A 48,307-nucleotide genomic window follows, 5' to 3' on the forward strand; every position below is an offset into this window, starting at 1 on the left:
GCGGTGTTCTTCTTCTGGGGCTGGGACGCGGCGTTCAGCGTCACCGAGGAGACGAAGGACCCCGGCGACTCGGCGCGGGGCGGGCTCATCGCCCTGTTCGCGATGCTCGGCCTGTTCCTCTTCGCGTCGGTGGCCTTCCAGCGGGAGATGAGCCTGGCCGAGCTCGTCCGCAACGGCCCGCAGGCCCTCGGCTACCTCGGGGAGAAGCTGGCCGCCGAGCCCTGGGCGACGCTGCCCCTGATCGCCCTGATGTTCTCCGCCGTCGCCTCGGTGCAGGCCACCTTGATCCCCACGGCGCGCGGCCTGCTCGCCATGGGCCGCGACCGCACCATGGGCCCGCTGTGGACCCGGGTCCACCCGCGCTACGGCACTCCGGCCGCCGGGACGGTCGTCGTGATGTCCGTCGCCGCCGTGATCGCCGTGCTCGCCTTCGCGATCCCCAAGCTGAGCGACATGCTGCTGGCCGCCGTCAACGCCATCGGCCTGATCGTGGCCCTCTACTACGGCCTGACCGCGCTCGCCTGCGCCGTGCGCTTCCGCGCGGCGCGGCACGAGGGCCCGCGCGAGGCACTGCTCGCCGTCGCCGTGCCCGCCCTGTCCGGGCTGGTGCTGCTGGGCCTCGGCGCCTACCTCGGCTACTCGTACCTCACGATGAGCGATCACTTCGAACTGAGCCCGGACAACGGCTGGTTCATGTTCTCGCTGCCCGCCGTGATCGTGCTCGCCGGCCTCGTCATGGCCGCCGTGGCCAAGTACGTCCGGCGCTCGTCCTACTTCACCACCGGGCGCGGCACCGACGCCGAGGCCCTGACCCTGCCGATGGACCGCACGGCGGTCTGACCCTCATGGAGTTCACCCCCATGTCACACCCCCCTGCCCCGGGACCCGCCGACCTCGTCCTCACCGGCGGCCCCGTGCACACCGTCGATCCGGCCCGCAGCCGCGCCACCTCGGTGGCCGTGCGCGGCGGGCGGATCGTCGCCGTCGGCCACGACGAGGTGCGCGAGCTGACCGGGCCGCGCACCGAGGTCGTCGACCTGGCCGGGAAGCTGCTGCTGCCGGGCTTCCAGGACGCCCATGTCCATCCGATGGGCGCGGGCCTCGAACTCGGCCTGTGCCATCTCGGCGACACCACCGACGCGGGCGAGTACCTGGGCATTATCGGGACGTACGCGAAGGAGCACCCGGACGTCGAGTGGATCACCGGGGGCGGCTGGTCCCTGGAGGCGTTCCCCGGCGGTTCCCCCACGGCCGCCGCCCTCGACGCGGTCGTCGCGGACCGCCCCGTCTTCCTGCCCAACCGCGACCACCACGGCGCCTGGGTCAACAGCCGGGCCCTGGAGCGTGCGGGCATCGACGCCCGGACCCCCGACCCCGTCGACGGCCGGATCGAGCGCGACGCAGCGGGCAACCCCACCGGGATGCTCCAGGAGGGCGCGGTCCACCTGGTCGGCAAGCTGGTGCCCGATCCCACGCCGGAGGAGCAGCTCGCCGGTCTGCTGCGCGCCCAGGCCGTGCTGCACTCGCACGGCGTCACGGCCTGGCAGGACGCCATCGTCGGCACGTACGCCAACCTGACCGACCCGGCTCCGGCCTATCTGACGGCGCTGGAGCGGGGCCTGCTCACCGCGCGGGTCGTCGGCGCCCTGTGGTGGGACCGCGAGCGCGGCGCCGAGCAGATCGCCGAACTCGTCGCCAGGAGGGAGGAGCTGAGCCGGGACCGGTTCCGCGCCGGGACCGTGAAGATCATGCAGGACGGCATCGCGGAGAACCACACCGCCGCCATGCTGTCCCCCTACCTGACCGGCTGCGGCTGCACCTCGGACAACAGCGGCATCAGCTTCGTCGAGCCGGGCGAGCTGCGGAAGTACGTCACCGAACTGGACGCGCACGGCTTCCAGGTGCACTTCCACGCCCTCGGTGACCGGGCGGTGCGCGAGGCGCTCGACGCCGTGGAGTCCGCCCGGACCGCCAACGGCCGTCGCGACACCCGGCACCACCTGGCGCATCTCCAGGTCGTCCACCCCGCCGACCTGCCGCGCTTCCGGTCCCTCGGCGCGAGCGCCAACCTTCAGATGCTGTGGGCCGCCCACGAACCGCAGATGGACGAGCTGACCCTGCCCTTCCTGGGAGCGGAACGCGGCGCCTGGCAGTACCCCTTCGGAGATCTGCTGCGTGCCGGGGCGACCCTCGCCGCCGGCAGCGACTGGCCCGTCAGCAGCCCCGACCCGCTCCAGGCCATCCATGTCGCCGTCAACCGTGTCTCCCCCGAGGCTCCCGGGGGCACCCCGGCCTTCTTCCCGGAGCAGCGCGTCGACCTGGGCACCGCCATCGCCGCGTACACGGCGGGCAGCGCGTACGTGAACCATCTCGACGCCACCACCGGCAGCATCACGGTCGGCAAGGCCGCCGACCTCGTCGTGCTCGACCGCGACCCGTTCGCGGGTCCGCCGGAGGAGATCGCCGCCACCCGGGTCCTGGAGACCTTCGTCGAAGGCCGTCGGGTCCACGCCGGCACCTGAGGCGTGGTCCAATGCTCCGCGGGGTTCCGTCCGCGGAGGGGGATGAGGCACGGTGGGGTCGTCGGGGCACGGGGTCATGCGGTCCGTGATGTGGCTGCTGCTCGCGGTCGTCGCGCTCGGCGTCGGGGTGGCGTCCGCCTTCCAGATCCGCGGGGCGCTGGAGCGGGAGCGGGAGTACCGCGGCGCGGCTGCCTGCGCCGCCGCCCCCGCCGAGGCGTCGGGGTGCGTGTGGGAGCAGGAGTTCACCGTGCGGCGTGCCGCCCTGAACCGCGGCGAGCGGAGCGAGTCCCCGGAGGCGGAGCTCGTTCCGCCGTCGGGCGAGCCGTGGGAGGTGACGTTCCTGCGCACCGAGCCCGTGATGTCCGAGATGCAGCCGGGCGAGAAGGTCGTCGGGGTGATCTGGCACGGCCGGGTCGTCGAGGTGCGGGACGCCGAGGACCGGCGGCAGCAGACGTCCGACGGGCCGGTGGGATGGCCCGAGGACCGTCTGGGCGGTGCGCTGGCCTGCACCTCGTTCGGCCTGGCGGCCCTCACGGGCGGGCTGTGGCCACTCTTCGCGCGGGGCGAGCAGCGCCACGTGACCGCGGCGAAGATGGTGCGGTGGCACGGCGTGGCCCTGGGCGGCACGGCGATCCTGACGCTGTGGGCGCAGGCGGCCAACGACTGGCCGTTGTGGGCCTTGCCCGCGATCTGGGGGCCGCTCGCGCTGCTGATCCTGGCGTCCATGACGGCCTTCGCCCTCGGCGCGCTGCGCGGCGACCTGGACGACGACGCCCCGGCCCCGCAGGAGCCCCGGCCGCAGCCCTCGTGATCGGGTGACGCTCAGGTCTGCCGGGCGTGCACGGGGCTGTGGGCTACGTCGTCCGGGCAGGCGCGGTGCTGCTCTCCGGTCCGCCGGTCGCGCCGCCAGTCGTACGCCGCGAGTGCCAGCGACGCGGCCATGCCGACGAGCCCGGCGACCATCGCGACAAAGAGGGCACCGCGGTAGTCGTCGCTCCTGCTGCCGAGCACGAGGTAGTAGAGACCGGGCAGGGCGGCGGTGCCCACCGCGGCGCCGAGCCGCTGCCCGGTCTGAAGGGCGCCGCCCGCCGCTCCCGCCATGTGCACGGGCACGTCGCGCAGCGTCATGGTGATGTTCGGGGAGATCACACATCCGCCTCCCACACCGCCGACGAACATGACCGGGGCGGCGATCCAGGGCGCGATGTCGAGGGGCGCGAAGCGCAGCAGCAGCGCGCTGCCGCCCAGCCCGAGGATCACGCCCGTGAGCCCGCCCACGGTGAGCAGCCGGCCGAGCCGGTCCACCAGCCGCCCGGAGACGGCGGCCGCGAAGGCCGAGCCGAGGGCGAAGGGCGTCACGGCGAGGCCGGATTCGAGCGGCGAGAAGCCGAGACCGTGCTGGTAGAAGAGGGCGAAGACCAGCCAGACGCCGCTGAATCCGATGAAGTAGAGCGTGCCGACGCCGGCGCCGACGGCGTAGCCGCGCACGGTGGTGAACAGGCGCGGGTCGAGCAGCGGCTGGGTGCCGCGGTCCAGCAGGCGGTGCTGTCGGCGGGTGAAGGCGAACAGGAGTGCGGCACCGGCCGGGAACATCCACCACAGCCGGGCGAGGCCGCCGGTCTCCGCCTGCACCAGCGGGAACATGAGCGCGAGGACGCCCAGGCCGAGGAGCACGACGCCGGGCAGGTCGACGTACTCCCGGCCGGAACGCCGGGTGCGGGGCAGCAGGCGGCGGCCGAGGAGGACCGCGAGGATGCCGATGGGGACATTGACGTAGAAGATCCACCGCCAGCCCTGGGCGCCGTCGGCCAGCGCCAGGATGAGGCCGCCGGCGAGGGGGCCGATGCCGGAGGAGATGCCGACGGTGGCGCCGAAGAAGCCGAAGGCACGGCCGCGTTCGGCGCCCCGGAACATCTGCTGGATGAGCGCGGAGTTCTGCGGGGCCATGAAGCCGGCCGCCAGGCCCTGGGCGAGCCGGGCCACCACCAGCAGCGTGATGTTCGGGGCGGCTCCGCAGGCCGCGCTGAACAGCACGAAGCCGCTGAGGGCGACGAGGAAGATGCGGCGCCGGTCCAGGGCGTCGCCGAGGCGGCCGGCGGTGACGAGGGCGAGGCCGAAGGAGAGGGCGTAGCCGGACACCACCCACTGCACCTCGGCCGCCGAGGCGGCCAGCTGCTGCTGGATGGTGGGCAGGGCGACCGCCACGATCGACACGTCCAGCAGGCTCATGAAACCGGCCACCAGAGTGACCCACAGGGCCCGCCACCGCTTCGGGTCCGGCTCATACCCGTCCTGCCGCCCGCCCTGGTTCCGGCCGCCCGCCGACGCTGTCACTTGGGCTCCTCTCACCAGGCGCGCACCCGGCGTGTCAAGTTCCCCCGCCGGGGCACGGGCACACACCCGTCCAGGAGATCCTCGCGGACCGCGCGGCGTCCCGCCTCTCACCCTGAGCACCCCTGCATCACACTCCGTGGCCGTCCGGATGCCGCGCGAAGGGGGTCGTTTGAGCGCGCGAGATCTGTGCAGGCGTTGTGCTTGGGAATGCGACCGGCGAAAGGAAACACGTGATGGCGGCGCCCGACAACGACGAGTCGGTGGATCCCGCGGCTGTGAGACGACACCGGGTGCTGTTCCGGGCGATCGAGAAACGACGTCACCCCAAGCTGCGCCGCAGCGACATCACGGTGACCGACGAGGCCGCGGTCAAGCGGGCCACCAAGGCCGCCGCCCTCGGCAACGCCATGGAGTGGTACGACTTCGGCATCTACAGCTACCTGGCGTCGACCATCGGCAGGGTCTTCTTCCCCTCCGGCAACGACACCGCCCAGCTGCTCGGCTCCTTCGCGACGTTCGCCGTGGCCTTCCTGGTCCGGCCGCTGGGCGGCATGGTCTTCGGGCCGCTCGGGGACAAGGTGGGGCGCAAGCGCATCCTCTCCCTCACCATGATCTTGATGGCGGTGGGCACCTTCGCCATCGGCCTGGTCCCCTCGCACGCCGCGATCGGCTTGTGGGCCCCGGCCCTGCTGATCTTCTTCCGGCTGGTGCAGGGCTTCTCGACCGGCGGGGAGTACGGGGGCGCCTCGACGTTCATCGCCGAGTACGCGCCCGACAAGCGGCGCGGGTTCTTCGGCAGCTTCCTGGAGCTCGGCACGCTCGCCGGCTACGTCGGGGCCTCCGGCCTCGTCGTCCTGCTCCAGACCCTCCTCAGCGACGACCAGATGCTGTCGTGGGGCTGGCGCGTGCCGTTCCTGCTCGCTGCCCCGCTCGGCCTCATCGGGCTCTACCTGCGGCTCAAGCTGGACGAGACGCCCGCGTTCCAGAAGCTGGAGGGCGGCCAGGCGAAGGCGAGCGAGGCCGCCGACGCCGTGGAGACCTCGGCCGCCGCAGACCTCGGCAAGATCTTCACTCAGTACTGGCGGCCGCTGCTGCTGTGCCTCGCGCTGGTCGCGGCGTACAACATCACCGACTACATGCTGCTGTCGTACATGCCGACGTACCTGTCCGACGAGCTGGGCTACGGCACCAACCACGGCCTGCTGATCCTGGTCGTGGTGATGGTGTTGCAGATGTGCCTCATCAACCAGGTCGGGCGCCTGTCGGACCGCTTCGGGCGCAAGCCGCTGCTGATGGCGGGGATGCTCGGATTCCTGTTCCTCTCCCTGCCGTCGTTCCTGCTGATCCGGCAGGGCAACGTCGTCCTCATCACCCTGGGCCTGCTGCTGATGGGGCTCTCCCTGCTGCCGATGCTCGGCACGATGTCGGCGGCGCTCCCGGCGATCTTCCCCACGCAGGTGCGCTACGGCTCGCTCTCGGTGGCCTACAACCTGGCCACCTCGATCTTCGGCGGCACGACACCGCTGGTGATCACCGCCCTGATCGGTGCCTTCGACTCGACCCTCATGCCGGCGTACTACGCCACCGGCGCCGCGGTCATCGGCGTCATCGCCGTGCTGTGCATGCGCGAGACCGCCAACAAGCCGCTGGCCGGTTCCCCGCCGTCCGTGGAGACGGAGGCGGAGGCCCGGGAACTGGTGGAGGCACAGTCGCCGCAGCCCAGGTTCTGACCGGCGTGCGAGGCCCCGTCCGCGACCGTCGCGGACGGGGCCTTTCGCGATTGGGCGGTGGCAGGCCGGGAACGCGGTGCCCGCAACGACCCCGAGGCGAGGCCGGTGAGGCGATGACCGAGTACGAACGTTCCCGCACGATGCCCGCACAGCCCGAGCACGTCTTCGACCAGGCCGCGAACGTCGGCCGGCTGGACAGCTGGCTGCCACAGGCCCTGCACGTGGAGGCGGGGCAGTTGCCGGCCGTCACCGTGCACGAGGACCGCACCGACGAGGACACCTCCGCCCTGTTCCGTGCCCGGCCCGACCAGATGCGGCTCGAATGGGGCACCCGCGACCAGGGCGCGTACGCGGGCCGGCTCCAGGTCGCCGGGCTCGACGGCGGTGCCAGCGAGGTGACCGTGCACCTGTCGTTCTTCGACGACGGCCACGACCCGGGCGAGCGGGCCGTCACCGACGCCCTGGACGGCAGTCTGCGGCGGCTGGAGGAGCAGGTGCGCCTGCGCGTCGACCACGCGGCCGGCTGAGCCGCCGTGGCACGCGGCAAGCAGTACGCCGTCGCGGCGTCCGGGCAGTGGACCGACGAGGAGGAGGGGCGGCGCCGGCTGCCCTCCGGTGAGGTGCACGCGTGGGAAGCGGGCCGCAACGAGACGGTCTGCGGCCTGTCCCTCAGCCGTTCCCGGCTGGTCCGCTTCCCGCACGTCGGCTGGCCGGACACCTTCCCCGAATCCGGCGGCGCCGCGGACCGGGTGCGCCGCCTGTGTCCGCGCTGCGCCTCGGTGGCGGGACGCCGGGGGCCGGACGCCCGCCCGCGGTGGCACCGCACCAACCCGCGTCCGTGAGCGCGCCCGCGCCGGCGGGGCCCGGCGTGGCGGCATCCCCGCACCGACGGGGCCGCGCTCTCAGGAGGCGCCGGCGTCCCCCGCCACCGGGCTGCGGTCATGGCCGTCGCACATCGAGGCGGCACCGCACGCGGCGGCCCGTGGGCGGATCGGGACGCCGTTGGTGCGCAGCACCTCCCGGACGTCCAGGATCAGGGAGAACACCTCGCGGTTGCGGTCCTCACCCTGCTCGTCCCAGGCCCGCTGCTCGGCCTCGACGGCCATCCGGTCCTCGGCGAACACCCGCTCGGTGAAACGCCTGATGAGCGGCCAGGCCAGGTGCAGAGCGCCGGGAACCCGCGGCTTCTCGATCATGAGCAGGCCGAAGGTGTGACATCTGCGCTGCTCGGCGTCCTCGGGCACGTAGGCGACCCAGAGCCGGAAGGCCGGCCGCTCGGCGTTCTCCGGGACCAGGTCGAGCGTCTGGTACGGGTACTCGGTGCGGATCGTCATGACGTCGCGGGAGTCGCTGCCGCCGATGCCCTCGGCGGCCAGCAGACTGGCCCCGCGGTTCCGTTTCCCCCCGGCGTGGCTGAACAGGTACCTGGCCTCCACCGACCGCTCGTCGGTCCGGGAGTCGAGCAGTTCGGGACGGAGTCTGCCCACCACGCCCCGGTGGAGGAACTGGTGGTTCATGTCGAGGAGGTTCTCGTGCATGAACGAGTAGTGGCAGCGCACGGTCCGGGAGTACGTCATCGTCCTGTACCGCGGTGAGCCGAAGGCCGGCAGATCGGGCAGCGGGGTGACGGCCGCCTTGTCCGGGTCGCCCGGAAACACGAACACCAAGCCGTACGCCTCGCGGACGGGGTAGCCGCGCACGCCGCGCGGCGGCCTGCCGTCGCCCTTGGAGAGGTACGGGATCTGCGAGATGCGGCCGTCGCCCCGGTAGGCCCAGGCGTGGTAGCAGCAGCGCAGGGCCTCGCCCTCCACGACGCCCATGCTCAGCGGCACCTGCCGGTGGGCGCACCGGTCCTCCAGCGCGTACACGGTGCCGCTCCGGCCGCGGTACAGCGCGATGCGCTCGCCGGCGAACGCCGTCGCGAACGTCCGCCTGCTGCGCACGTTCTTCGACAGCGCGACCGGGTACCAGTGGTCGGGGTTCGCCCCGACGCGCCGGAGGTCGACCATGCCGGTACTCGGATCGCGGTGCGCCGAGGGCCAGGCGGTCCCGGCGGAGAAGGCCCCGGCCTCGTCGGTCTCGGTCATACCTCTCCTCACGCGTACGGGCAGCGAAAGCCGCGTGTCGCGTCGGGCAGCATCGGGCTGCCGAAGCGGGCGCCCGGCAGCGTCCATCCTCACCGCGGCGCGCCGGTCACGCCCTGCCCGGCGCGTACGGACGGGTGAGCCACCGGGCCGCACGACGGCGCAGCGCCGGATCAGAGGTCGAGCGCGGGCAGTCCGGCCAGGCCGCTGTCGCGCATGATGCGGTCCACGGTCTCCGGCAGCGTGCTGTCGGGGCCGATGACGGTCTCGGCACCGCCGGGCAACAGGTCCATCTCCCGGTACCAGTCACGCAGCTCCGCCTCGCCGAACTCGTTCGCGATGGGCTTGGTGGCGTGGCGCCGGAGCGTCAGCTCGAACGGCACGTGCAGGTAGTACGCGTGGGTCGGCCCCCGGTGGTCGGCCCGCAGCCGGGCGAGCATCTCGCCGTAGCGGTCGGCGTACAGAATCCCTTCGACCACGACGTGGTACCCGGCATCGAGGGCGTAGCGGGCCGTCAGGTCGATGAGGCCGATGTTCGCCGCACCGGGCCGGTCCCTCTCCCGCAGCACGACGCGGCGCAGATTGTCCTGTCCGACCAGGGCCAGCCCGCGGCCGAAGCGCTCACGCACCCCGGCCGCGACGGACGACTTCCCCGACGCGCTGTTGCCCCGCAGCAGGACCAGCCTGGTCTGTTCGGTCCCCACCCTCACGCGCGCCATCCTACGAGCGGCAGTGACGGCGGTTCAGGCACTTTCGGCGCCCGGCGACGGTCTCTCCCCCGGTGCCGGTCCCGACGCCCACAGCCAGGTGCGGCGGCGGGTGCGGCCCACGATGTCCGTGCTGTGCGCGGCCGCCACCGCCGTCATGAACGGCCAGGCGAGGAAGGTCGTGCCGAGCTGGGCGACGGCCCCGTCGGTGCCGATCTCGACGACCGGGAACTCGGCGGCGAAGACGAGCGCGCCGAGCAGCGCTCCCGTGAGGGTGAGTGCCCACGGGCGGGTGACGACACGCGACGCGAGGGTCAGTCCCCCGGCGAGGATCAGGCCCATCAGGACACCGGCCAGCAGGCTTCCCCCGGTGAGCAGCACGCCGTAGCGCACGTCACGGGCGGCGAGCTCGGTGTCCCCTCCCCGGAGGAACTCCACCAGGGCCACCCCCAGGGCGAGAGCGGCCCACGGGATGCCCGGAACGCACGCCATGAGCAGGCCCACTCTCACCCCGCGCCCGGCCGTGCCCCCTGTTCTCGCACGCTCCACGTCAGGGCCTCACCAGTCCGCCGACCCACCAGTCGTGCGGCTCGCCGTCGTTGGCGATGCCGCGGTTGCGCAGCGTCCCCTCGACGGTGAACCCCAGTCGCTCGGCCACGGCGCGCGAGCCGGTGTTCCCGGTCATGGCCCACCACTCGATGCGGTGGACGTCGAGCGTGGCCCACCCCCAGTCGCAGAGCGCCTTCGCGGCCTCGACCGTATAACCCCGGCCCCGCTGCTCCTTGACGGCCCAGTAGCCGAGTTCGTAGACACCCCGGCTCACCCTGGTGAGGCAGGACGAGCCGACGAGCGCCGCGGTGTCCTTGCGGAAGGCTCCGAGGACGTAGTCGTCGTCGCCGGCCCAGCCCCGGGGCCACTCCTCGCAGACCCGCTTCTCGGCGTCCTGCCGTCCGAAGGGCACGGGGACCGGGGTGTAGAACTGGATGTCCTCGTCCTGGCAGGCGTCGTACACCGCGTCCGCGTCGCCCGGCCCGAAGGGCCGCAGCACCAGACGCCCGGTCTCGAGAGTCACTGGATCCACCGCGCCAGTATGAGCGCGGCCCCTCGCCCGTCACCAGCGAATTCCGCGGGCCCGGGCCACCTCCGGGCGGCTGGCGAAGCCGGCCCGGATCGCGGTGCGCGGGCACCGCGACGGGTTGCGCAGTGCGGAGCCGAGCACCGCGGGCCGGATGAGGCCGGCTCCTGCCCGGCCCGGCCCCCGCGTAAGCCCGTTCCGGGTTCAGCGCCCGGGCACGCGCACGGCCAGGACGGCGACGTCGTCGTCGTTGCCGGAGGGGCGGACACGGCGCAGGAGCTGGTCGGTGAAGGAGGCGAGGGGGCGGTGGGCGAGGGCGGCGGCGTGCTGACGCAGTCGCTCCAGTCCTTCGTCGAGGGTGCGGCGGGGCGCTTCGACGAGGCCGTCCGTGTACAGCACCAGGGTGGAGCCGGGCGGCAACTGAGCGGTGGCGTCCGGGCGGCGGGTGCCGGTCTGGGTGCCCAGGAGTATGCCGTGGCCCTCGGTGAGGTAGTGGGCCAGACCGTCGTGGCTGATCAGCAGCGGCGGCGGGTGGCCGGCGTTGGTCCAGGACAGCTGCCAGTGGCCGTCCTCGGCCGGTTCGACCCGGGCGAAGATCGTCGTGGCCATGGTGACGTCGGTGATGTGCTGGATCGCCTCGTCGAGCCGTTCGACGATCCGGCTGGGCGGTTCGTGCTGGGACCAGGCGTAGGCGCGGAGCATGTTGCGGACCTGCGCCATGCCGGCCGCCGCCTCCAGGTCGTGGCCGACGACGTCCCCGATGGCCAGGGCGGTGGACGCGTCCGACAGCGGGAAGGCGTCGTACCAGTCGCCGCCGACCTGCGAGGCGTCCGGTGCGGGCAGGTAGCGGACGGTCATCTGCAGGCCCGGGACGCCCGGCATCTGCGGCAGCAGATGGTTCTGCATGGTCTCGGCGACCTTGCGCTGGCGCTGGTAGAGGCGGGCGTTGTCGAGGGCGAGGCCGGCACGGCGTGCGATGTCCTCGATCAGGGGCAGGTCCACGGAGGTGAAGGGCGCCGGGTTCTCGTCGCGGCCCAGGGTCAGCGCTCCCAGGACCGCGCGGGTGCTGCGGATGGGTGCGATGGCCGCGGAGTGCATGCCCGTGGCGTCGAAGAGGCGGCGCTGCTCGACCGCGATGCCGGAGTCGGGCGGCCCCTGGTAGGTCTGCGGCCCGGCGAGATTGGAGGCGACCCCGCGCAGGGCCCTGGACAGGGGCATCGGGGACTCCTCCGGGATCGGCGGCATCGGCCCCTGGAGATCCTCGTGGTGTGTGAGCGTGTCACCGTCGGAGTGGACGACGACGGTGCGCCACACCTCGTCGCGCTCGGTGATCAGGTCGACCACCAACCAGTCCGCGAGGCGGGGCAGGACCAGCGCGACCAGCCTGCGCAGTGCCTCGTCGACGTCGAGCGTGGAGGTCAGCTGCGCGGTGGTCTCGGCGAGCAGGGCCAGCCGGTGCAGCTCCGAGAGCGGCTGGGTCGCAGGCTCCGGCAGCGGGTCGGGGGCCTGGTCGTGGTCGGGGGTGTGGAAGACGACGAGCGTGCCGGCGTGGCGGCCGCCCACGTCGTACGGCGTGATCAGCCAGGAGATGCGCAGCAGGGTGCCGTCGCCGCGGGCGAACCAGTCCTCGTCGGACTGGGCCGTGCGCCCGGCGTGGAAGGCCTGCCGCATGGCGCACCGGGTTCTCGGCAGGGGCTCCCCCTGCGGGCCGCGGTGCAGCAGGTCGTGGGCGTCATGCCCCATCAGCTCGTCAGCGGTCCGGATCAGGAGCTGCTCGGCGCGGGTGTTCGCGGCGATGATGCAGCCCTGCTCGTCCACGACGTAGGCGCCCGCGCCGATGGCCTCCAGGGTCCCGGCCAGCACGACGGACGCTGTCGGCACGGACGGCCCGTGAACGGTCTCCGTGTGCTCCGGCCCCGTCATCGCGGCCTCCCTGTCGATCGGGCCGGCGTCCCTGCCGCCGGCATGCCCTGGTTACCTGCCCTCCCCGTATGCCCATACCGCGGAGGATTCCACGTCGCGGGGCCACACGGAGTCCCGGGCAGTCCTTGATCACCGCATGCGGGGCGGCTGACCTGCGGTCCCGGGCCTCGGACCGGGCAGAGCCGGCCAGGACGCCACGCCTGCTCAGGTCGGGCTCACGTCGGTGTGCAGCAGGTGGTGGTCCGAGGACGGCGTCGGTTGCACGCGGTGCCTGAGCGGGGCGAAGCCGCGCAGGAACACGTAGTCGAACTTGCTCTGCCAGTCGGTGGTCGGCTGACAGGTCCCGGTGGGCGACGGACGGCACTGCGGGTCCGCGTCGGTGGCCAGCGCCCATATCCGGGAGAGCTCCGGGGCATCCGGCACGGCGTTGAGGTCGCCGAGGAGGATCGCGCGATCGTGCCGGGCGACCTCCGCGGCCAGCACGCGCGTCTGGTCAGCCCGGACCGCCTCCTGACGCCGTTGCGCGAGATGCGTGTTGAAGACCCGGACGGACTGCCCGGCCACGGTGGTGGTGACGGCCATGTAGCCGCGGTCCTCGGATCCGCCGTCCGGATACTCGACGTTGACGGGGTCCGTCATCGGTGCGGCCGAGAGGATGGCCTGGCCGAAGGCCCCCGGACTCCACGGCGCTCCCCCGCAGCGGCCCCACTTGCGCAGCACGGACCCGTACTCGACGTGGTAGACCAGCCCGTGGAGGTTCTCCAGATACTCCCGGATCCTCTCCACGTCACGCACGCACGCCTCCTGAAGGCCGATGACCTGGGGCGCGTAGGCGGCGATGTCCGCGGCCCGGTCGACGTCGCTCACCGTGCAGGGGTTGCAGATGTTCCACGTCATGACCCGGTTCGCCACGACGTCCCCGGCGGCTGCGGCGTGCCGCGGCCCGGCGAAGAGGCCACCGTTCGGTGCGCTGGGGCCGACGAGCACCATGCAGAGGGCCAGCACGGCGCCCGCGAGCAACCGCGCACTCGTACCCCGACCGAGCACCCTCGCCTCCTCACCGGTGCGCACACCTGGCATCCGACGTCTCCCAGCACGAGGTTATGGGACCGGGGCGCAGGAAACACACGTGTACTCCCCTTTCGCATTCCGGCTCATCGGTGCTGGCGCCTGCGCCCCGCAGGGATCAGGCTGTGCGTAGGGTGGCCGGACTGGTGATCGACCCGGGTGGTGGCGATGGAGTGGCAGAAGTTCGCCGAGGAAATGGCCCTGCTCGCGCGGACCCTGCTGAAGCAGGACTCGGTGCAGCAGACGCTGGACGAGATCGCGGCCTCGGCCGTGCGGCTGGTGGAGGGCTGTGACGCGGCCGGGATCCTCGCGGTGCGCAAGGGCCGCGCCGTGACGCTGTCGTCCTGCGGGGACATGGTCGAGGAATCCGACCGTCTGCAGGGCAGTCTGGGCGAGGGGCCGTGCTTCGATCTCGCCCGCCGGGCGGACGAGGAGCGCGTGTTCCGGGTCGCCGACATGACCCAGCCGCAGCCGGACTGGCCGCGGTACGCCGAGGCCGCGCGCGGGCTGGGCATCGGCAGCATGACCGGGGTCCTGCTCTACACCCACGAGGAGGACTTCGGCGCGCTGAACCTGTACGCCCGCCGCCCGGGGGCCTTCACCGAGGACATCGCGACCGCCGGCTGGCTGCTGGCCTCGCACGCGGCGGTCGCCCTCGCGGACGCGCGCACGATCGACCAGCTCGAACACGCCCTGGAGACCCGGCACGCCATCGGCGAGGCCATGGGCATGCTCATGGAACGCCACGGGATGAGCGACGAGGACGCCTTCAGCGTGCTGCGCAACATCTCGCAGCACCACAACATCAAACTGCGCGACGTCGCCCAGCAGATCCGGGAGAAGCACAGCGACGGTCCGGCTTGAGCGGCCCGCCCGTATCGGCGGGCGGGGGGGCCTCGTACCGAGTGAGGACCGGGCACGCGTCCCACCCCGACGGGGTGTGACCGACAGGCGGGCCTCACAGCGCCCGCAAGGGTGTCGGTGATCGCCGGGACGGGCTCTGCGGTCAGGTCTTCCGCATCACGGCGCTCACCTCGTGGAGGTCTTGCAGGGTGTAGGAGAGGGTCGACGGCGTCGAGGCCCAAGCGGGAAGGCCGGACCGGGGGCTCACCCCCACCTCTCGGCACAAGGAGTGGTAGCGAGCCTCATCTGCTCGAATTCCGCTCGCCCACCTGACCCAGTAGTGGGGGTCACTTCTGGTTTCCTGCGCGATTCGGCCGAATCGGTGACCGATCACGGAAATCTCCGGGGCTGCACCCTTTTCCCATCCGGGCAGATCGGTACGGACCGTGGGGGACAGCCGAGCGAGATCGGCGTGCATGGTCCAGTCCACGGCCACTTCGGCCTCCAGCACGCGGAGTCCGCCGCCATCGAGCAGATACACCCCGATGGCGGAGAACCAACGATTCGACACCCCTTTGAAAATCCGCTCCCGCGCACTCTCACCGATACCGGCGTACCGCAGAAAGATGTCGAACTGATCGATTACCGTCTCGGTACGAGTTCTCGTCTCCGTGTATGTCAGCGTACGCATCGCTTCCCCTTGGTTGAGCCCTGTACTCAATGTGCGATATCAGTGAGGTAGGTGAGTCCGGCGGCATCGAAGGATGCGTCAAGCTTTCGGGCCAGTTCGTCGATCTTCGAATCGGTCGATACCTTTGATGTGGCAAGCGCCGTTTGGATGTAGCGCATGTACCGCTGGGATTCACGCACGACCGACCCCAGGTCGGCTGCCGACCGGGCAATCACGTTGGCCGCCACCTCCCGCTTCACCATGCTTTCCAGTTGAGTGAAGAAGGCGATGGGCCGGTGGGCATAGAGCCTTGCCAGGTCCGCTGTCTTCTCTTCCGATACGGATTCCGAGAAGATCGCGGATATCACCGCCCGACGCTCCTTTTCGTCAGGGCTCCAGTGCATGATCGCCATACGTCCCGGGCGCCTCAAGGGAGAGTAGACTTTTGCTGGGTCATTCCCTGTGACGAAGACCGGAACTCGTCGAACCGTTCCCATCCTTTCAATGGATTCCGGATGGTCCGCCAGGTGCATCAGCTGGGCGAGCACTTGCTGATGGTTCACCGTTCCAGTGTTTTTGGACCATTCTCCGAGCGTGGTGTCGATGTCATCGACAACGATTGCTGCGGGAAACCCCGCGGCGATGCGGTGAGCGGCGGTCACGTAGTGCTCGACCACCAGCTTTCCCGGCAGGCCGGCTCGGTCGCTCTCCAGATCCGCCGCGTTGATGGAAACGATTTCTACACCCGACCGAGTCAGCATCGTCCGCAGTTGGAATGTCTTCCCCTCACCGGGCGGGCCGAAAATGCCGAGTATCAGGGGATGGTCGACCAATGCGATGTAATTCAACACCAGGTGCTGACTGATTTCCCTGGAGAATCGTTCTGAAATAACCGGTTCTCTCATGACGAAGGGCCTTCCCCTGCCTGGCCGGACCGTCGCCGCTGGATGTCTCGCTCGATTTCAGCGAAGAGCACAGATGTCTCGGGCATCACCGACGCCTCTTCCGCTGGTGGCCCGATCGGTTGCCGCTCCGCCGGGGAGGGAGGCTCGGACGGTTCCGGCCCGGTGACCGACTTGGCCGACATCTCGGGCTCTGCCGGCGGCCTGGCGCCTTCCCGCACCGACAGCTGCTCGATGTACCGATCAAGGTTCATCAACGCATCGACGAGGGTCGGTGCGGCAGCCGTCGGCTCGAAGCGAACGGAAGCCCGCGACCGAAGCTTGTTCTGAGCCCATTCCAGACCGTCGATGCGTTCGATCGTGTCCCGGAAGAGAGCGGTCAGTTCTTTCACAGCGATCTCGGTTCGCTCCTGCGACGCCATCAACTCGCGCACCTCCTCCGTGAGCGGCTGGACCTCGACGGCTTCCCCTTTTCCCCGGGTGAAGCGTTCGGTCAATGCGGTGCCGAAGGATGTGAGAATCCCGACGGCGACTTCTTCCAGCATGTTCCCCCCACGGATTGCCTGGGCTCATCGACCGACGGCCGGGGCCAGTTGGGCAGAGCGACAGCCGTGACCTACTCCTCGCGCGCATGACGATCATCGCGTCGGTGGACCCGGCAGTATGGCGAGATGGTTCCCTGGGCCCGCGCCTGGCCCTTCGAACGTGGCTTTGTCGGCGCCGCTCACCTGCGCAGCAAACCCTAGAACCGGAGATCCGGTCTTCTCCGCGGCAAACCTGACGATGACGGACGCAGTAGGAATCAGTCCGGCTACGGAATTGGTCAGGAAGCCGGGAAGGTTGTCGTGACTGTCCGCGCCCGCCCCCCTCTCCGGCGCAGAGGTACTGTCACCCGCATCTCACGTAACTGTCAATGAAAAAGCGCACGTTGGTACGGGTGTGACAAAACTCTTCCGACAATGCCCCAGGAGTGCCTCCCGGCGCACGCAACTGCCCGGGTAGTCCACCCTGGTTCGCAGGTCAGCGAAACCCTTCCGCGCGGGTTCAGCGGCGTCGCCGGCAGCGTGTTGCCCGAGACTCGGAGGGCCGCCGTGGTCGGGTCGACAGCCGACGCCCCACTCCGCGAGACCCGGACGACCTTGTGACGCACAGCACACACTCGGGATGGAACTCACCGGGGCTGCCATCCGACTCCCTGAACGCTCCACCGCTCGCGCCCGCAGTGGACCGCGTGCCCCGCCACGCGTCTGCGCCGGACCGGGTGAAACGCCATGCCCCGACGAACATCCGGAGTCCGCTGTGTCCCGTCACGGCAAAGCGCGCGCCGCGCGCCGCCTCACCATCGCCGGCGCGGTCCTCGTGGCCGGCGTCGTCGCCACCGCCGGCCCCGCGTACGCCCATACGGAGGTCGAGGCGAAAGACGCGCGCGCCCTCGCCCAGAACGTCACCCTGGACTTCCACGCCGCATCCGAATCCTCCTCGGCCGGCATCACCAAGCTGGAGGTGGTCCTGCCCAAAGGCATCACTCCCTCCGACATCACCTACGACCAGGGCCCCAAGGGGTGGAAGTTCCAGACCACCAGCCGCGGTTACACCGTGTCGGGCAACAAGCTCGCCGTCGGCGAGGACGCCGAGTTCTCCGTGACCGTCCGTCAGCTGCCGGACGCCGAGAAGCTCGTGTTCAAGACGCTCCAGACCTACAGCGACGGCCGTATCGACCGCTGGATCGACCTGGACGACTCGGGAGACGACGGCCATGGGCACGGCCACCCCGCGCCGACCCTGAAACTGGGACCCGCCGAACCCGGCGCAACACCGCTCAGCCCGAGCCCTTCGGGCGAAGCCACCACCGCGGCGCCCTCCGGTGCCGCACCGAGCGAGCCGTCGGATGCGGCGGCGACACCCTCGGCGAAGCAGGCCGACGACGAGGCCGACGGCGGGATGGCTCCGGCCGCGTGGGCCGGTATCGGCGCCGCCGTCCTGCTCGTCCTCGGCGGCGGCGTGTGGTGGTTCAGGCGCCGCGGGACGCCGGCCCCGTAAGTCTTGAGCCGACAAGCTCGCCGGCATCACCAGAGGATCACCACGCCCTGCCGATGACGGAAGCTCCGGAGCATGGTCGCTCCGGAGCTTCCGTGTTGGGCGGACCCCTCACCGGGTGGCGTCGGGGCCCGTCAGGCCGCGGCGCCACTGGTTCGCCTGCCCGAACCGCTGGACACGTTCGCCCCAGCCCCCACGTCCCGACGACCGGCCAAAGGGGAGGGCCGAGTTGAGCGGGCATGGCATGATCCCGGTGTGGCGGTCGCGTTCTCCCAGGTCAGCCCGGCGGCGACACCTGATGGTCAGCGAGCTGTCACCGTTGTTCGTGAAGGGTGCGCCAGCCATGGCCGGCGAGGTTGGTTCGTGCGAGGGGATCGTGTCTCATCGGCGGCGTCAGCCGGTGAGACCGTCATCGATGAGGCGGCGGATCCCCTCATCGCCACACGCCGCTCCTGCCGCTGCCCACGCGTCCCTGCTGATCTTGTTCGCCGCCGCGGCCACCGAGTCACTGATGATGTCCACGCTCCATGAGGACAGATCGGAGGCGACGACGGGTGAGCGCAGCGTCCATCCGACATGGGGGTCGACGTTCGTGCAGACCGCGGAGGCGGTGGCGCTCCTGGTGAGCGCACGGTAGCGGCAGGCGACCAGCAGGTGCCGTCTTTCGCCGCTGAGAGTGTGGTAGCTGAGCGGGACGATGCGCGGTGCTCCAGTGGTGGTACGGACAGTGAGGTCGACGATGTAGCGGCCGCGGCTGTCTGTCGCGGAGACGGTGAGTTCGACCTCCTGGTGCGGTCCTGTGACGTTCTGCAGGATGTCGTTGCCGCCGTGTGCGGAGAGCGCACGCGAGGCCAGAGCGGGGACCGGAGTCTCGTCAGGGCCCGGAGCCGGCGGGAGCACGGTGAGCGAGAGCCACGGCCGGTGGGGGACGCGGTGGAATACGGCTCGCCCGTGCCGGTCCATGGTGGCCAGGCGATGGTCCTGCGCGGAGACGTGCAGTGCCAGGGTGGGTGCGGCTCCTGGAAGGTCACCGGAGATCGGTGCGGGCGTGGCGGCCACGGTCAGGGACGAGGTGTCGCCGTCGTCGGGGTCGAGCCAGGCCAGGGTACGGACGACGCCCTCGCCGGCCGACCGGTGACAGGAGTTCAGGAAACCTGCTCGGTTCAATCGGGTGAGGCACTGCCCGAGGTCCGTGCGCCAGGTGTTCGGCTCGATCGGTTGCAGGAAGGGGGCTTCGTTCGGGGTGGGGCTGAGGCCAGAACGAGGCGACGGGGTGGGAGCCGATGTGCGTGTCGGCCACAGCGCCGAGGCGGCTGTGCCGGCGAAGGAGGTGAGCGGTCCCGGGCCGGCGCATCGAAGTAGTTCCCTGAGCTGCCCCGCGCGGTGTCGGGTGTCGAGGCCCAGGATGTGCAGGCCGTCGTAGAGCATGCGCAAGCCCAAGCGCAGGACGGGAGGGCCGAGTTCCAGGGCGGTGGCCAACGCGGTCTGCGCGGTGGTTCGGTCCCCTGTGACCGATCCGGCATGCCAGCCGTGCAGCAGTGCGGCATCGCTGGACCAGGGGTAGTTGTCGCGCAATTGCCTCAGGTGGGCCGCATCCAGGGAGAGATCGGTTCGCAGCCGCAGGTAGGCAAGGGCAAGGTCGTCCATGAGGGAGGTACCGGCAGGCCTCGTGGTGCGCAGCCGCGACGCCACTTCTCGGGCGTTGCTCACATCTCCACGGTCCAGGAAGGTGAGGAGGGCCAGGGCCATGGTCTCCGGTAGCTCGACGCGCCAATCCTGTGCCCTGCTCGCACGGATGACGGCGTGTGCGCGAGGCGGCAGGAGGGTCGTTCGCGCGGGTCGGTCGGGGGTGTCCACCTGTAGGGCCAGGATGCCGTCGTCCGGGCTGGCGAAGGCGTCCATGATGCCTTCGTGCACTGCTGCGGTGCCGTCGACCGGGGTCCACTGCCCGTCAGCGGTGCCCCACCAGGTGAGGCCGACGGCCGACGGGTCGTCGCTGGACGGACCGCCGTGGTGCTCCTCGTCGCTGCGCGCGTCCAGGAGTACGCAGTTGCCCGGGTCGCCGGTCCGGAAGGCAGCCCGTACGACGATTCCCGTGGTGAGCCGGGCCTGGGCAAGGTAGGAGCCGGCTCCGGGCAGAGTCACCGCATGGGGCGCCCCGGTGGTCGCGACGGTGGTGGCGACCGTGCGGATGTCGGTGTCGAGGACGTCGATGACCGCGTGACGGACCGGCGTGTACGGGCGGGTCGTGACCAGCAGCCGGACCTGGACGCGAGTCATGCGAGATCCTTCGGGAAGGCCTCGCACGGCAGGTCGTAGTCGACCTGCGGTGGCGCAAGGAACAGCCGGTCGTCGGCCTGGGCATAGGACGCGGCGAAGGTCGCCGAGTAGTCGTAGTGCCCCGCCGGAGCGCGGTCATGCCAGCGTTCGGGGCAGGGCGGCCGGCTGAGGCGCTCGGCGGCGGGCCTGCCGAACGGGGTGAGTTCGAGATGTGCTTCCATCAGTGCCTCGCGAGGTCGGCACCCCAGAGTGAAGGGGATGGTGGGCGGCTGCGCGAGCTGCCGGATGACACCGCCGAGCGGAGTCCCGGTCTCCTGAGGATGTTGTGTCTCCTCTCCGGCTCCCCCTTCGTTCCTCGGCGGGTTGGTCAACTGCTGGAGCACGGGAAGCAGATGGGTGGTGATGACCCAGTCACCGTCGGGTCCCCGGCGCTCTGCTGCCTGACCGGACAGAGCTCCCAGCAACGCGGAGGTGAAGCGGGTGACACCCTCCGGGTCTCCATAGGCAGACGCCCCCGCGGAGGTGGAGAGGATCAGCGGTGCGTCACGCACACCTGGCAGGCCGGGGGGTGCGTCGAGCAGGGCACGCCCGCGGGGTGGCGTCGACATGAGGTTCTCGGCCGTGGCAGTGCGGCATGCGTCCACGAAGAAGCAGATGGTGCGGGCCGTGCACGCCGACAGGACCGCAGCGTGAGTGTCCCGGAGCGGGAACGCACCGTCGAACGCGGGTTTGCCGGGGGTGGCGAAATCGTCCAGCAGGAGCAGCTGGTCCGTCTCGAGCGCATAGCCGTGCCCGGTGAAGAAGAACAGCGCCACATTCTGCGGATGCTCGTTACAGCGCTCCAGCCAGCTCAGCATGCTGGTGCGCAGGTTGTCGTGGTCGGCCCGCTTCACCTCCGTCCCGTTCAGAGTGATCGACCGCCGTGCGGACACGAGGAGATCTACGCTGCCGAGCGGGGCGACGGCGTCGTCTGCCTGGTGTTCCACCAGCCAGTCGGCGACCATGCGGGCGGACGCGGGTGTGGAAAGCAACTGGGGGTAGAGCTCTCCCATGGTCGCGCCGACGCCTCCGGAGGGTCGCGGGGACTCCGCTCCCCGGCAGTACGGGTAGTCGCCGACGCCGACGACCAAGGCGTGCATCTGGGGGCCGGATGCGCTGCGGTGGAAGACGAGGGTCATCGCGGCATCCGCAGCCGTCTTGCGACCCGCTCGTAGAACCCTGGTTCGTTGAGATAGCCGCTGTGGGCCCACAGCACGCCGGTCGGGATGCGGTAGTCCTCGGCCCCGGCGAACACGGGCGCCGTGCGGAACGCGAGCGGGTCGTTCAGGTCCACGACGTTGACCCACCGTCCGATGGTCCCGGGGAGCGCGACCTTGGGCTGATCGGCGCTCGGGATCCGTTCGTCGCTGGCGTGGAACAGCTTGAGCTCTTCGAAGTAGCCGACCTGCGACCCGACCGTGACGAGGATGTCCACGGGCAGTTCGGGGCGGAAGTGGGTGAGGATGTCGTACGTGATGTTGCCGCCCATGCTGTGGGCCACGACGACGAGTGGATCGTCGTCGCTCCGGTGCTCCGCTGCGGTGGCCAGGGCCGTGGCAACGATCTGAACGATGGGTCCCGGGTTGGTGACCGTGCCCCGATCCTTGAGGTAGACGAGGATGTCGCCGAGACACGCGGTGACGGTATCGCTGAGTGCGGGGAACAGGCGACTGGTCAATGGCTGTTGCGCCGCGCTGACGGCCTGCCCGCGCAGCCAGCCGATAGCTGAGAGGAGACCGCCCGGCCCGAGCACTTCCGCCTGGGCGGGCGTGCGGCGCTTGAAGGGGGTGCCATCCGGCTGGAAGGCCCATCCCTCGGACTCCTGGAACAAACGGGTGACGAGTTCCTGGTCGTTGCGCAGGCTCGTGAGCCAGGGATAGCGCACAGGGGAGGAGCCTTCCGGGTGCAGGCCCTGCCTCGCCCGCAGGTACGCCAGTACGGGCACGGCCTCCTGTGCGGCACGGGTGAGGGTGCCGATGTCCCCCAGGGCTGCGGGCAACGCCGCGAACAGCACATCTACGGCGTCCTCGAGCCGGTGCCCGGCCAGGTCGAGCAGAACTGTGTTCGGCCCGGACCGGCCCCAGCGCACGGCCTCCAACGCGGCAGCGACAACGTCCTGATCAAGGTCGGGCGGGGTACCGCCCAGCGACTCGACGTGACGACCGGGCACCGAGGCATGCTGCCACCGGGCGTGTGCGGCCGCGTCCCCCCAGAGGGGGGCGAAGACCGGGGTGCCGCTGGGATCGCCGCTCACCGCAGGCAACAGGAACAGCCGCGCCAGTAGTTCCTGGTAGGCGGATCTGCGCTGGTAGGGCGTCCCGCCCCGGTTCCCGACGCCGTGCACGAACACCATCGGCATGTGCCGCCCCCTCCCGTACCGCCGCCCCCTCAATTGATAGCGCACCGCTGGCAGGTGAGCCCCTCTTTCCCGGAAAGGGAAAAGCCGGTGGGACCGGACTCCTATGCTGACTCCCCTGCCGGCGAGGAGGGGGACGCGTGCGCAGGTGGAAGCAACGTGGCACCGAGGGCCGCGAGACTGCGGACGCCGCCGCCGAAGACGGCGCGGCACTACTTCGTCAGCTGTGGAATGACCGCGAAACCCCAGCCTCCGCGATGGAGTTGCGGCGACGCCTTGAGAACTCCCTCTGGTGGGCGGCTTGCCGCGACGCCGTGCGCACCGACGCGGACTGGCTGGGCTGGGTGGTGGATGGCCCCCCGGAGGAGGAGGACATCGGCGCCTGGCTCGAGGCACAGAGCCACGTGCACGACCCGGAACGGGCGCGGGAAGCACTCTGGGCGACCGCAGCCTGCGGCTGGGCGCTCGCGGCGCCCGCCGGCGACCTTCCGGACGCACGGCGCACCGAACTGCTGGACGCGGTGGCCGCCCACTGGCGTGCGACCCGGCTGCTGCCGGACGTCCCGCTGACCACCTCCGTGCTGCCCCGGCCGGAAAAGGGTGAACTGCCAGCCCCGCTGGACCGAACAGCGACCCTGATCGCCGCACACAACGACGACATGGCAGGTGCCTACGTCGCCTTCCAGGCTCTGCTCCTGCACGAACCCGCAGGCACCGGACGCACCACCATGGCCCCCGTCCTCTTCCGCGTCGAGGACACCGCCAGTCCCCTGTCAGCCACACTCGCCCTGCGAATCGTCCCGGGTGGCCCCGCGGGCCTGTTCCCCGACCCGGAAATCATGTACGCCGCACGAGCCGCTGACGAAGACTTCAAGAGAGCTCTCACTGCCGCCTGGCAGTGGGTGCATCGCGAACGCACCGCCCGGAGCTGCGTGGTGTGGAGTGTCACGCAGAACGCAGACGCCGAACTGCGTCTGCGCGGCGCTTCCATGGGAGCCCCGCTCGCCATAGCTCTCGACCGCCTCCTCGCCCGGGGCGCGACCGGAGCCGTCCGCCGATTGCTGACATCGCAACGAAACGGCTACGCGATCACCGGAGAAATCGACCGGGCAGGCAGCATGCGCAGGGTCGGTGGCCTGGCCGCCAAGCTCACCGCAGCGCGAGCCGAGGGCTGGCACGTGATCGCGCCCGAGGACAACCGGCGGGAATTGCTCTCACAGACACCAGCCGGCGTCACGGTCCACCACGTCGCCCATCTGACCGAGGCACGCCGCCAGGTGAACGCGGTGAAGAAGGCCGTGATCGCCCTCAGCACCATTTTCACGCTGCTGATCGCCACCTCGGGCGTCTTTCTGTACCAACGGATGCAGGCAGATGAAAGCGCTCAAGCCGCCAACCGGGAGAAGACCGACCAGCGCCTGCTCGCCGACGCCGCGGACGCACGAGCTCGCGACCCGCAACTGGCCCTGCGCCTCCAGATCACGGCCCTCGCCCGCAACGCACCGAACGCGCGCGCCGCGCTGATCGACACCCTCACCTCAAGTCGGTACGCCGGCACCACAGGCATCCCGTCCGCCGCATCCGTGCTCACCGCACCCCGCCGCAACCTCCTGGCCTCGGTCCAGGACCACACCCTCGCCTTGTGGCGCACCGGTGAGCAGCCCTATCGAAGGAGCGGCACGATCCCGCACGCCGGCGGCGGTTTCGGCACAGCCTTCTCCGCCGACGCCCGTACGCTCGCCGTGACGGGGGAGGACGGATCGGTGGTCCTGTGGGACATCGACGATCCCGACCATCCGAAACGCCGCAGCCCCCTGACACTGGCAGGCAAACGCGTCAAGGCACTCGGCCTCGCCGTCTCCCCCGACGGCAGGCTGATGGCGGTCTCCGAGGCCGACCGGCACATGGGCCTGTGGGACGTCTCCCGCCCCACTGCACCCCGGCTCCTCGGCCGGACACAACTGCAGAGCGGCGGCTTCATCGACCAGATCTCCTTCTCGGCCGACGGACAGCGCATGGTCACCTCAGCCTTCGACGACCAAGATCCACCCGCCTCCTACGCCTGGGACCTCAGCGACCCCGGACGGCCTCGCGTCGGGGGCCTCATCGGAACCGCCGCCAGCATGGCCGTCGCCTCTCCCAAGGGAACCCTGGCCGCCATCGTCGACGGCTACGGCAAAACCACACTGTGGGACATCACCGACACCGACAAACCGAAACCCGTCGGTTCCCCGTTGACCGACCACACATCCCGGATCAGATCCGCCGCCTTCTCCCCCGACGGCACAGTCATGGCAACGGGAGGCGAAGACAACAAAATCTTCCTCTACGACATCTCACGCCCCGACGCTCCCGCCAAGTACGCCACGCTCGAGGCCCACCGCGCTGCCGTGACGTCGCTGACGTTCTCGCCGAACGGCCGCACCATCACTGCGACCTCTGGCAAGCAGACACTGGAGTGGACCACGCAACCACCATCAGCACCGCGACAGCTCGCCACCATTCCCGAACGCGCGTCAAACCTGTTCCTCGCGCCCGACCGGCGCGCCCTGCTGACGTCCTTTGTCGACGGCACCCTGTGGGACCTCGACCGACACGGCCGCGCGACCCGTCGCATGGACCTTCCCGAGGACGTGTACGTGGACACCGCCCGGTTCTCGCCCGACGGTCGGCTCCTCGTCGTCCTCAACAGTCTCGACATCAGCCGCAACATCGGCAGCATGGACGTGTACGCACTTGGCAAGACGGCCGTCACGCGGCTGTCGAGCACCCCCCGCACGACGACCGTGGACGACGACGCGCTGACCTTCTCGCCTGACGGCCGCACCGTAGCACTGCCCGACGACCGACATGACGTGGGGCTGTGGGATCTGTCCGACCCGCGGCAACCGGTACCGACGCGCAGCCTCGCCGGACAGCACACCTACCTCTCCATGCTGCAGTTCTCCCGAGATGGAAGCCAGCTGACCGGGCTCGGCGACGACGGCACCTTGACCCTTTGGACGACGGAATCCGGACGTCTGGAACATACTCGCGCCACCGGGCAAAAGCTCCCCTCTCCGGTGTACAACTCCGAGGGCGAGCAGGTCGAATACGGCGACGTGCTCGGAACCCCCTTGGGCAGCGAACGATTCGCCACTCAGCAAGAAGCAGTCGACCAGCTCTGGTCCCGTGGAGCGGACGGCAAGTTCACCGAGAAATCGACACACAGGCCTGGCTTCTTCGGTTCCGACGCCGACGGCACTCTCGACACACGCGGCATCCAGGCCGCCTCAGCCGATGGCCGCCTCATCGTCACCATGGGACCCAACTCGCAGTTGCGCGTCTGGGACCTCGACGACTTCGACTCACCTCTTCCGCTCGCGGATTTCACCGCGGCCGACCCCGAGACGAGCGGTCTCACCGACGTGTCACTCTCCGGCGACGGTGCACTACTCATCGTGGCGACGCAGGACACCGTACACGTTCGAGACATCGCCCCCCTCAAGCGCATCTCGGACGACCCCACAGCCGCAGCATGCCGACTCGCAGACGGCGGCCTGACTGCAACACAGTGGGACCGACACCTCCCTGACGTCGACTACGAGTCACACTGCCCGACCTCGCACAGCTGACGGGGTTGAGCGGCGCCCTCGTCATTGCTCCCTCTCAAGGGTTCCTGATCCCGCAGCAGTCGAGACAGCATCGGCTGCGGGCCTGCCGTTGACTGGCAGAGGCCGGTTGGGCCGTACCTGCGCGCGGCGGCGCCGGACAGCGCACGGCGGGCCGTGATGCGTTTGCCGACCGACTCCCCCTCGGCGAGCAGCCCTCCGGCATCGCCCACTGGCCGGCGCGCCTTCGGCGACGCCACCGTCGCCGCCGCGACGCCCGACCAACTCCTGAAGCGGGCGGCCGTCGCACCCTTGCATGTCCTATGCCATCCACCTTAAGTTACTAACTGGTAGCCGCATGGCTTGATGCTGCGCCGCAGACAGGAAAGGACACAGGGCATGTTCGAACGGGCCCGCGCCACGGGTGCGCCCGCTCAGCGCGAAATCCCCGAGGTGATGGCGGCATGACCCCACGCAAAGGCGGCAGCCGCGACCGCATGGTGCTCAGCGCCGCCGCGCTGCTGGGCGAGTACGGGGCCAGCGCCACGAGCATCGACCGGGTACTCGCTCACAGCGACGCCCCGCGCGGCTCTGTGTACTACCACTTCCCCGACGGGCGAGCGCAGCTGATCAACGAGGCGGTCGCGCTCGCGGGGGACTTCATCGCGGGACTGATCGATGCCGCCATGCAGGCCGATGATGCCCTGGCGGCGATCGACGCCTTCTTCGGGCTCTGGCGTCAACGGCTCGTCGACAGCGACTTCCGCAGCGGCTGCCCGATCGTGGCGGTGGCCGTGGAGACCAACGACGACGCGCCGCAGCTGGCCCGCTCAGCAGCGGCCGTCTTCGCCCGTTGGCAGGAGGCCCTCGCCGACCTGTTCCTGAAGAACGGCCTGCCGGAGGAGCGCAGCAGACGACTGGCCGCGTTCATCATCGCCGCGGTCGAAGGCGCGGTGATCATGTGCCGGGCCGAAGAGAGCACCGCCCCGCTCGAGGCCGCCGCAGCCGAGATCCACGAACTGCTCGCCCTCACCCTGCCGCGCCGTCCCTGAACCGCGCCACGCGCCACAGGCGTGACGCACACCCCATCCCACCCACACCCAGGAGGACTCATGCCCACTCTCGACCGTCAGGAAAGCGTCTTCGTACTCGACCTCGGGGACGACGAGAACCGCTTCCACCCTGACTGGATCAATGCCGTCAACGCCGCACTCGACGAGGTCGAGAAGACGGAGGGCCCCCGCGCCCTGGTCACCGCCGCCACCGGCAAGTTCTACTCCAACGGCCTCGACCTGGACTGGCTGTTCGCCCACGCCGACCAGCACCAGGACTACGTCGTCTCCGTCCATGAACTGTTCGCGCGGATGCTGTCGCTGCCGGTCATCACGGTGGCCGCGCTACAGGGACACACCTTCGCCGCCGGCGCGATGTTCTCCCTCGCCCACGACTTCCGCGTGATGCGCGCCGACCGCGGCTACTGGTGCCTGCCCGAAGCGGAGATCAACATCCCCTTCACCCCCGGCATGGCCGCCCTGATCCAGTCCCGGCTGTCGCCGCAGACCGCCCACGCGGCCATGCTCACGGCCCGCCGCTACGGCGGCGCCGACGCCGCGGCCGCCGGCATCGTCGACCAGGCGGTCGGCGAGGACGCCGTGCGCTCCACCGCGATCGAGATCGCCCAGGCACAGGTGAACAAGGCCGGCGACACCCTCGGCACCATCAAGGCCCGCATGTACGGCCCTGCCCTGGCCACGCTGCGCGACACGACCGATCCCATGGGCTGACCTCACGGTCCACACGTCCCTGCCCACCGCCGCCCCGCCCCGGGCGGCGGGCTCCCGCGCCAACACGGTTGGCGGTGTTGACGAGGAGAAATCACATGACTGACCAGGCCGACACTGCCAGTTGGCGCAAGACCGCGTGCATTCTGTGCGAGAACAACTGCGGCATCCAGATCCAGACCGACGGCCGCCGCTTCGCAAAGATCCGGGGCGACAAGGAGCATGTCGCCACCAGCGGCTACACCTGCAACAAGGCCCTGCGTCTGGACCACTACCAGAACGGTGTGGAACGCCTGACCACGCCTCTGCGCCGAGAGGCAGACGGCAGCTTCACCCCCATCGACTGGGACACCGCTGTGCGCGAGATCTCCACCCGGCTCACGTCGGTGCGCGACACTCACGGTGGCAAGTCGATCTTCTTCTACGGCGGCGGAGGCCAGGGCAATCACCTCGGCGGCGCCTACAGCGGCGCCCTGATGGGCGCCCTGGGCGCTCGCTACCGCTCCAACCCTCTGGCCCAGGAGAAGACCGGCGAAGGCTTCGTCGACGCTCATCTGACGGGCAGTCACACAGTCGGGGACTTCGAGAACGCCGAAGTCTCGGTCTTCATCGGGAAGAACCCCTGGCAGACCCACGGGGTTTCCCGGGCCCGCACCGTGCTCAAGGACATCGCCAAGGACCCCGCCCGCACCATGATCGTCGTTGACCCGGTGCGGACCGAGACCGCCGACCTGGCCGACATCCACTTGCAGCTGAGGCCTGGCACCGACGCCTGGTGCCTGTCCGGCATCCTCGGCGTCCTGGTCCAGGAGAACCTCGTCGACCACGCCTTCCTCGACACCCACACCACCGGGGCAGCAACCGTACTCGAGCAGCTGCAAGCCGTGGACGTCGCTCACTGCGCCGCCACGTGCGGACTGGACGAGGGACTCCTGCGCACGACGGCCCGCCGGATCGCAGCCGCCTCCAGTGTCTCGACATACGAGGACCTGGGCGTTCAGCAGGGCCCCAACAGCACCCTCGTCTCCTACCTCAACAAGCTGATCTGGCTGCTGACCGGCAACTTCGCCAAGCAGGGCGCAATGCAGCCGCACTCGTGGGTCGTACCGCTCGCCCGCTACAGCACCCGCCCGCGCCGCACCCCCGTCACCGGCGCGCGGATGCCCGGCGGGCTGGTGCCCTGCAACGTCATCGCCGAGGAGATCCTCAACGACCATCCCGACCGGTTCCGGGCGATGGTCATCGAGTCATCCAACCCGGCACACTCCCTTGCCGACTCCGCCGCCTTCGCCAAGGCCCTCGACAAGCTCGACCTGGTCGTGGTCATCGACATCGCACTGACCGAAACGGGCCGCCGGGCCGACTACGTACTGCCGGCCGCGTCCCAGTACGAGAAGTGGGAAGCGACCTTCTTCACCTTCGAGTTCCCGCACAACACCTTCCACCTGCGTGCCCCCGTTCTCGACCCGCTGCCCGGCACGCTGACCGAACCCGAGATCTACGCCCGCCTGGTCCGGGAACTCGGTGCCGTCCCTCGCAGTCGCCTCTCCCTGCTGCGCGCCGCCGCCCGCCTCGGCCGCACCCCGTACAAACTCGCTTTCGCCGCCCTGGCTGTCCTCGACAAGAGCACCATCAAGTTGGCCCCGTACCTGTTGTACGAAACCCTCGGCCCCACCCTGCCCAACGGTGCCCGCTCCGCCGCTGTGCTGTGGGCGCTCTGCCGGCGCATCGCCAAGGAGTACCCCAAGGCCATGCGCCGCGCCGGGCACGGCGACGCAGAAGCCCTGTTCGAAGCGATCCTCAAGGGCCGTTCCGGAGTCGTCTTCACCGAGGACGAGTACGCCGACGCCTGGGGCTACGTGCCTCATCCCGGCCACCGTATCCCGCTGCCCATCCCCGAACTGCTCGACCTGCACGCCGACTTGGACACCACTCCGGCCGTGCACACCACCGAGGAGTTCCCGATCGTCCTGGCCGCCGGCCAGCGGCGTGCGTTCACCGCGAACACCATCATCCGCGACACCACCTGGCGCCTGCGTGACAAGGGCGGCACGCTGCGCATCAGCCCGCACGACGCCGAGCGGCTCGGACTCGACAACGGGGCGCCCGCCCGGATCACCACCGAGCGCGGCACGGCAGACGCCACCGTCGAGATCGACGACCGCATGCAGGCCGGGCACGCCGCCCTGCCGAACGGTTTCGGTCTCGATCTGCCCACCGGCGACGGCGGGACCGAACGCACCGGCGTCGCCCTCAACACCCTCACCGACTTGCGCCGGCGCGACCCCATCGCCGGCGTCCCGTGGCACAAGCACGTGCCCGCCCGCATCGAGGCCCTCCCCGCCTGACCCTCCACCCACGACAGGCCGGCACGTCCGCGGACCCCGCTGCACGGGTCCGCGGACCCGCGGCACACCCGAGGAGGACGACCGTGCCCCACTTGAGCACCCCGGCTCACGCGCGGCCGCAGACCCGATCAAGCCGCTTGCCCTAGGCGAGACACAGTTCTCCGTCGAGGAGACTTTCCGGGCGGTCGGGGATGACGCCGCCGGCAGGATCGCGCTCTCGGTAGGAACGGTACGGAATCACGACGGTGGTCCCGCCAGGGCCCCGGTGGACAGCTTCCACAGGACACCGTTGACCACCTGACGGCGATCCCGCACCGGACGGCCCCTTCGCGGCGGAGCCGGCAACGGCTCGATCACCGCCCACGACTCATCAGTCAGCTCACGACGACGCACCGCGCACAGATCAACGCACCAACCTCTTGCGGACCCGACCCTGCCTCCCCCGGCACCGCCGGCGGAATACCGGACGGGCGGGCTCGGTTGTCGGCCTCGAAGGAGGCCCCGAGTGAACACCACGCAGGACACCACGTACTACGCCCACGGAACCCCGGCCGAGCGCTGGGAGCGCGCGCAGCTGTTCTTCGACGCCAAGGACTACGCCGCCGCCGCACGGGTCCTGGTCGGGCTGGTCGAGGAGGTGCCCGAGCAGACCGGGCCCCGGCTGCTCCTGGCGCGCTCCTACTACCACTCCGCCCAACTGCGCCGTGCTGAGGGCGAGTTGCGGACGATCATCGAGCGGGACCCCGTGGAGCACTACGCCCGGCTGATGCTCGGCCGCACCCTCCAGCGGCAGAACCGGCACGAGGAGGCGGAGTCGCACCTGCGGATCGCCTCGGCGCTGGCGGGTGACTTCGAGGAGCGCTGAACCGGGCCGTGAACGCGAAGGCGCCCGGCTCCCTGAGGAGCCGGGCATCCGTGTGCCGGGGGCCGCTACCCGGCCGGCGTACCGTACGACCGCCGCCCCCGCCGGTAGGCGATCTCCCCGAGCAGGATGTCGACGGCGAGGAACGCCGCCAGGGGGATGCCGAACAGGGGCAGGAAGTACCCGAGGACGGCGATGCCCGCGAGCAGCGGTACCAGGATCTGCGGCGGTACCTGCTGCCAGGCGCCGCGCGGGACGGGGCGGCCGAAGGCACCGCCGCGGCCGCGCTGCCACCACATGCGGTAGCCCCAGACGATCAGCAGGATCAGGGACAGCGCGAGCAGCATCAGGGCGATCTGGTTGGCCAGGCCGAAGAGGACGCCGGTGTGCAGGTCGATGCCCCAGCGGGTGAGCTTCGCGAGCACCGGGTAGTCGGCGAAGCGCGACACGTCGAGGACCTGCCCGTCGGCCGGGTCGACGGCGACGGCGTCCTGCTTGGTCGGCCAGCTGCGCTGCACCTGCTTCACGACGTACGCGGACTTCGCGTCGGCGGGCGGCACGATCTCCACCGGATCGCCCAGCCCTTCGGCGCGCGCCGCCGCCAGGACCTTGTCCAGGCCCACGCCGTGCGCGGCGTCGCCCGCCTGTCCGGCGGCGGAGTCATGGCCGGCGTGCTCTCCGCCGGACGCGGCCGACACCGACGGGGTGGCCTGGCCCAGCGAGGTCCGCAGCTCGTCGATGTTCGCCCCGGCGTAGGCCGACCAGGTCAGGCCGGTGGCCGAGAGGAAGAAGAACCCGGCCGCCGCCCACACGCCGACGCTGCCGTGCAGTCCGAGCGTGCGGCGCCGCCCCTTGGTGCCCCGTACCTTGCGCAGGGCGCGGCGCCGGGAGAACCACAGCACCAGGCCGCCCGCCGAGATGACGCCCAGCCAGCTGGCCGCCAGCTCGCTGTACAGCCGCCCCGTCTCCCCCAGGTGCAGGTCCCGGTGGAACTCGTCGATCCAGGTGCGCAACGGCAGGGCGCCGGTCGAGCCGTACTGTTCGAGGGAGCCTCGCACCTTCGCGGTGTACGGGTCGACGAACACGGCGAGGGTGTGGCCCTCCCCGACGCCCGGGACGCCCGACAGCATCACCCTGGTCGTCGCGTCGGCCTCCGGCGAGGGGCGTACGGCCGCGATCGTGCCCTCGGGGTGGGCCTTGCGGGCGGCGGCCACCTGCTCGCTGATCGGCAGCTTCCGCTCTCCGGCGGGGACGGTCGTCTCGTGGTCGTACACGAGCTTCTCGGCCTGGAAGGAACCGGCGTAGAGCAGACCGGTGACGGCGGCGACGAGAAGGAACGGCGCCACCAGCACCCCGGCGTAGAAGTGCAGGCGCAGGATCAGCGGGCGCAGGGGTGCCCAGTTGCTCTTCGACGGGGCCGGGGCGGCTGGTTGGGGGGCCTCGTCCGTGGTGGTCGAGGGAGCGGTGGTCATCGGCGGGCTTCTCCGGGTGGTGTCTTCTGGGCCGTTGCGTGTCGGCGGTGGCCGTCGCGGTGCAGTAGTCGGGACGGCGGGGCGTTCGGTTCCCGGAGAAGTCATGTGATGTGCGTCACGCGATGGTGGGGGGTGCCGTGCCATCCTGACGCGATGGGAACTCCGGACGATCGCGCACCCCTGGCCGAACGGGTCGGGCAACTCCTCGATGAGGGGCTTCCGTTGACCATCGTCGCGGCCGGTGACCCGGTGCTGCGGCGCGGCACCGAGCCGTTCGACGGCCAGCTGGAGCCCGCCCTGCTGGCCCGGTTCGTCGAGGCCCTGCGGATCACCATGCGCGCGGCGCCCGGAGTCGGCCTGGCGGCGCCTCAGGTGGGCGTGCCACTCAGGATCGCCGTCATCGAGGATCCGGCGCCGGTGCCGGAGGAGGTACGCCTCGCGCGTGGGCGGGTGCCGCAGCCGTTCCGTGTGCTGGTCAATCCCTCCTACGAGCCCGTCGGTGACGCGCGGGCCGCGTTCTTCGAGGGCTGCCTGAGCGTGCCGGGCTGGCAGGCGGTGGTGGCGCGGCCCGCCGAGGTACGGCTGACCGGACAGGACGAACACGGGCGTGCGCTGGACGAGGTGTTCTCGGGCTGGCCGGCCCGGATCGTGCAGCACGAGACGGACCACCTCGACGGTGTTCTGTATCTGGACCGCGCCGAGTCGCGTTCGCTGTCGTCCAACCGGGCGATGGCGGAGCGCTGGGCCCAGCCGACGCCCGAGGAGGCGGCGCGGGCGCTGGGCTTCGACCTGCCCTAGCGGGCAGATCCGGCCGAGCAGATCCGTCCGGCCGAGAATCGGAGGCGCCCGTCACTGCGCCTCCGCTGCCTTCGCCGTATGTCCACGCCCCGAATTTTGCCCGGAGGGGGCGCGGGTCACGCGTCCCGGTACGCCTCCAGCAGCCGCAGCCACACCTCGCTGATCGTCGGGTACGACGGAACGGCATGCCACAGGCGGCTGACCGGGACCTGGCCTGCGACCGCGACGGTCGCGGAGTGGATGAGTTCACCGACGCCGGGGCCGACGAAGGTGACGCCCCGCAGGATCTCGTCCTCGATGTCGACGACCATGCGGGCGCGCCCCTGGTAGCCGTCGGCGTACAGGCCTGCCCCGGAGACGGTGGACAGGTCCACGTCGACGGCCCTCACCCGGTGCCCCGCCTCTTCCGCCTCGGCCAGCGACAGGCCCACGGCCGCCGCCTCGGGGTCGGTGAAGACGACCTGCGGGACGGCCGTGTGGTCGGCGGTCGCGGCGTGGGCGCCCCAGGGCTCCGCCAGGAGGGTCTCCCCGGTGGCCCGCGCGGCGATGGCGGCTCCCGCGATGCGGGCCTGGTACTTGCCCTGGTGCGTGAGCAGGGCGCGGTGGTTCACGTCGCCGACCGCGTACAGCCAGTCGTGGCCGGTCACGCGGAGGCTGTCGTCGACGGGGAGCCAGGAGCCGGGGTCGAGGCCGATCGAGTCCAGGCCGATGTCGTCGGTGCGCGGGGCGCGGCCGGTGGCGAAGAGGATCTCGTCGGCCTCGATGCGCTCGCCCGTGCCGGTGACGGCCACGACCGTGCCGTTCTCCCGGGTCACCGACTCCACCGAGGTGCCCGTACGGACGTCCGCTCCGGCTTCCTTGAGCGCCTCGGCGATCAGTTCCCCGGCGAAGGGCTCCATCCTCGGCAGCAGGCCCTTGCCGCGGACCAGCAGGGTGACCTGCGAGCCGAGGGCCTGCCAGACGGTGGCCATCTCGGTGGCGACCACACCGCCGCCGATCACGATCAGCCGGCCGGGCACGGCCTTGGCGCTGGTGGCCTCCCGGCTCGTCCACGGCTTGACGGCGTCGAGCCCGGGGAGGCCGGGCAGGGCGGCGCGGCTGCCGGTGCAGACGGCGACGGCGTGCCGGGCGGTCAGGACGCGCTCGCCGCCGTCGGGGCCGGTGACCGTCACCGTACGGGGGCCGGTGAGGCGGCCGTGGCCGCGGTGGAGGTCGGCGCCGATGGAGTCGAGCCAGCCGACCTGGCCGTCGTCCTTCCAGTTCGAGGTGTAGTAGTCCCGGTGGGCGAGAACCGCGGACGCGTCGAGGGGGCCCTGCACCGACTGGCGCAGGCCCGGCACGCGGCGGGCGTCGGCGCGGGCGATGACCGGCCGCAGCAGGGCCTTGCTGGGCATGCACGCCCAGTAGGAGCACTCGCCGCCGACCAGTTCGCTCTCCACGACCGCGGTGGTCAGTCCGGCGGCGCGGGTGCGGTCGGCGACGTTCTCCCCCACGGGCCCGGCCCCGAGCACCACGACGTCGTACGCGTTGGTTTCCGTTTCCGTCATGGGGTCAGTCTGGTGGGTGGTGTGCGCCCTGGCCACATGGGTAGGGGCGCGGAATACGTGTCCGGTCGGCCGTGTTGTGCCGACGGCTTGACCCCACACCAGGAAGTAGGGATGTACGCCATGAGCAGCACCGTGGAGCTCACCAAGGAGAACTTCGACCAGACGGTCACGGACAACGAGTTCGTCCTGATCGACTTCTGGGCCGACTGGTGCGGGCCGTGCAAGCAGTTCGCCCCGGTGTACGAGAAGGCGGCCGGGGAGAACCCGGACCTGGTGTTCGGCAAGGTGGACACCGAGGCGCAGCCCGAGCTGGCCGCGGCCTTCGGTATCCAGTCCATCCCCACGCTGATGATCGTCCGTGACCAGGTCGCCGTGTTCGCCCAGCCGGGGGCCCTGCCCGAGGCCGCCCTGACGGACGTCATCGGGCAGGCCCGCAACCTCGACATGGACGAGGTGCGCAAGGCGATCGCCGAGCAGCAGGCCCAGGAAGGCCAGCAGGCGGGCTAGCCCCCTCCCGGAGCGGACGGCCCCTGGAAGGGTGCGCCCTTCAGTTGGGGGGCGCCTTTCAGAAGGGGTACGGAGCCACGTCTCCGCGTACCGTCGTCCAGCGCAGTTCGGTGAAGGCCTCCAGGTTGGCCTCACCGCCGAAGCGGGCGCCGGTGCCGGAGGCGGCGACTCCGCCGAAGGGCGCCACGGCCTCGTCGTTCACGGTCTGGTCGTTGATGTGCACGATGCCGGTCGGGATGCGCTCGGCGAGGTCCAGACCGCGGGCCGGGTCCCTGGTGACGATGCCCAGGGAGAGGCCGTAGGGGCTCTGCGCGGCCAGGGCCGCCGCCTCGTCGGCCGTGGTGAAGGAGCGGACGGGCGCGACGGGGCCGAAGACCTCCTCCGTGTACGCCGGGCTGCGGTCGTCGACGTGGGCGAGGACCGTCGGCCGGTAGAAGAGCCTGTCGTGGGTGCCGCCGGCGGCGACCTTCGCGCCCGCGCTCCTGCTGGCCTCGACCAGGCCGCTGATCTTGTCGAGCTGGCCCGAGTCGATGATCGGGCCCAGGTGGACCCGGTCCCGGTACGGGTCGCCGACGGCGAGCGAGTCCGCCTTGGCGGCCAGCCGCTGGACGTACTCGTCGTAGAGGGACGCGTGGACCAGATGGCGTCCGGTGGTCATGCAGATCTGGCCCTGGTGGAAGAACGAGCCCCAGGCGGCCGTGGAGATCACCGCGTCGAGGTCGGCGTCCTCCAGCACGATCATGGCGGAGTTGCCGCCCAGCTCCAGGTGAGCCCGCTTGAGGTGGCGTCCGGCGGCCTCGCCCACGGCCCGTCCGGCGGCGGTGGAGCCGGTGAAGGAGATGACCGGCACGCGCGGGTCCGTGACCAGGGCCTGTCCGGCGTCCGGTCCGCCGGGGAGCACGTGCAGCAGTTCCTCCGGCAGGCCGGCGGCGGCGAAGACCGCGGCGAGGGACAGCCCGCCGCAGACGGCCGTGCGCGGGTCCGGCTTCAGCAGGACCGCGTTGCCCAGCGCCAGGGCCGGTGCGACGGAGCGGATGGACAGGATCAGCGGGGCGTTGAAGGGCGAGATCACGCCCACCACACCGGCCGGGACGCGGCGCGTGTACGACAGGCGCGGCGCCTCGCTGGGCAGGACCTGGCCGGCCGGGCGGGAGGCGAGTGCGGCGGCCTCGTAGCACTCCTGGGCCGCCACGTGCAGCTCGAAGTCGGCCTTGCCGGGGACGGAACCCGATTCGCGGACGAGCCATTCCCGCAGTTCGTCGGCGTGCGCGGTGAACAGGTCACCCGCCTTGCGGAGCACCGCGGCCCGGGCGAAGTGCGGGGTGCGTGCCCACTCCCGCTGTGCGGTGGCGGCCCGCCCGGCGGCGGCGCCGACGTCCTGCGGGGTGGCCAGGGCCAGGGTGCCGAGGTCCTGGCCGGTGGCGGGCTCGGTGACGGTGTACCCGGGCCCGCTGAGGGGGCGGGGCTGCCAGCTCCTGGTGTCGAGCAACGGCATGACGGCTCTCCGATCGATCGGTCACCGGCGGAGGGGAGGGCGGAACTCCCCTGCGTGCGCGGCCGGTTGGGCGGTCACATGGCGGGACGGGCGAGCGGGCGCGGCGGGGTGCCGCGGACCGCACAGGAATGCGCCCCCGTTTTGTTGAGCATGCAACATCCTAGCCGTGCCGCGGCACGAAGGCCGGGTCCCGGCCAGTGTCAGCCGGGCCAGTGTCGGCCGGGCAGGTTCCGGGGCGTCAGCTCGATGCGCGGTGCAGCACCGTCGCCCCCAGCACCTTGTGCGTCTCGGGTTCGGTGGCGGGCCTGCGCACCGCGCGGTCGACCAGTTCGGCGAGTTCACGGCCGCAGGGCAACTCCAGACGGACCGTGCTCAGCCGGGGCCGCAGCAGCCGCCCGAGCATCAGATCGTCGGCGCCGACCACGGCCGTCTCCTCGGGGATACGGATGCCTTCGTCCAGAAGGGCCCGCATGAGCAGCATCGCGTATTCGTCGTTGTAGGTGAACACGGCGTCCAGGCCCAGGCTCCGCCAGCGGGCGGCGAGGCGCGCCGCGGCCTGTTCGTCGTAGGCGAGGGGCAGTTCGGTCACCGTGGCGTCCGTGCCGCGCACGGACTGGCGCACGCCGTCGAGGCGGGGTGCGGAGAACGTCTCCAGACCGGGCTCCTGCGGGACGACGACTCCGATCCGCCGCCGGCCGCGGTCGTAGAGGTGGGCGCCCGCGCTGTGGCCGACGACATCGTGGTCCATGAGGAGGGCGTGCGCGCCCTCGATGGTCTCGGGGCCGAGGGTGACCACGGCTCGCGCCCCTGAGCGCTTGAGCACCGCGACCCCGCGCGGACCGAGCCCGGAGCCCGGCACGAGCACGGCCACGGGCCGCAACTCGGCCCAGGCACGGGCGGCTTCGTCGCCGTGCGGGCCACCTGTGCCGTGCTGTACGACCGTGTAGTCCAGGGCGGCGAGCGCATTCTGGAGGTCGGTGAGGAACCGGCTGTAGAGCGGGCCGACGGGGAAGGTGGGCGCGGGGATCAGGACCATGCGGCTGTGCCCGGCGCGCAGGCTGCGGGCGGCCGCGTGCGGTACGTAACCGAGCTCCTTCGCCGCCGCGCGCACACGGCGGCGGGTGGGTTCGCTGATCCGTACGGCGGTGGTGTTGTTGAGGACGTAGGAGACGGTCGCGCGCGAGACGCCGGCCAGGCGGGCCACATCGGCGCTCGTGGGCACGGAGCGCGACGGTGCGGGGGACGGGGGCGCGGGCGTTTTCGGTATCTGCACCATGACGTACGGCATCTTGGCAGAAGCCCCAATGCGCGGTTCCGGCGGGGGAGTTGTGAGGAAGCCGTGAGCGGTCACGGGACTCCGGGAGCGGACCTCAGCGAGTGGGGGCCGCACCCGTCACCCGGTCGACCAAGTCGGTCCACGCGTCCTCCAGGCGGGCCATGGGCAGACCGCACTGCTTGGTCAGGTGATGCATCAGGGCCGGGTCGAGCTGGCCCATCAGCGTGTGGGAGAGCACCTCGCAGTCGGCGTCCGGGACCGCCTGCCGCAGCAGCATGACGACGTGGTGGCGCAGCACGCTGCGGGCCGGGTTGATGAAGCGGCGGGACGCGCACGGCTCGGCGGCGAGCTGGAGCTCCAGGTCCTCGGCCGACCGGCGCAGCATGGCGCAGCCGAACGCCCGCAGCCGCTCCACGGGCGGCGCACCGGGCCCGAGCGGCGGCGGGCCGCTGAGGAAGGATGCCTGGAACTTCTTCTCCGAATGGTCGAGCAGTGCCGTCAGGAGGCCGGTGCGGTCCCCGAACCTGCGGAAGACCGTGCCTTTGCCGACCTGGGCCTCGGCGGCCACCGCCTCCATCGTGACGGCATCCGCGCCACGCTCCGCGACCAGTCGCCCGGCGGCTTCCAGCAGCCGGGCGCGGTTGCGTGCGGCGTCGGCCCGCAGGCAGGGCTCATCGCCCTCCAGGGCGGTCCCCAGCTGCACCAGCTCGGGGTGGTCGACGGGCTCCTGGGGCGTCGGAAGGGGGTGCGGGGCGGCGGACATGAAGCCAGCGTAAAGCATCGGGAACAAAACTGGACCGCGGTCCGGTTAGGATGCTACAACTTTAAACGGACCCCGGTCCGGATCGTCAGCAGTGTTTCCGAGCAGTGCCTCAGATGTGGGAGTTCAGCATGTCCGTACGTATCCTCGCCCTCGTCGGCAGCCTCCGCGCCGGTTCGCACAACCGCCAGCTCGCCGAGGCGGCCGTCAAGCTCGCCCCCGAAGGTGCCGAGGTGAACCTGTACGAGGGTCTTGCCGAGATTCCCTTCTACAACGAGGACATCGACGTGGAGGGCAGCGTCCCGGCCGCCGCCGCGCGGCTGCGTGAGGCCGCGAACGCCGCGGACGGGCTGATCCTCTTCACTCCCGAGTACAACGGCACCATCCCGGCCGTCCTGAAGAACGCCATCGACTGGCTGTCCCGCCCCTACGGCGCCGGTGCCCTCAGCGACAAGCCGGTCGCCGTCGTCGGCACCGCGTTCGGCCAGTACGGCGGTGTCTGGGCCCACGACGAGACCCGCAAGTCCCTGGGCGTGGCCGGCGGCAAGGTCCTGGAGGACGTCAAGCTGTCCATCCCCGGCTCGGTGACCCGCTTCGCCGAGACCCATCCGGCCGACGACGCCGAGGTCGCCCAGCAGCTGACCGAGGTCATCGCCCGGCTGCACGGCGACCTCTCGGAGGCCGCCGCGGCCTGACCACCCGCACCACGTGCCCTCGGAGGGGCCGCGGCCGGCAACGGCCCCGGCCCCTCCGGCATGCCGGGGGGCAGGACCGCCGCGCAGTCGCCCGGGCCGTTCAGGCGACCGTCGTGGGCGCCAGCGCCCGCAGTTCCGCCAGTGCCGCCGCCACCGCGGGCCGGGCGTGTCCGCCGCCCCGGGTGCAGGTCAGGAGCTTGCGGTGGGGGTTGCCGGTGCAGCGCACCCGGGCGATCGGCAGGTGCGGGGTCAGATGGGCCAGGCGCGGGATGAGGGCGACGCCGAGCCGGTGGGCCACGAGGTGGGCGCTGACGTTCCAGTCGAGGGCGTGGTGGACGACCTCGGGGGTGAACCCGGCCGCGCCGCAGGCGGAGAGGACGTGCGGGCGGCAGGGGCTGTCCTCCACGGGCGCGATCCACGCCTCCCGCGCCGCCTCGGCGAGATCGACCCGGGCCCGCCCCGCCAGCCGGTGCCCCTCGGGTACGACCAGGTCGAACGGGTCGTCGAGCAGCGGCTGCTGGTCGAACCGCGCGTCGCTCTGCGGCGGGTTGTGCGGAGTCGCCTCGACGACGGCCAGGTCGGTGGCGCCCTCGAAGAGCAGGTCGAAACTCTCCGGGACACCCGCCTCGGTGATCCGGACGGACAGCCGCGGATGCCGCTTTCCCAGCCGGGCCGCCATCGGCGCCAGCAGCACCGAGACGGCCACCGGGAAGCCGGTCACCCGCAGCACCCCGGAGGGCGCCCCGTGGTCGGCCCTCAGATCCAGTTCCGCCTGGTCCCAGCGGGCCTGGATGGCGTCGGCGTGCGCGAGCAGGCTCTCGGCGGCCGACGTGAGCCGCACCCCGCGCCCCTGCGGTTCCAGCAGGTCCACGCCCAGGTCACGGGCGAGCTGCCGGATCTGCTGGGAGGCGGCGGACGGGGTGAAGTGCAGGGCGTGGGCGGCCGCGGTGACCGTGCCGTAGTGGGCGACCGCCCTCAGGACGTGCAGTCGGCGCAGGTCAATCATGAAGCCCAGGCTTCACAGTGCTGTCTGCAAAGTCAACCTGGACGTGTACGGACTCCTGGACGCACCCTGGCTGTGTCGCGACGTTCGACCAGCCACGACGTACGAGGAGTCAGCCATGCCCAGCACCGACACCACCGCCTGCCCGCACTGCGGCCGGCCGGACCGGGGCGAGCCGTTCCGGGTGCTCTCCCGGCACACGACCGCGACAGGTCACACGGAGTGGACGCGCTGCGGATGCGGCTCGCTTCAGGTCCGGGTCGCCGACGGCTGCGGTACGCGCGTCGTCTCGCGCAGCGGGCCGGCCGCACGGGCGGGTGCCGCGAGCCACTGATCACCGCGCCGGGACGTCCCGAAGCCGCCTCGCACCGCGACACCGGTCATGACTGCCCCTGACCGGTCATGACCAGTCAGGGGCAGTCGTACACGAAGCCGGTGGTGGCCGTGCGCGCCGTCCCGGAGAGGATGCGCAGTTCGGCCCGTGCCGTGCGGTGCCCCGGGCCCTCGAAGGTCCAGCGCAGGTGGAGGCGAGCCTGCCGCTGGCCCCGGACCAGCTCTTCCTCCAGCACGCCCGACGCGGTGCCGTCGCTGCGGATCCAGCGGTAGGACAGCGTGCCCGGGCGGCCGTTCGTGGTGACGAGGCCGACGAGGTCGGCGGTGCCGTCACAGCCCAGGGCCGCCGGCCGGGCCGTGACCGTCACCGCGTTCACTCTCAAGGGCGGGCCGAGGCGCTGCCAGGCGAGGAACGCGAGGACGCAGACCAGGACCAGCGCGGGCAGGGCGTGCCTGCGCAGCCGTCCGCCCCGGGGCGTGGGAGGCGGCGGTACGGCGGGAAGCGTCAGGTGGGTGCGCTGCCGAGCGGCGGCGGTCACGCCCGGGCCGAAGCGCAGCACGCTGCCCTCGACCCGGTCGGGGGGCGCCGGCCACGCCGGTCCCCGCTCCGGGGCCGGCTGCCCGGTGGGGGTCTCGTCCGGTCCGGGTCGCTGGATCCAGTGGCTCGCGAGCACGGTGGCGCTGTATTCGGCGTCGTCCGGGGCGGGCCGCTCACTCGGGGTGGAGGCTGCGGCGGGGTCGTCGACGGGTCTGAGAACCCGAGTCCGCTCACCGGCGGGGTCCGTGACCCGAGTCTGCTCACCGGTCGGGTCCGTCACGCGAGTCCGCTCACCGGTGGGGGCCTTGAGCCGAGTCCGCTCGCCGGTGGGGTCCAGCACCTCGGTCCGTTCCCCGGTGGGATCCAGCACCTCCGTCCGCTGCCCGGTGGGATCCAGCATTTCCGTCCGCTCCCCGGTGGGATCCAGCACCTCCGTCCGCTCCCCGGTGGGATCCAGCACCTCCGTCCGCTCGTCGGCCGGCGCGGGGGTGCGGTCGCCGTCGTGTGCGGTCATCGGAGGTCGCACCGCCTGGTCAGCAGCTCCTGCGAGGCGCCGCCGTCGGCTGCGGCGGGGGTGGTGGTGGCCTGCACCGTCCAGTAGCAGCCGAGGGTCTGGAAGGTGTGGTCGACGGTGAGCGTGTACTGGGTGGCGCCGCTGCGCTCGAAGGTCTGGGACGCGCCGTCCGGGGTGCCCGGCTGCCCTGCCGCGTTCCCCGTGAACCAGGAAACGGTGATGGAGACCGGGCCGGTGCCGTCCGTGGTGACGCCGAGGGTCGCCGTGGCGGTCGTGGGGCCCGTCTGCCGGAAGGCCGACACGGCGACGTCCTTGACGGCGGGGCCGGCGGGCGGGGCCTCGGTGGTCGTCGTCGGCGTCGCGGTGGCCGTCGCGCCGGGCGTGGCCGTCTCCTCGCCGTCGGGCGGGGTGGCCGAGGCCGGGGGCGCACCGGTTCCGGTGAGCGCCGGGCCCGGGGCCGAGGGGCTGGGCGACGGCGACGCGCCGTCCGACGCGCTGGGAGCGCCGGACGGGGACGGGGAGGAACCGGTCGGGGAGACGGACGCGGAGGCGGCCGGCCCCGCGCCGGACCCGGCGCCGGTGGTGGCCAGGGCCTGCGCCGTCCGCTGCGCCGCGGTCCCCGGGTCGTACGGCAGTCCGTACGTCAGGAGGGCTCCGAGGAGTACGGCGGCGGCGGACACGATCAGGCCGGGGCGGCCGGGCAGCCACGGGTGCGCCCGGCCGGGGCCCGGCGTCCGGCTCAGCACCGTCCGGGCGGTGTCCGTGGTGCTCCGGGGGGCGGTGCGGGCCGAAGGCAGGAGCAGCGGCAGCAAGGCCACCAGCGCGGCGAGCCGGCCCCGGCCGCGCTCCTCCCAGTCGGGGCCGTAGGCGGTGCCGGCGACCGCCTCCAGTTCGGTGACGAACGCCTCGGCCTGTACGGGCCGCTGCGCCGGGTCCTTGGCCAGACCGCGCCGCACCAGTTCCCGCACCGCCTGCGGGGCCTCTTCGGCGGGGACGGGCGCGTCGATGTGCCGCAGGGCGAGCTCCGCGAGGTTGTCGCCCGCGTACGGCTTGTGGCCCGTCAGGCACTCGAAGAAGGTGGCCGTGGCCGCGTACACGTCGGCGGCCGGGGAAGCGGGTGCGCCGGTCCACTGCTCGGGGGCCATGTAGGAGGGGGTGCCCGCCACGCCCGCGCTGGTGCCCGCGTCGACCGCGATGCCGAAGTCGACCAGCTTGGAGGATCCGTCCGGCGTGACCAGGACGTTCTCCGGCTTGTAGTCGCGGTGGACGACGCCGACGCGGTGTGCGTCGGCCAGACCGAGCAGCGATCCCTTGAGGACGACGAGCGCGGCCTCGGGAGCGAGCGGGCCTTCCCTCCTGAGCAGCGTGCGCAGCGGGACGCCGTCGACCAGCTCCATCACGATGGCGGCGCCGTCCGGGCTCTCGACGTACTCGTACAGCCCGGCGACATGGGGACTCCCCAGCCCGCCGAGCAGGCGCGCCTCCGCCCGGAAGTCGTACACGAAACCCGGCCGGGTGCGCAGCGACTCGCTGAGGTACTTCACGGCCACCGGCACGCCCGTCTCCTCGTGCACGGCGAGGACCACCCGCCCGCTCGCCCCCGACCCGAGCTCCACCGACTCGGTGTAGCCGGGCACCGCCCATGCGTTCATGTCCCGTCCCCCCAAAGCGACCGCTCCCCAGCGGCCGGTCACGCACCCGGAGACACATCTTTCGGCCACTGCGGTTGCATGGCCAGAAGCAGACGCGAGGCGTGCCCGGACCGTGACAGAGACCGCGCTAGGGGGTCCCGGGTTCGAGCACCGGGGTCACGGCGGCCGCCTCTCCCCCGGCGGGCGTCTTCGTCCCGGCGTACCGAGCAGCAGCAGCGTCACGTCGTCGTCGGAGACGTCCGTGTCCGCGATGAGCGTCCTGATCAGACGGTCCGCTGCCTGATCGAGGGTGCGGGGGTCGTCGGCGGGGACGCCCTTCAGGACGACGTCGACGGCGTGGGTCAGTACGTCGACCTGGACGTCGATGTCGCTGCCGGGCCTCTCGACGAGCCCGTCCGTGTAGAGGACCAGGGCACTGCCCGGCGGCAGCGGCCGGGTCGCCTCCTCGAACGGCACACCGCGCCCCGCGTCGTTGACCCCCAGCGGCACACCGACCGGTGTCACGAGCCGGCCCGCCGGCCCGCCCGGCGGGAGGACGATGACGGGCAGGTGCCCCGCCGAGCACAGGGTGACCTCGTCCCTGCCCTGGTCCAGGACCAGGTAGACGCAAGTGACCAGCTGGTCGGCCAGGTCGCCGACGAACGTGTCGAGGGCGCTCATCAGCCTGCTGGGCGTGGCACCCGTGCGGGCCAGGGCGTGGGAGGCGGCGCGCAGCTGCCCCATGACGGCCGCGGCCTCCAGGCCCCGGCCCATCACGTCGCCGATGAGAACGCCGGTGCGAAGATCGTCGAGCGGGATGACGTCGAACCAGTCGCCTCCGACTCCGGGATCCTGGACGGACGCCAGGTACCGGTAGGCGCACGGCAGGTGGGCCAGGCGGGGCGGCTCCCCCATGAGGCTGTGCTGCAAGGTGTAGGCGATCCGCCGCTGCTGCTCGTAGCGCTCGGCGCGGTCGGCCTCCAGCCGTCTGCGCTCGCTGATGTCCCGGACGGTCAGGACCACGAGGGTCTCATCCTCGGACCGCAGACTGCTGACACTCACCTCGACGGGGAACTCGGAGCCGTCGCCGCGCAGCCCGTACAGGCCCCTGTCCAAGACCTTCGGCTTCGGATCACGCAGGCGGAGGTACGCGCCGAGGAGGGCGCCGTGCCACCGGCGCCGGGAGGCCGGCACCAGGCCGACCACACCGGTACCGACGAGGTCGCCCGGCGCGCGTCCGAACAAGCGTCTCACCTGGGGGTTGGCCATCACGACGGTGCCTTCGCCGTCCGTGATCAGGGTGGCGTCGGGAGCGGAATCCAGCAGCGCCATGAACCGCCGGTGCGACCGTTGCACCTCGCGCTGTGCCGCGACCCGTTCGGTGATGTCGGTGACCACGCCGCACACGGCATAGGGCGTACCGGACGCGTCCTTGAGCGGGAACAGGGTGGAAAGGAACTCCCGCGGGCCTCCCGGCAGGGTGAGCAGTTCTTCCCGCTGCACGGGCTCGCCCTCCGCCAGCATCGCGAGGTCTGCTGCCCGCGCCTGCCGCGCGAGGCCGGACGGCATGACGTCCTGGTCCCGGCGGCCCAGGACCTGCTCCCGGGACAGGTTCAGGCTCTGCTCGAACGTCGTGTTGACGGCCAGGAAACGGCCGTGCAGGTCCTTGATGAACACCACCGCCGGCGTGTGGTCCATGAAGGCCTGCAACAGCTCGTTCTGGCGCACCTGCCACTCCAGCCGGGCGTGTGCCACCTCGACACGACGGCCCACGGCCAGGGTCGCGAAGATCACCGACGCGAAGACCGCCACGTGAGCGCCGACGAGCAGCGCGGTGCCCAGCCGCTCCCCGAAGACCCTCGCGTCCTCACCCGCCAGAACAGCCCATCCCAGCAGCGGCGGCACGATCAGGACGGTGACGAACAGCCATCGTCCCAGCGCGCCGGTCGTCCCCGCGTTCAGCAGCAACGCGGCGAGGCCCTCGCGCGGACGGGCCAGGAAGAGGGCCGTGCCCAGCAGCAGCAAGGCCACCGCTGTGGCCGGGGCGATACCGATGTAGGCGCCGAACCGCTCCAGCTCGGGCACCCGGTAGACGGCCCCGTACAGCCGCAGCACGCCGAGCGCTCCGACCGCCAGGCCAAGGATCTGACTCACCCGGGCGGGTATCCGGGACGCACCGGTGCACAGGGAGGCCACCCCTGCGAGCAGCAGCGCCACGGCCGTGTTGGGCGCCATCCGCCCCGGCGGCCGCCCTCTCGCCCCGGCCGCCGAATCCCTGAAGAGCAGCTCGTCGATCCCCAGGTTCGCCCCGAAGGCGTACTCCACCAGGGTGAGCGCGCCGAGTGCGGCGGCCAGGAGCGCCGCCCCACGGCCCGTCGAGAGCATCCACGGCCGGACCGGCGCGCGGGTGATCACGGACAGGGAGAGACCGAGCGCGACGAGGCCCACGGCGGTGTTGGCCTTCATGGTCACCAGGGCGTCGGCCGGCACGCCGGTCAGCGCGTCGGCTCCGGCGATCCATCGGGCGAGGCCCGCCAGGCCCACCACGCCCGCGGCCAGGGCGGCGGTTCTGGCCGCCGCCCGCGCGGCGCGGAGAACGGGTGGATGGAACGGCAGGTTCTCGACCTGCTCCGGGCGATGCATGCCGGACAGCCCCGGGGTCCGCCGCTCCCTCGTCACCGCATTCTCATCCCTGCCGGATGACTACCAACCTGCATCAATCAGCCTAAGTAATAGGAAAGCGTATATCCGGGGCGGGCACCGGGCCCCGCCGGGCACCGGGCCCCCGCCGGGCGGCGGCGCCTGCGCACGGGGAAGGCGGCGGAGAAGGCGGCGGGTCCTGCCGAGCGGGTCCGTCGAGCCGTTACGCTGACCGCCGCACTCGCGCCGGACGTGCGCCCTTACCGCCGTGCCCACCCCGGTGCCCTCCGCCCGGCCCCGCGGCGCCACCCGCCGAACGGCGGGCAGGTTCCGCCGCACGGCGGCGCCCGCTGCCGGGGCCACCGGACCGACCATGGCTGCCCGAGCCGCCGCGACCTCGCGTGAGGAGACGCCATGACGCACGTACCGCCCCCGTTCGACCCCGAACTCGCCGCCGCCCTGGAGCTGATCAAGGACATGATCAACCCGGGACTGACCCTCGACGAGATCGCCGAGGTGCGCCAGGGGCCGGGCATCCGGATGCTGGCCGATCTGGATCTGACCATGGGCGGGGCGTTCGAGGTCGAGGACCGGCAGGTGCCGGGGCCGCGGGGCGAGCCGGACATCTCGCTGCTGATCTGCCGCCCGGCCGCGGCGGGGTCCGCCGGGCCGCGTCCCGTGATCTACCACGTGCACGGCGGCGGCATGGTCATCGGCACCAACCGGGTCGGGGTGGACGTACCGCTGGCGTGGGCACAGGCGCTGGACGCCGTCGTGGTGTCCGTGGAGTACCGGCTGGCGCCGGAGCACCCGCACCCCGCGCCGGTCGAGGACGTGTACGCCGGGCTGCTGTGGACGGCGGATCACGCCGCCGAGATCGGCGCCGACCCCGAGCTGATCGTCATCGCGGGTGCCAGCGCCGGCGGCGGGCTGTGCGCGGCCCTGGCGCTGCTCGCCCGGGACCGCAAGGGGCCGCAGCCGATCGGGCAGGTGCTGATGTGCCCGATGCTCGACGACCGCAACGACACGCCCTCCACGTACCAGATGGCGGGCCTCGGAGTGTGGGACCGCACCGCGAACGAGACCGGCTGGACCGCGCTGCTGGGCTCGCGCCGCGGCGGCCCCGACGTACCGGCGTACGCGGCTCCGGCCCGCGCCGAGGATCTGACGGGGCTGCCTCCGGCCTTCCTCGACGTCGGCTCGGCGGAGACCTTCCGGGACGAGGTGGTCGCCTACGCGTCGCGGATCTGGCAGGCCGGCGGAGTGGCTGAACTGCACGTGTGGCCGGGCGGCTTCCACGGTTTCGACGGGTTCGCGCCTCAGGCTGCGGTGTCACAGGCGGCCCGCGGGGCGCAGGTGGCCTGGCTGCGGAGGTTGCTGGGGGTGTGAGGGCCGGGGACGGCGCGCTCGGGTGCGGCCGTCGGACGCCGACGGCCGCAAGAGGGGCCGCATACCGCACTATGGGCCTATGAAAGAGCTGGCCGGGCGGCTGACCGCCCTGGATCCGGATGCCGGTGCGGCGGTCCGGGTCATCGCCTACTTCGACCGCCTCGCCGAGTCCAGGGCCGGGGTGGAGGCGCTCGTGCGCGGTGCCGCGGTCCTGGCCGGCTGCCCGGCCCGGCTGGTGGACCCCGAGCGGCGCGTACACGTCCGGGTGGAGGCCGACGGCACTCGGCGAGACACCGACGCGCCGCCGGACCCGGCCTGGCCGTCGGCGGCATTGAGCCCGGGCGGCGCGGCGGTGCTGTGGCTGGAGCGGGGACCGGACGGAGCGGAATCCGGCGGCCTCGCGGCGACGGAGCAGGAGCCGCGCCGGGGCGCTGCCGCGCCGGTCGCCCCCAGCGTCGTCGACGCCGTGATCCTCGAACGGGCCGCAGGAGCCGTCCGGCTGGTTCTCGACCGCACCCGTGGGCGGGCTCCGGCCGACGACCCGGCCCTGGTCGAGAC

At 71.7% G+C, this 48,307-nt stretch carries 40 protein-coding genes and 3 pseudogenes (1 of these 43 cut by a window edge); 20 read left to right on the top strand and 23 right to left on the bottom strand.

The window, feature by feature from the left end:
- The 3 genes from AB0E85_RS19590 to AB0E85_RS19600 all read left to right on the top strand — a co-directional run.
- Positions 1–840 carry the 3' portion of an APC family permease gene (locus tag AB0E85_RS19590; RefSeq protein ID WP_361928559.1) on the top strand. The gene continues 657 nt to the left of window position 1, outside the view, so the window shows 840 of its 1,497 coding nt (coding positions 658–1,497); its start codon lies beyond the left edge, outside the window; it ends in the stop codon at positions 838–840.
- A gap of 20 nt (positions 841–860) precedes the next feature.
- Positions 861–2,522, top strand: a complete 1,662-nt coding sequence (locus AB0E85_RS19595) for an amidohydrolase family protein (RefSeq protein ID WP_361928561.1) — start codon at positions 861–863, stop codon at positions 2,520–2,522.
- A 76-nt stretch (positions 2,523–2,598) separates the two neighbouring features.
- Positions 2,599–3,333 carry a hypothetical protein gene (locus tag AB0E85_RS19600; RefSeq protein ID WP_361928563.1) on the top strand — a complete coding sequence of 245 codons (735 nt, stop codon included), beginning with the start codon at positions 2,599–2,601 and terminating at the stop codon, positions 3,331–3,333.
- An 11-nt stretch (positions 3,334–3,344) separates the two neighbouring features.
- Here the strand turns inward: AB0E85_RS19600 and AB0E85_RS19605 are convergent, their stop codons facing one another.
- Positions 3,345–4,856, bottom strand: a complete 1,512-nt coding sequence (locus AB0E85_RS19605; protein ID WP_361928566.1) for an MFS transporter — start codon at positions 4,854–4,856, stop codon at positions 3,345–3,347.
- A 233-nt stretch (positions 4,857–5,089) separates the two neighbouring features.
- Between AB0E85_RS19605 and proP the strand changes: the two genes are divergently transcribed.
- From proP to AB0E85_RS19620, 3 genes are all read left to right on the top strand, one after another.
- Positions 5,090–6,586 (top strand): glycine betaine/L-proline transporter ProP, encoded by a 1,497-nt coding sequence (gene proP / locus AB0E85_RS19610; RefSeq protein WP_361928568.1) that lies wholly within the window; start codon positions 5,090–5,092, stop codon positions 6,584–6,586.
- A gap of 113 nt (positions 6,587–6,699) precedes the next feature.
- Complete coding sequence (locus tag AB0E85_RS19615) at positions 6,700–7,113, top strand: SRPBCC family protein (RefSeq protein ID WP_361928571.1); 414 nt, start codon at positions 6,700–6,702, stop codon at positions 7,111–7,113.
- Between the two features lie 6 nt (positions 7,114–7,119).
- Positions 7,120–7,428 carry a hypothetical protein gene (locus AB0E85_RS19620; protein WP_361928574.1) on the top strand — a complete coding sequence of 103 codons (309 nt, stop codon included), beginning with the start codon at positions 7,120–7,122 and terminating at the stop codon, positions 7,426–7,428.
- Between the two features lie 60 nt (positions 7,429–7,488).
- On the opposite strand, the gene AB0E85_RS19625 is transcribed toward AB0E85_RS19620, so the two are convergent.
- From AB0E85_RS19625 to AB0E85_RS19650, 6 genes are all read right to left on the bottom strand, one after another.
- Complete coding sequence (locus tag AB0E85_RS19625) at positions 7,489–8,673, bottom strand: aromatic ring-hydroxylating dioxygenase subunit alpha (protein WP_361928577.1); 1,185 nt, start codon at positions 8,671–8,673, stop codon at positions 7,489–7,491.
- 170 nt (positions 8,674–8,843) lie between these two features.
- On the bottom strand, positions 8,844–9,389 hold the full coding sequence (locus tag AB0E85_RS19630) for an AAA family ATPase (protein WP_361928579.1): 546 nt from the start codon (positions 9,387–9,389) through the stop codon (positions 8,844–8,846).
- 24 nt (positions 9,390–9,413) lie between these two features.
- On the bottom strand, positions 9,414–9,869 hold the full coding sequence (locus tag AB0E85_RS19635) for a hypothetical protein (RefSeq protein WP_361928582.1): 456 nt from the start codon (positions 9,867–9,869) through the stop codon (positions 9,414–9,416).
- Positions 9,870–9,927: 58 nt separating this feature from the next.
- Entirely contained in the window at positions 9,928–10,458 is a 531-nt protein-coding gene (locus AB0E85_RS19640) for a GNAT family N-acetyltransferase (protein WP_361928584.1), read from the bottom strand.
- Between the two features lie 198 nt (positions 10,459–10,656).
- Entirely contained in the window at positions 10,657–12,375 is a 1,719-nt protein-coding gene (locus AB0E85_RS19645) for a SpoIIE family protein phosphatase (protein WP_361928587.1), read from the bottom strand.
- Positions 12,376–12,579: 204 nt separating this feature from the next.
- Positions 12,580–13,455, bottom strand: coding sequence for an endonuclease/exonuclease/phosphatase family protein (locus AB0E85_RS19650; RefSeq protein ID WP_361928589.1), 876 nt, complete (start codon positions 13,453–13,455; stop codon positions 12,580–12,582).
- Positions 13,456–13,611: 156 nt separating this feature from the next.
- Between AB0E85_RS19650 and AB0E85_RS19655 the strand changes: the two genes are divergently transcribed.
- Positions 13,612–14,307 (top strand): GAF and ANTAR domain-containing protein, encoded by a 696-nt coding sequence (locus AB0E85_RS19655; protein ID WP_361928591.1) that lies wholly within the window; start codon positions 13,612–13,614, stop codon positions 14,305–14,307.
- A gap of 142 nt (positions 14,308–14,449) precedes the next feature.
- Here the strand turns inward: AB0E85_RS19655 and AB0E85_RS19660 are convergent, their stop codons facing one another.
- Genes AB0E85_RS19660 through AB0E85_RS19670 form a run of 3 tightly spaced genes read right to left on the bottom strand, consistent with a single transcriptional unit; the run spans position 14,450 to position 16,403 of the window.
- A complete protein-coding gene (locus AB0E85_RS19660) occupies positions 14,450–14,977 on the bottom strand; it encodes a hypothetical protein (RefSeq protein ID WP_361928594.1) in 528 nt (175 codons plus the stop codon).
- Between the two features lie 26 nt (positions 14,978–15,003).
- Complete coding sequence (locus AB0E85_RS19665) at positions 15,004–15,861, bottom strand: AAA family ATPase (RefSeq protein ID WP_361928597.1); 858 nt, start codon at positions 15,859–15,861, stop codon at positions 15,004–15,006.
- On the bottom strand, positions 15,858–16,403 hold the full coding sequence (locus AB0E85_RS19670) for a hypothetical protein (protein WP_361928600.1): 546 nt from the start codon (positions 16,401–16,403) through the stop codon (positions 15,858–15,860). Before AB0E85_RS19670 ends, AB0E85_RS19665 begins: the two co-directional genes overlap by 4 nt.
- A gap of 754 nt (positions 16,404–17,157) precedes the next feature.
- Between AB0E85_RS19670 and AB0E85_RS19675 the strand changes: the two genes are divergently transcribed.
- Positions 17,158–17,898: a DUF1775 domain-containing protein gene (locus AB0E85_RS19675; RefSeq protein WP_361928602.1), complete on the top strand. Its 741-nt coding sequence runs from the start codon at positions 17,158–17,160 to the stop codon at positions 17,896–17,898.
- Positions 17,899–18,288: 390 nt separating this feature from the next.
- Here AB0E85_RS19675 and AB0E85_RS19680 read toward each other — a convergent pair whose 3' ends face one another.
- Genes AB0E85_RS19680 through AB0E85_RS19690 form a run of 3 tightly spaced genes read right to left on the bottom strand, consistent with a single transcriptional unit; the run spans position 18,289 to position 22,573 of the window.
- The gene (locus AB0E85_RS19680) at positions 18,289–20,175 is read right to left on the bottom strand and encodes a hypothetical protein (RefSeq protein WP_361928604.1); all 1,887 of its coding nucleotides are present in this window, start codon (positions 20,173–20,175) and stop codon (positions 18,289–18,291) included.
- Positions 20,172–21,353 (bottom strand): caspase family protein, encoded by a 1,182-nt coding sequence (locus AB0E85_RS19685; RefSeq protein WP_361928606.1) that lies wholly within the window; start codon positions 21,351–21,353, stop codon positions 20,172–20,174. The genes AB0E85_RS19680 and AB0E85_RS19685 overlap by 4 nt, the downstream gene beginning before the upstream one ends.
- Positions 21,350–22,573: a hypothetical protein gene (locus AB0E85_RS19690; protein WP_361928608.1), complete on the bottom strand. Its 1,224-nt coding sequence runs from the start codon at positions 22,571–22,573 to the stop codon at positions 21,350–21,352. Before AB0E85_RS19690 ends, AB0E85_RS19685 begins: the two co-directional genes overlap by 4 nt.
- A 137-nt stretch (positions 22,574–22,710) precedes the next feature.
- On the opposite strand from AB0E85_RS19690, the gene AB0E85_RS19695 reads away from it, so the two are divergent.
- The 5 genes and pseudogenes from AB0E85_RS19695 to AB0E85_RS19715 form a co-directional block, all read left to right on the top strand.
- Positions 22,711–26,184, top strand: a complete 3,474-nt coding sequence (locus AB0E85_RS19695; protein WP_361928610.1) for a S16 family serine protease — start codon at positions 22,711–22,713, stop codon at positions 26,182–26,184.
- Between the two features lie 440 nt (positions 26,185–26,624).
- The gene (locus AB0E85_RS19700; protein WP_361928613.1) at positions 26,625–27,212 is read left to right on the top strand and encodes a TetR/AcrR family transcriptional regulator; all 588 of its coding nucleotides are present in this window, start codon (positions 26,625–26,627) and stop codon (positions 27,210–27,212) included.
- Between the two features lie 60 nt (positions 27,213–27,272).
- Positions 27,273–27,944, top strand: coding sequence for an enoyl-CoA hydratase-related protein (locus AB0E85_RS19705; protein ID WP_361928616.1), 672 nt, complete (start codon positions 27,273–27,275; stop codon positions 27,942–27,944).
- Positions 27,945–28,039: 95 nt separating this feature from the next.
- Positions 28,040–30,289, top strand: a complete 2,250-nt coding sequence (locus tag AB0E85_RS19710) for a molybdopterin-dependent oxidoreductase (RefSeq protein WP_361928619.1) — start codon at positions 28,040–28,042, stop codon at positions 30,287–30,289.
- A gap of 127 nt (positions 30,290–30,416) precedes the next feature.
- Positions 30,417–30,539, top strand: a pseudogene (locus AB0E85_RS19715) (molybdenum cofactor biosynthesis protein MoaE); the annotation flags it as partial.
- Between the two features lie 8 nt (positions 30,540–30,547).
- On the opposite strand, the pseudogene AB0E85_RS19720 reads toward AB0E85_RS19715, so the two are convergent.
- Positions 30,548–30,682 (bottom strand): annotated as a pseudogene (locus AB0E85_RS19720) (transposase); the annotation flags it as partial.
- A 112-nt stretch (positions 30,683–30,794) separates the two neighbouring features.
- On the opposite strand from AB0E85_RS19720, the gene AB0E85_RS19725 reads away from it, so the two are divergent.
- Positions 30,795–31,154: a tetratricopeptide repeat protein gene (locus AB0E85_RS19725; protein ID WP_361928622.1), complete on the top strand. Its 360-nt coding sequence runs from the start codon at positions 30,795–30,797 to the stop codon at positions 31,152–31,154.
- Between the two features lie 65 nt (positions 31,155–31,219).
- Here AB0E85_RS19725 and AB0E85_RS19730 read toward each other — a convergent pair whose 3' ends face one another.
- Positions 31,220–32,623, bottom strand: coding sequence for a PepSY domain-containing protein (locus AB0E85_RS19730; protein ID WP_361928624.1), 1,404 nt, complete (start codon positions 32,621–32,623; stop codon positions 31,220–31,222).
- A gap of 153 nt (positions 32,624–32,776) precedes the next feature.
- On the opposite strand from AB0E85_RS19730, the gene AB0E85_RS19735 reads away from it, so the two are divergent.
- On the top strand, positions 32,777–33,421 hold the full coding sequence (locus AB0E85_RS19735; protein ID WP_361928626.1) for a peptide deformylase: 645 nt from the start codon (positions 32,777–32,779) through the stop codon (positions 33,419–33,421).
- A 116-nt stretch (positions 33,422–33,537) separates the two neighbouring features.
- On the opposite strand, the gene AB0E85_RS19740 is transcribed toward AB0E85_RS19735, so the two are convergent.
- Entirely contained in the window at positions 33,538–34,968 is a 1,431-nt protein-coding gene (locus AB0E85_RS19740; protein ID WP_361928628.1) for an NAD(P)/FAD-dependent oxidoreductase, read from the bottom strand.
- Between the two features lie 120 nt (positions 34,969–35,088).
- Here AB0E85_RS19740 and trxA point away from each other — a divergent pair, with 120 nt between their 5' ends.
- Positions 35,089–35,475 (top strand): thioredoxin, encoded by a 387-nt coding sequence (trxA, locus tag AB0E85_RS19745; RefSeq protein WP_033308037.1) that lies wholly within the window; start codon positions 35,089–35,091, stop codon positions 35,473–35,475.
- A 58-nt stretch (positions 35,476–35,533) separates the two neighbouring features.
- On the opposite strand, the gene AB0E85_RS19750 is transcribed toward trxA, so the two are convergent.
- The 3 genes from AB0E85_RS19750 to AB0E85_RS19760 form a co-directional block, all read right to left on the bottom strand.
- Positions 35,534–36,970 (bottom strand): benzaldehyde dehydrogenase, encoded by a 1,437-nt coding sequence (locus tag AB0E85_RS19750; RefSeq protein ID WP_361928631.1) that lies wholly within the window; start codon positions 36,968–36,970, stop codon positions 35,534–35,536.
- Between the two features lie 238 nt (positions 36,971–37,208).
- Positions 37,209–38,246: a LacI family DNA-binding transcriptional regulator gene (locus AB0E85_RS19755; RefSeq protein WP_361928634.1), complete on the bottom strand. Its 1,038-nt coding sequence runs from the start codon at positions 38,244–38,246 to the stop codon at positions 37,209–37,211.
- Positions 38,247–38,340: 94 nt separating this feature from the next.
- Positions 38,341–39,009 (bottom strand): helix-turn-helix domain-containing protein, encoded by a 669-nt coding sequence (locus AB0E85_RS19760; protein ID WP_361928637.1) that lies wholly within the window; start codon positions 39,007–39,009, stop codon positions 38,341–38,343.
- 128 nt (positions 39,010–39,137) lie between these two features.
- On the opposite strand from AB0E85_RS19760, the gene AB0E85_RS19765 reads away from it, so the two are divergent.
- A complete protein-coding gene (locus AB0E85_RS19765; RefSeq protein WP_361928639.1) occupies positions 39,138–39,701 on the top strand; it encodes an NAD(P)H-dependent oxidoreductase in 564 nt (187 codons plus the stop codon).
- 100 nt (positions 39,702–39,801) lie between these two features.
- Here the strand turns inward: AB0E85_RS19765 and AB0E85_RS19770 are convergent, their stop codons facing one another.
- Entirely contained in the window at positions 39,802–40,707 is a 906-nt protein-coding gene (locus tag AB0E85_RS19770; RefSeq protein WP_361928642.1) for a LysR family transcriptional regulator, read from the bottom strand.
- Positions 40,708–40,822: 115 nt separating this feature from the next.
- On the opposite strand from AB0E85_RS19770, the gene AB0E85_RS19775 reads away from it, so the two are divergent.
- The gene (locus tag AB0E85_RS19775; protein ID WP_361928645.1) at positions 40,823–41,038 is read left to right on the top strand and encodes a hypothetical protein; all 216 of its coding nucleotides are present in this window, start codon (positions 40,823–40,825) and stop codon (positions 41,036–41,038) included.
- Between the two features lie 76 nt (positions 41,039–41,114).
- Here the strand turns inward: AB0E85_RS19775 and AB0E85_RS19780 are convergent, their stop codons facing one another.
- The 3 genes from AB0E85_RS19780 to AB0E85_RS19790 form a co-directional block, all read right to left on the bottom strand.
- A complete protein-coding gene (locus AB0E85_RS19780; protein ID WP_361928648.1) occupies positions 41,115–42,089 on the bottom strand; it encodes a hypothetical protein in 975 nt (324 codons plus the stop codon).
- Positions 42,086–43,741 (bottom strand): serine/threonine-protein kinase, encoded by a 1,656-nt coding sequence (locus AB0E85_RS19785; RefSeq protein WP_361928651.1) that lies wholly within the window; start codon positions 43,739–43,741, stop codon positions 42,086–42,088. Before AB0E85_RS19785 ends, AB0E85_RS19780 begins: the two co-directional genes overlap by 4 nt.
- Positions 43,742–43,897: 156 nt before the next feature.
- Positions 43,898–46,399, bottom strand: a complete 2,502-nt coding sequence (locus AB0E85_RS19790) for a SpoIIE family protein phosphatase (protein WP_361928654.1) — start codon at positions 46,397–46,399, stop codon at positions 43,898–43,900.
- 375 nt (positions 46,400–46,774) lie between these two features.
- Here AB0E85_RS19790 and AB0E85_RS19795 point away from each other — a divergent pair, with 375 nt between their 5' ends.
- Together AB0E85_RS19795 and AB0E85_RS19800 are read left to right on the top strand one after the other, a co-directional pair.
- The gene (locus AB0E85_RS19795) at positions 46,775–47,749 is read left to right on the top strand and encodes an alpha/beta hydrolase (RefSeq protein ID WP_361928657.1); all 975 of its coding nucleotides are present in this window, start codon (positions 46,775–46,777) and stop codon (positions 47,747–47,749) included.
- Between the two features lie 79 nt (positions 47,750–47,828).
- Positions 47,829–48,307, top strand: a pseudogene (locus tag AB0E85_RS19800) (hypothetical protein); the annotation flags it as partial.

It is taken from the genome of Streptomyces sp. NPDC029044 (assembly GCF_040637495.1).
Lineage (GTDB): Bacteria > Actinomycetota > Actinomycetes > Streptomycetales > Streptomycetaceae > Streptomyces.

Bases quoted from the DNA above. Each gene is read 5' to 3' on its own strand.
- AB0E85_RS19595 (WP_361928561.1), top strand. From the start codon at position 861: ATGTCACACCCCCCTGCCCCGGGACCCGCCGACCTCGTCCTCACCGGC.
- AB0E85_RS19600 (WP_361928563.1), top strand. From the start codon at position 2,599: ATGCGGTCCGTGATGTGGCTGCTGCTCGCGGTCGTCGCGCTCGGCGTC.
- proP (WP_361928568.1), top strand. From the start codon at position 5,090: ATGGCGGCGCCCGACAACGACGAGTCGGTGGATCCCGCGGCTGTGAGA.
- AB0E85_RS19615 (WP_361928571.1), top strand. From the start codon at position 6,700: ATGACCGAGTACGAACGTTCCCGCACGATGCCCGCACAGCCCGAGCAC.
- AB0E85_RS19625 (WP_361928577.1), bottom strand. From the start codon at position 8,673: ATGACCGAGACCGACGAGGCCGGGGCCTTCTCCGCCGGGACCGCCTGG.
- AB0E85_RS19630 (WP_361928579.1), bottom strand. From the start codon at position 9,389: ATGGCGCGCGTGAGGGTGGGGACCGAACAGACCAGGCTGGTCCTGCTG.
- AB0E85_RS19635 (WP_361928582.1), bottom strand. From the start codon at position 9,869: ATGGCGTGCGTTCCGGGCATCCCGTGGGCCGCTCTCGCCCTGGGGGTG.
- AB0E85_RS19645 (WP_361928587.1), bottom strand. From the start codon at position 12,375: ATGACGGGGCCGGAGCACACGGAGACCGTTCACGGGCCGTCCGTGCCG.
- AB0E85_RS19650 (WP_361928589.1), bottom strand. From the start codon at position 13,455: ATGCCAGGTGTGCGCACCGGTGAGGAGGCGAGGGTGCTCGGTCGGGGT.
- AB0E85_RS19655 (WP_361928591.1), top strand. From the start codon at position 13,612: ATGGAGTGGCAGAAGTTCGCCGAGGAAATGGCCCTGCTCGCGCGGACC.
- AB0E85_RS19660 (WP_361928594.1), bottom strand. From the start codon at position 14,977: ATGCGTACGCTGACATACACGGAGACGAGAACTCGTACCGAGACGGTA.
- AB0E85_RS19665 (WP_361928597.1), bottom strand. From the start codon at position 15,861: ATGAGAGAACCGGTTATTTCAGAACGATTCTCCAGGGAAATCAGTCAG.
- AB0E85_RS19670 (WP_361928600.1), bottom strand. From the start codon at position 16,403: ATGCTGGAAGAAGTCGCCGTCGGGATTCTCACATCCTTCGGCACCGCA.
- AB0E85_RS19680 (WP_361928604.1), bottom strand. From the start codon at position 20,175: ATGACTCGCGTCCAGGTCCGGCTGCTGGTCACGACCCGCCCGTACACG.
- AB0E85_RS19685 (WP_361928606.1), bottom strand. From the start codon at position 21,353: ATGACCCTCGTCTTCCACCGCAGCGCATCCGGCCCCCAGATGCACGCC.
- AB0E85_RS19690 (WP_361928608.1), bottom strand. From the start codon at position 22,573: ATGCCGATGGTGTTCGTGCACGGCGTCGGGAACCGGGGCGGGACGCCC.
- AB0E85_RS19700 (WP_361928613.1), top strand. From the start codon at position 26,625: ATGACCCCACGCAAAGGCGGCAGCCGCGACCGCATGGTGCTCAGCGCC.
- AB0E85_RS19705 (WP_361928616.1), top strand. From the start codon at position 27,273: ATGCCCACTCTCGACCGTCAGGAAAGCGTCTTCGTACTCGACCTCGGG.
- AB0E85_RS19710 (WP_361928619.1), top strand. From the start codon at position 28,040: ATGACTGACCAGGCCGACACTGCCAGTTGGCGCAAGACCGCGTGCATT.
- AB0E85_RS19730 (WP_361928624.1), bottom strand. From the start codon at position 32,623: ATGACCACCGCTCCCTCGACCACCACGGACGAGGCCCCCCAACCAGCC.
- AB0E85_RS19735 (WP_361928626.1), top strand. From the start codon at position 32,777: ATGGGAACTCCGGACGATCGCGCACCCCTGGCCGAACGGGTCGGGCAA.
- AB0E85_RS19740 (WP_361928628.1), bottom strand. From the start codon at position 34,968: ATGACGGAAACGGAAACCAACGCGTACGACGTCGTGGTGCTCGGGGCC.
- trxA (WP_033308037.1), top strand. From the start codon at position 35,089: ATGAGCAGCACCGTGGAGCTCACCAAGGAGAACTTCGACCAGACGGTC.
- AB0E85_RS19750 (WP_361928631.1), bottom strand. From the start codon at position 36,970: ATGCCGTTGCTCGACACCAGGAGCTGGCAGCCCCGCCCCCTCAGCGGG.
- AB0E85_RS19755 (WP_361928634.1), bottom strand. From the start codon at position 38,246: ATGGTGCAGATACCGAAAACGCCCGCGCCCCCGTCCCCCGCACCGTCG.
- AB0E85_RS19760 (WP_361928637.1), bottom strand. From the start codon at position 39,009: ATGTCCGCCGCCCCGCACCCCCTTCCGACGCCCCAGGAGCCCGTCGAC.
- AB0E85_RS19765 (WP_361928639.1), top strand. From the start codon at position 39,138: ATGTCCGTACGTATCCTCGCCCTCGTCGGCAGCCTCCGCGCCGGTTCG.
- AB0E85_RS19770 (WP_361928642.1), bottom strand. From the start codon at position 40,707: ATGATTGACCTGCGCCGACTGCACGTCCTGAGGGCGGTCGCCCACTAC.
- AB0E85_RS19775 (WP_361928645.1), top strand. From the start codon at position 40,823: ATGCCCAGCACCGACACCACCGCCTGCCCGCACTGCGGCCGGCCGGAC.
- AB0E85_RS19780 (WP_361928648.1), bottom strand. From the start codon at position 42,089: ATGACCGCACACGACGGCGACCGCACCCCCGCGCCGGCCGACGAGCGG.
- AB0E85_RS19785 (WP_361928651.1), bottom strand. From the start codon at position 43,741: ATGAACGCATGGGCGGTGCCCGGCTACACCGAGTCGGTGGAGCTCGGG.
- AB0E85_RS19795 (WP_361928657.1), top strand. From the start codon at position 46,775: ATGACGCACGTACCGCCCCCGTTCGACCCCGAACTCGCCGCCGCCCTG.